The sequence below is a fragment of the Salmonella sp. SG203 genome (genome assembly GCF_013350575.1).
In the GTDB taxonomy this organism is placed as follows: Bacteria; Pseudomonadota; Gammaproteobacteria; order Enterobacterales; family Enterobacteriaceae; genus Salmonella; species Salmonella enterica.
In genome coordinates, this window is the sequence record NZ_SNMT01000019.1 from 1 (window position 1) to 57477 (window position 57477).

Consider the following 57477-nt stretch of genomic DNA (forward strand, 5'->3'; position numbering starts at 1 on the left):
CGCGGTGGTCCCACCTGACCCCATGCCGAACTCAGAAGTGAAACGCCGTAGCGCCGATGGTAGTGTGGGGTCTCCCCATGCGAGAGTAGGGAACTGCCAGGCATCAAATTAAGCAGTAAACTGATGTAAAAATCAGTGGTTGTAAAAGAATTCGGTGGAGCGGTAGTTCAGTTGGTTAGAATACCTGCCTGTCACGCAGGGGGTCGCGGGTTCGAGTCCCGTCCGTTCCGCCACCCTAATTAGGGGCGTAGTTCAATTGGTAGAGCACCGGTCTCCAAAACCGGGTGTTGGGAGTTCGAGTCTCTCCGCCCCTGCCAGAAATAATCCTTAGCATCTGCTAAGGATTTTTTTTTGCCTGAAATTACCTGATTATCTGGTCAGGTAATCGTAAGTTCCCTTCTTTTTCTTTTCATCATTTTCATTGTTCATCCAGCACATCCGTTTTTAACAGATCGCAGATCAGCGAGTATTTATCGCTGTTTTGCAGCCAAATGGCGTATAGCGGCCGTGAAAGCGTTGCGCTGTCGGCAACGGTATGTAATCCGCCCTTTTCATTTGCCCAGTTTACAGGAAGCCAGCTACAGCCATTTAATGCGCTAAGCTGCTGTCGGGCGAGTTCGGCTGAGCTGGTTGTTAATACCGGCACTTCATCTGCTGCGATCAGCCCGGTTTCATGCTGTTGGAAGTCTGGTCCCCACTCCAGCCGCAGATAATTGAGTTCTGATTTCTTACGGGTAGGGCTGCTGCAATATAACGCCAAAGTGAAGTGCCCTAACAGCTGACTGCTGAACTCATCCATTTTGGGCGCTTCGGTAGTAATGAGGAGATCAAGCTGGCGTTCATGAAGTTGCTTCACAAGCGATTGCCGTTGAGCGATTCTGGCTTCGAATTGCAGGCCGCTTTGCGGCTCCTGTAGTTGGTACAGTCGCCCCAGCCAGGCGTTAAGCATACACTCCCATAAAGACGCGCTGGCGCCGATGGAAAACTCGTTATGGCGTGAGGTATGCGCCACCTCTTTACGTGCCGCCTGCCACGTATTCATCAGCGTTTCCGCATACGGTAAAAGTTTTTCGCCAGCCGTGGTTAAACGGATATTGTTTCTGTGTCGCGTAAAAAGGTTTACGCCCAGTTGATTCTCCAGTTGCCTGATACGAAAGCTCACCGCGGATTGCGTCAGGTAAAGTGCTTCTGCGGCCCGCCCGAAATGGCGTGTCCGGCTAACTTCCAGGAAAGTTTTTAACAATTCCGTATCCACTGTGCTCTCCACAAAATTATTTGTCGTTATGATTTAAATGTTTTGTTTTACACTCTGTCAAGCGTAACTAATACTCCGCGCCATAAATAGCTCAGACAAAGAATTAGGAGCGTGCAGGATGGCGGAAAGCTTTACGACGACTAATCGATATTTTGACAATAAACATTATCCACGTGGATTCTCTCGTCACGGTGATTTCACGATTAAAGAGGCACAACTGCTTGAGCGTCATGGTCATGCCTTTAATGATCTGGATCTTGGCAAGCGTGAGCCTGTGACTGAAGAAGAGAAGCTGTTTGTAGCGGTATGTCGCGGTGAACGCGAGCCGGTAACGGATGCAGAACGCGTCTGGTCCAAGTATATGACGCGTATCAAGCGTCCAAAACGCTTCCACACCTTGTCTGGCGGCAAGCCGCAAGTTGAAGGCGCAGAAGACTACACCGAAGCTGATGATTAATAAAAAGGGCGTAATGCCCTTTTTTTACGCCAACAGCTTTTGCAAATGAATTAACAACCTGTCTATCGCCCGATAGCTTACCGCCTCCTGCAAATGCTGACGCGAGATCTGGTCAGCCAGTTCTATGTCGGCAATGGTTCTGGCCACTTTTAGTAAACGCTGCCAGGCGCGAATGGATAACCCAAGATGCACCAGCGTGTCTTCAAGCCAGCGAGCGTCATCGTGATGCAAAACACAATATTTTTGGATTTCGCGACCCTCCAGACGCGCGTTTAACTTCTTCTGGCGTCGGTACTGCCGTTCATGGGCGGCGATGACCCGCTTTTTTACCGTAGCGCTGCTCTCACCCTTTGAGGCGTGTTGGCTAAGAATCCCGGGCGGTGGAAGCGGTACCTCAAGCGAAAGGTCAAAACGATCAAGAAACGGGCCTGACAACCGATTAAGGTAACGTAGTGTCTGTTCTGGCGTGCAGCGATTATGGTTTCCCTGATAATGTCCGGTCGGGCTGGGATTCATTGCGGCGATTAACTGGAACCTGGCAGGGTACGTTATTTTCGCTCTGGTACGGGATAAATGAATTTGACCGGATTCTATAGGTTCACGTAGCGCATCCAGTGTGCGTCGCTCAAATTCAGGCAATTCATCAAGGAACAAAATTCCGTTGTGCGCCAGCGATATCTCTCCCGGGGCGGGTATTGCGCCGCCGCCGACCATAGCAGTAAGCGAGGCGCTATGATGAGGTGAGCGAAAGGGACGTTGCTGCCATCGTTTTTGTACCGTATCGGCATTAACCAGACTGAGGATCGCGGCGCTTTCCAACGCCTCTTCATTGCTTAATGGTGGAAGAATCCCGCTCAGTCGACTGGCCAGCATGGTTTTACCCGTACCCGGCGGGCCGATCAATAGCAGATTATGTCCCCCTGCCGCTGTAATCTCCAGGCCGCGTTTACCCTGCTCCTGACCGATCACATCGCGAAGATCGGCAGTTGCGGTAGGCGATGCCATATCCTGAGCTAAAGGTCTTTCCAGGGCGTGTTTCCCTTCCAGAAAGGCGCAGACGGTTTGTAGATGATCGGCGATAAAACATCCTTCTTTGCTGATAAGCCCAACCTCCGCCGCGTTCTCTGTTGCGACGATAATATTTCTGCCGGCCCTGATGGCTTCCGTTGCACTTGATATTGCGCCAGGAACGCCGCGTAATGCGCCTGTAAGCGCTAACTCACCCACCAGCTCATATGCCTCAAGATTCGACGCTGTAAGCTGCTCAGACGCGGCCAGAAGCGCAACAGCAATAGGCAGGTCATACCTTCCGCCTTCTTTCGGTAGATCGGCTGGAGCAAGGTTAATGGTTATTTTTTTAGCCGGAAATTCATATCCGCTATTAATAATCGCACTACGTACCCGGTCACGCGCCTCTTTTACCGTGGTTTCCGGTAGGCCAACCATGGTTAATCCCGGTAATCCATTACTGATATGCACCTCTATAGTGATAGGCGGCGCATTGACGCCAAGTGCGGCGCGAGTATGAACAATCGCCAGTGACATAATCCCTCCTGTTACGTGGATTATGCGGAATAGAAGAGAAAATCGAATTACTGACTTTTTGTTTTTTAGCGGCTGATTCCTGAATTTTGGCGTCATTTTCAGGTAAGAAACATCAAACTGGAAGAACGCTCACAGAAGCGAAAAGAAGGAAAACAGGGTGTAAAGCGCACCAAAAGGGGGAGGAAAACGTGAAAATTTTTCAGTTGCTAATTTTTCTTATAAAAAACAAAGCCCTTTTAGGCATTCACCTGCATTATCTGAAACGTGGTTAAAAAAATATCTTGTGCTATTGGCAAAACCTATGGTAACTCTTTAGGTATTCCTTCGAACAAGATGCAAGAATAGACAAAAATGACAGCCCTTCTACGAGTGATTAGCCTGGTCGTGATTAGCGTGGTGGTGATTATTATCCCACCGTGCGGGGCTGCACTTGGACGAGGAAAGGCTTAGAAATCAAGCCTTAACGAACTAAGACCCCCGCACCGAAAGGTCCGGGGGTTTTTTTTGGCCTGAAAAACTTAAGCGAGGAGCAGAGCGTGAATAACAGCATAAAATTCTGTTTCTCAAGATTTACGACGGGGATGTAACTATGAACGGGGCACAGTGGGTGGTACATGCTTTGCGAGCGCAGGGGGTGAAAACCGTATTTGGTTATCCTGGCGGCGCAATTATGCCGGTTTACGACGCGTTGTATGACGGTGGTGTGGAGCATTTGTTGTGCCGACACGAGCAGGGTGCCGCAATGGCGGCAATCGGTTATGCCCGTTCTACCGGCAAAACCGGTGTTTGTATCGCCACCTCGGGCCCTGGCGCCACTAACCTGATCACTGGCCTGGCGGATGCGTTGTTAGATTCGGTCCCCGTCGTCGCGATCACGGGGCAGGTTTCCGCCCCGTTCATCGGCACCGATGCGTTTCAGGAGGTAGATGTGTTAGGCCTGTCGCTGGCTTGTACCAAACACAGCTTCCTGGTGCAGTCGCTGGCAGAGCTGCCTCGTATCATGGCTGAGGCTTTTGAAGTCGCCAACGCTGGCCGTCCTGGCCCGGTTCTGGTGGATATCCCGAAAGATATCCAGTTGGCCAGCGGTGAGCTGGAACCCTGGTTTACTACCGTTGCTAACGAAGCGACCTTCCCGCAGGCTGATGTTGAACAGGCGCGCCAGATGCTGGAACAGGCGAAAAAACCCATGCTGTACGTCGGCGGTGGTGTTGGTATGGCGCAGGCAGTTCCGGCGCTGCGTAAATTTATCGCGGTAACGCAAATGCCAGTAACCTGCACGCTGAAAGGGCTGGGGGCTGTTGAAGCTGATTATCCGTACTATCTGGGCATGCTGGGAATGCACGGTACTAAAGCGGCTAATTTCGCGGTGCAAGAGTGTGATTTACTGATCGCAGTGGGTGCACGTTTTGATGACCGGGTGACCGGTAAGCTGAATACGTTTGCGCCGAACGCCAGCGTGATCCATATGGATATAGACCCGGCGGAAATGAACAAACTGCGTCAGGCACACGTCGCGTTGCAGGGCGATTTAAATTCGCTGTTGTCGGCATTACAGCAACCGCTGAAGATCGACGCATGGCGTCAGTCCTGTGCAGAGCTGCGCGCAGAACACGCCTGGCGCTATGACCATCCTGGCGAGACTATCTATGCGCCGTTGTTGTTGAAGCAATTGTCGGAACGCAAACCCGCAGACAGCGTGGTGACGACGGATGTGGGGCAGCATCAGATGTGGTCAGCCCAGCATATGACTTACACCCGCCCGGAGAACTTCATCACCTCCAGCGGTCTGGGGACGATGGGATTCGGCTTACCGGCGGCCGTTGGCGCGCAGGTAGCGCGACCGAATGATACCGTTATCTGTATCTCCGGTGACGGCTCCTTCATGATGAATGTTCAGGAGTTGGGCACCGTAAAACGCAAGCAGTTACCGTTGAAGATAGTCTTACTCGACAACCAGCGGTTAGGGATGGTTCGACAATGGCAGCAACTGTTTTTCCAGGAGCGATATAGCGAAACCACCCTGACCGATAACCCCGATTTCCTCATGCTGGCCAGCGCCTTCGGCATTCCAGGCCAGCACATTACTCGTAAAGACCAGGTTGAAGCGGCACTCGACACGATGTTGGCAAGCGAAGGGCCGTACCTGCTTCACGTCTCAATCGACGAACTTGAAAATGTCTGGCCGTTGGTGCCGCCTGGCGCCAGTAACTCTGAAATGCTGGAGAAATTATCATGATGCAACATCAGGTCAATGTATCGGCACGCTTTAATCCAGAAACCTTAGAACGTGTTTTACGCGTGGTGCGCCATCGTGGTTTTCAGGTGTGCTCCATGAATATGGAAGCCGCGACCGATGCGCAGAATATAAATATTGAATTGACCGTTGCCAGTCCCCGGTCGGTCGACTTACTGTTTAGTCAGTTAAGTAAACTGGTAGATGTTGCGCATGTCGCGATCTGCCAGAGCGCTGCCACATCACAACAAATCCGCGCCTGAGCGCAAAAGGAAGAAAAATGACGACGAAAAAAGCTGATTACATTTGGTTCAATGGCGAGATGGTGCGCTGGGAAGACGCGAAGGTTCACGTAATGTCTCACGCGCTGCACTACGGTACGTCGGTATTTGAAGGGATTCGGTGCTACGACTCTCACAAAGGCCCGGTAGTGTTTCGTCATCGTGAACATATGCAGCGCCTGCGCGACTCAGCAAAAATTTATCGTTTTCCGGTTTCCCAGAGTATTGATGAGCTGATGGAAGCCTGCCGCGAAGTGATCCGCAAAAACAACCTGACCAGCGCCTATATCCGTCCGTTGGTATTTGTCGGCGATGTCGGTATGGGCGTTAACCCGCCCCCGGGATACACCACTGACGTCATCATCGCCGCGTTCCCGTGGGGGGCATACCTGGGCGCCGAAGCGCTGGATCAGGGGATCGATGCGATGGTTTCTTCCTGGAATCGCGCTGCGCCGAACACCATTCCAACCGCTGCGAAAGCGGGCGGTAACTACCTCTCTTCACTGCTGGTGGGTAGCGAAGCGCGCCGCCACGGCTATCAGGAAGGCATCGCCCTGGATGTAAACGGCTATATCTCCGAAGGCGCAGGTGAAAACCTGTTTGAGGTAAAAGATGGCGTGCTGTTTACTCCGCCGTTTACCTCTTCCGCGCTGCCAGGCATTACTCGCGACGCGATCATCAAACTGGCGAAAGAGCTGGGTATTGAAGTGCGCGAGCAGGTGCTGTCCCGTGAATCGCTGTATCTGGCCGACGAAGTGTTTATGTCCGGAACCGCGGCAGAAATTACTCCGGTACGCAGCGTTGATGGTATCCAGGTAGGCGAAGGCCGTTGCGGCCCTGTTACCAAGCGTATTCAACAAGCCTTCTTTGGTCTCTTCACTGGAGAAACCGAGGATAAATGGGGCTGGTTGGATCCGGTAAATTCATAATAAATAAAATTAATATTTTCCCAAAATAATTTGCGTCACAGGAAGGCGGTAACGCAGCGAATCCCCAGGGCTTACTGTAGTAAGTGACTGGGGTGAGTGAGGCAGCCAACGCACCTGTGGCGTGAAGTATGAAGGGAAAAGATGGGGAGTAAATAAAGCATGCCTAAGTACCGTTCCGCCACCACCACCCATGGTCGTAATATGGCGGGTGCCCGCGCGCTGTGGCGCGCCACCGGAATGACCGACAGTGATTTTGGCAAACCGATTATCGCCGTGGTGAACTCATTCACTCAGTTTGTGCCGGGTCACGTTCATCTGCGCGATCTCGGTAAGCTGGTCGCCGAACAGATTGAAGCTTCCGGCGGGGTGGCGAAAGAGTTCAACACTATTGCCGTGGATGACGGGATTGCCATGGGGCACGGGGGTATGCTCTATTCACTGCCGTCGCGCGAGCTGATCGCCGACTCCGTTGAGTACATGGTGAACGCTCACTGCGCTGACGCGATGGTGTGTATCTCCAACTGCGACAAAATCACCCCAGGGATGCTCATGGCCTCGCTGCGCCTGAATATTCCGGTGATCTTTGTCTCCGGCGGCCCGATGGAAGCCGGGAAAACCAAGCTTTCAGACAAAATTATCAAGCTGGATCTGGTTGATGCCATGATTCAGGGAGCGGACCCGAAAGTCTCTGACGATCAAAGTAACCAGGTTGAACGCTCCGCCTGTCCAACCTGCGGCTCCTGCTCCGGCATGTTTACCGCTAACTCCATGAATTGCCTGACCGAAGCGCTGGGCCTGTCGCAGCCGGGCAACGGCTCGCTGCTGGCAACTCACGCTGACCGTAAGCAGTTGTTCCTCAATGCCGGTAAGCGGATTGTTGAACTGACTAAACGCTATTACGAGCAAAACGACGAAAGTGCACTGCCGCGTAACATCGCCAGCAAAGCCGCGTTTGAAAACGCGATGACGCTGGATATCGCGATGGGCGGTTCGACCAACACCGTTCTTCACCTGCTGGCGGCGGCGCAGGAAGCGGAAATCGACTTCACCATGAGTGATATCGACAAGCTGTCCCGCAAGGTGCCGCAGCTGTGTAAAGTGGCGCCAAGTACCCAGAAATACCATATGGAAGATGTTCACCGTGCCGGCGGTGTGCTGGGTATTTTAGGCGAGCTGGATCGCGCCGGGCTGCTGAACCGCAACGTGAAAAACGTATTAGGCCTGACGCTGCCGCAAACGCTGGAACAGTACGACATCACGGTTACGCAGGACGAAGCGGTTAAAAAAATGTTCCGTGCTGGCCCTGCCGGTATCCGTACTACTCAGGCGTTCTCGCAGGATTGTCGCTGGGATTCGCTGGATGACGACCGCGCAGCGGGTTGCATCCGCTCGCTGGAATATGCCTATAGCAAAGACGGCGGTCTGGCGGTGCTGTATGGCAACTTCGCCGAAAACGGCTGCATCGTTAAAACCGCGGGCGTCGATGACAGCATCCTTAAATTCACCGGCCCGGCGAAAGTGTATGAAAGTCAGGATGAGGCGGTAGAGGCGATTCTCGGCGGCAAAGTAGTGGAAGGCGATGTAGTCGTGATCCGCTACGAAGGGCCGAAAGGCGGGCCGGGAATGCAGGAAATGCTCTATCCGACCAGTTTCCTGAAGTCGATGGGGCTGGGCAAAGCCTGCGCGCTCATCACCGATGGGCGTTTTTCCGGCGGGACTTCCGGTCTCTCTATTGGCCACGTTTCGCCGGAAGCGGCCAGCGGCGGCACTATTGCGTTGATTGACGATGGCGACACTATTGCGATTGATATCCCGAACCGCAGCATTCAGTTGCAGTTGAGTGAGGCTGAAATCGCCGCACGCCGCGAGGCGCAGGAAGCTCGTGGCGACAAAGCCTGGACGCCGAAAAATCGTCAGCGTCAGGTTTCGTTTGCCCTGCGTGCCTACGCCAGCCTGGCGACCAGCGCCGATAAAGGCGCGGTGCGCGATAAATCGAAACTGGGAGGTTGATGATGGCGGAATCTCAACCACTGTCAGTCGCGCCGGAAGGGGCGGAGTATCTGCGCGCGGTGCTACGCGCGCCAGTATACGAAGCGGCGCAGGTGACGCCGCTGCAAAAAATGGAAAAGCTCTCGTCACGTCTGGACAACGTTATTCTCGTCAAACGCGAAGACCGGCAGCCGGTACATAGCTTTAAGCTGCGCGGCGCTTACGCGATGATGGCCGGATTGACCGAAGAACAAAAAGCCCACGGCGTGATTACCGCGTCGGCGGGCAATCATGCGCAGGGCGTGGCGTTCTCCTCCGCGCGGCTTGGCGTGAAGTCGCTGATCGTCATGCCAAAAGCAACGGCGGATATTAAAGTCGATGCGGTACGCGGTTTTGGCGGCGAAGTGCTGTTGCACGGCGCTAATTTTGATGAAGCGAAAGCGAAAGCTATTGAACTGGCGCAGCAGCAGGGTTTTACCTGGGTGCCGCCGTTTGATCACCCAATGGTGATCGCCGGGCAGGGCACGCTGGCGCTGGAACTGCTTCAGCAGGATTCGCATCTCGATCGTGTCTTTGTGCCGGTTGGCGGCGGCGGCCTGGCGGCGGGCGTAGCAGTACTGATCAAACAATTGATGCCGCAAATCAAAGTTATCGCCGTCGAAGCGGAGGATTCCGCCTGCCTGAAAGCGGCGTTGGAAGCCGGTCATCCAGTGGATCTCCCGCGCGTTGGGTTGTTTGCTGAAGGCGTAGCGGTAAAACGCATCGGCGACGAAACGTTCCGGCTGTGTCAGGAATACCTTGATGATATTGTCACCGTGGATAGCGACGCTATCTGCGCGGCGATGAAAGATCTGTTTGAAGATGTGCGTGCGGTGGCGGAGCCGTCCGGCGCGCTGGCGCTGGCGGGGATGAAGAAATATATCGCCCAGCACAATATTCGCGGCGAACGCCTGGCGCACGTCCTTTCCGGCGCCAACGTCAACTTCCACGGCTTGCGCTATGTGTCTGAACGCTGCGAGCTGGGGGAACAGCGCGAAGCGTTACTGGCGGTGACCATTCCGGAAGAAAAGGGGAGCTTTCTCAAATTCTGCCAGTTGCTTGGCGGGCGTATGGTCACCGAATTTAACTACCGTTTTGCCGACGCGAAAAATGCCTGTATTTTTGTTGGCGTACGCGTCAGTCAGGGGCTGGAGGAGCGAAAAGAGATTATCACCCAACTGTGCGACGGCGGTTATAGCGTAGTGGATCTCTCCGACGATGAAATGGCGAAGCTGCATGTGCGCTATATGGTCGGCGGACGCCCCTCCAAGCCATTACAGGAGCGTTTGTATAGTTTCGAATTTCCGGAGTCGCCCGGCGCGTTGCTCAAATTCCTGCATACGCTTGGCACGCACTGGAATATTTCGCTATTCCATTACCGTAGCCACGGTACCGATTATGGCCGCGTGCTGGCGGCGTTCGAGTTAGGCGATCATGAGCCGGATTTCGAAACCCGGCTGCATGAGCTGGGCTATGAATGCCATGATGAGAGCAATAACCCGGCGTTCCGGTTCTTTCTGGCGGGTTAATTCAGCGTTTAGTTTTTCGGGCCCACAAAGTAAAGTGGGCCTGATATCCAGATATTATCTTCCCTCAGTTATTGGGCTTTTCTGCCAGCCCGGAGCATCCACTCATTTCATTTTGCGAGACGTTTTCCAGAAGGCGCCCAATCTGCTTGTGGTGAAACTCGGCTCACCATATCGTTAGCACCGCCATCACTTGCACCTGCTAAAAACAATGTATAAAATTTTATACGCAAGGATGTTATGTTACTCACCCGAGCTCTCTCCAATGAAAAAGAAATTCGATGAGTGGGATCTTCTCTGGAGGATCTCCTGGCTTTTCCCATAACGGTACGTAAAGCAGTCGGTTATCAGCTTCACAAAATTCAGTATGGAATTGAACCCGATGACTGGAAACCGTTTTCAGAAATTGGGGCTGGGGTAAATGAAATTCGTATTCGTGACAACAATGGTATCTATCGCGTTATGTATGTCGCTAAGTTTGAAGAAGCACTCTACGTTTTGCATAGTTTCCAAAAACAGACGCAACAAACCAGTCAGCATGATAAAAACATCGCCAGAACGCGTTATAACCGGGTGGTGCAACAACGGAGAAACAGCTTGTGATTGCCAAAACTGATAGTGATATTCGCCATGTGACGCCATCTGGCGGTAATGTTTTTGCTGATTTGGGGTTTCATAAGCAGGACGCAGAAAAGTTTTACGCTGATTCCCTGAATGAAATCGAAAACACGTTAGCCATTAAACAACAGCTAATGGAAGAAATTACCCTCTGGATTACGCAAAACCAGATGAAGCAAGCCGAGGTTGCTACAGTTTTGCATATATCCCGACCGCGCGTTTCGGATGTCGTCAACAAGAAATGCAGCAAATTCACCATTGATGCTCTGGTGAATATGCTTAGCCGTATTGGGAAGCCTGTTCGGGTAATGGTAGGGCCGTAAAACTAATTCGGTAAAATCTTCCAGAACGCATCAATTAGCGGCTCATGCAGCCGCTTTTTTTGCGCGCAGACGCCAAGTTCAAACGGCGTTTTTTCATCGCTGCGTTCTAAAATCATCACCCGGTTGCGCACTGGCTCCGGGCTGTTTTCCAGCACCACTTCCGGCAGCAGCGCCACGCCGCAGCCCAGCGCCACCATTGAGACCATCGCTTCGTGACCGCCGACGGTGGCGTAAATCTGCGGATTGCTGATTTTATGGCGGCGAAACCACAGCTCAATACGGCGGCGTACCGGCCCCTGATCGGCCATGATAAATGGCACCGTCGACCAGTCGGGCTTATCAACCGAAACCTGATTGCGCACCGGGCAGGGCAGCGCCGGGGCGATCAGCACCACCGCCAGATTTTCCAGCATCGAAAACGCCACTGCGCCCGGTAGCGTTTCTGGTTTGCCGGCGATTGCCAGGTCCGCTTCTCCCGTTACCACCTTTTCCATCGCATCGGCGGCGTCTCCGGTCGTCAATTTGATTTCAACAGAAGGGTGTTCGGCGCGAAAACGGTCTAGGATCGGCGGCAGATGACTGTATGCCGCGGTCACTGAACAGAAGATATGGAGTTCGCCGGAAAGGGACGGCCCCTGCTGATCGAGGGTATGGCGCAACTGCTGATATTGCAAAAGTGTCTGTTGGGCAAACACTCGCAGCTCTTCACCCGCTTCGGTCAGCGTGACGGTGCGGTTATCACGCACAAACAGCGGCTGGCCGAGATCTTCTTCCAGCCGCTGGATCTGCCGGGAGAGCGTGGAGGGGCTGACGTGCATCGCCCGCGCGCTGCGGCCAAAGTGGCGGCTTTCCGCCAGATGCAGGAAGGTTTTTAGATCGCGTAAATCCACAGACAGACCTCCGGTTTTTGACGTTGCATAAACCGCAACATAACGTTGTGAATATATCAATTTCCGCAATAAATTTCCTGTTGTAATGTGGGTTCATTCGCACAGATAGCAATCTGTAAACCGAACAATAAGCGCGACAACACAACATCACGGAGTACACCATCATGGCTAACTACTTTAATACACTGAATCTGCGCCAGCAGCTGGCGCAGCTGGGTAAATGTCGCTTTATGGGCCGCGACGAATTCGCCGACGGCGCGAGCTACCTGCAGGGTAAAAAAGTGGTCATCGTCGGCTGTGGCGCTCAGGGGCTGAACCAGGGCCTGAACATGCGTGACTCCGGTCTGGATATTTCCTACGCCCTGCGTAAAGAAGCTATTGCTGAGAAGCGCGCCTCCTGGCGTAAAGCGACCGAAAACGGCTTCAAAGTAGGCACCTACGAAGAGCTGATCCCGCAGGCTGACCTGGTGGTTAACCTGACGCCGGACAAACAGCACTCCGACGTTGTACGTTCTGTACAGCCGCTGATGAAAGACGGCGCAGCGCTGGGCTACTCCCACGGCTTCAACATCGTGGAAGTGGGCGAGCAGATCCGTAAAGACATCACCGTGGTGATGGTGGCACCGAAGTGTCCGGGTACCGAAGTGCGTGAAGAATACAAACGTGGTTTCGGCGTGCCGACGCTGATCGCCGTTCACCCGGAAAACGACCCGAAAGGCGAAGGTATGGCGATTGCTAAAGCCTGGGCGGCGGCCACCGGCGGTCACCGTGCGGGCGTACTGGAATCTTCTTTCGTTGCAGAAGTGAAATCTGACCTGATGGGCGAGCAGACCATCCTGTGCGGTATGTTGCAGGCCGGTTCTCTGCTGTGCTTCGACAAGCTGGTGGCAGAAGGCACCGACCCGGCATACGCGGAAAAACTGATTCAGTTCGGCTGGGAAACCATCACCGAAGCGCTGAAGCAGGGCGGCATCACCCTGATGATGGACCGTCTGTCTAACCCGGCGAAACTGCGTGCTTACGCGCTGTCCGAACAGCTGAAAGAGATCATGGCGCCGCTGTTCCAGAAACACATGGATGACATCATCTCCGGCGAATTCTCTTCCGGCATGATGGATGACTGGGCTAACGACGATAAGAAACTGCTGACCTGGCGTGAAGAGACCGGCAAAACCGCGTTCGAAACCGCGCCGCAGTATGAAGGCAAAATCGGCGAGCAGGAGTACTTTGATAAAGGCGTGCTGATGATCGCGATGGTGAAAGCGGGCGTTGAGTTGGCGTTCGAAACTATGGTGGATTCCGGCATCATCGAAGAATCCGCTTACTACGAATCACTGCACGAGCTGCCGCTGATCGCCAACACCATCGCCCGTAAGCGTCTGTACGAAATGAACGTGGTTATCTCTGATACCGCAGAATACGGTAACTACCTGTTCTCTTACGCTTGCGTACCGCTGCTGAAACCGTTTATGGCGGAATTGCAACCGGGCGATCTGGGTAGTGCTATCCCGGAAGGCGCGGTAGACAACGCACAGCTTCGCGACGTGAACGACGCGATTCGTAGTCATGCGATTGAGCAGGTAGGTAAGAAACTGCGCGGCTATATGACGGATATGAAGCGTATTGCGGTAGCGGGTTGATATACCTTGTCGGGGGGCGCTAGCGCTTACCTGACCTACAAAATCAAGCAGACGATGTAGGCCGGGTAAGGCGTAGCCGCCACCCGGCTTTTTATTTACGATACAATACCTTAATGATGTGGTAACCGAACTGGGTATGCAGCGGGCCGGTTGGCTCCAGTACCGGGCAGGAAAAGACTACTTTATCGAATGCCGGAACCATCTGGCCCTGACGAAATTCGCCTAAATGACCGCCTTTTTTACCGGATGGGCAGATAGAATGCTTCTTCGCCAGCTTCTCAAAATCGCCGCCGTTTTTAATTTGCTCCAGAAGATCTAAAGCCAGTTTCTCTTCTTTTACAAGAATATGCAGTGCTGCTGCCATTTTTGCCATTATTGTGTTCTCACGTCGCAAAGATTGGCCGTCACTTTATCACTCCTTAGGCCGTCAGACATATACTCTTCGCCATTACAGGACAGATGTCCCGCCTGATTTAATGAACCGGGAGATAAGCAGCATTTTTAGCGGGCGTATTTCGGATGTGCGGGACGGCGGTCCTGTCCTTTCTGACAAGGGGCGAGATACCATGAACATAATGAAAAACGCAGAATTTCCAGACGACTGGCTTTTAGGGCTACGCCAGGTCGTACGCGACCCAGTGCTCTATGAATTACTCAAATACTGCCCGTTGGAAATCATGCAGTACAGGGCGTTTATGCGATGTCGCTTGAGTATGTTCTGCTGACGGCGATCGCGCTAATGGGTTCTTTCAGTTGGATCAAGAGCGCACAGCGTAATGGCTATACGCCGCTTGCCGCCAGAGCCTGCTGATTGACCTTTTCCAGGCTGCCTGAAAAAGCAGCCTGGTCTTCTCTGGGCCTCGCTTTCTGCTACAATCCCTCCCCCGTTCGAAGATTGAGCACTATTCCCATGCGTTTAAATCCCGGCCAACAACACGCTGTCGAATTCGTCACCGGACCCTGCCTGGTGCTGGCAGGAGCGGGTTCTGGTAAAACTCGCGTAATTACCAATAAAATCGCCCACCTGATCCGCGGATGCGGCTATCAGGCCCGGCATATTGCGGCGGTGACGTTTACCAACAAGGCAGCGCGTGAGATGAAAGAACGCGTCGGGCAGACGCTCGGCCGTAAGGAAGCGCGTGGTTTGATGATCTCCACCTTTCATACGCTAGGGCTGGATATTATTAAGCGCGAGTACGCTGCGCTGGGGATGAAATCGAACTTTTCATTGTTTGACGATACCGACCAGGTCGCCTTGCTCAAAGAGCTGACCGAAGGCCTGATCGAAGACGACAAGGTTCTGTTGCAACAGCTGATCTCCACGATCTCCAACTGGAAAAACGATCTCAAAACGCCTGCGCAGGCAGCGGCGGGGGCGAAAGGTGAACGCGATCGTATTTTTGCCCACTGCTACGGGCTTTACGACGCCCATATGAAGGCATGTAACGTTCTCGATTTTGATGATTTGATTTTGCTGCCGACGCTGCTGCTGCAACGCAATGACGAGGTGCGCGAGCGCTGGCAGAATAAAATTCGTTATCTGCTGGTGGATGAATATCAGGATACTAACACCAGCCAGTATGAGTTGGTTAAGCTGCTGGTCGGGCAACGCGCGCGCTTTACGGTCGTAGGCGATGACGATCAGTCTATCTACTCCTGGCGCGGGGCGCGTCCGCAAAACCTGGTGTTACTGAGCCAGGACTTTCCGGCGCTGCAGGTGATTAAACTGGAGCAAAACTATCGTTCTTCGGGCCGCATCCTGAAAGCGGCAAATATTCTCATCGCCAATAATCCGCACGTCTTTGAAAAGCGCCTCTTTTCCGAACTCGGTTACGGCGCGGAACTCAAAGTGTTAAGCGCAAACAATGAAGAGCATGAAGCTGAGCGCGTTACCGGCGAACTGATTGCCCATCACTTTGTGAACAAGACCCAGTACAAGGATTACGCCATTCTGTATCGCGGGAATCATCAGTCGCGGGTATTTGAAAAATTCCTCATGCAGAACCGCATTCCGTACAAAATTTCCGGCGGCACCTCATTCTTCTCCCGTCCGGAGATTAAAGACTTGCTGGCCTATCTGCGGGTGTTGACCAACCCGGATGATGACAGCGCTTTCCTGCGCATCGTGAATACGCCAAAACGCGAAATCGGTCCGGCTACTCTGCAAAAGCTGGGTGAATGGGCAATGACGCGTAATAAAAGCCTGTTTACCGCCAGCTTTGATATGGGGCTTAGCCAAAAGCTGACCGGGCGTGGTTACGATTCATTGACGCGTTTTACCCACTGGCTGGGGGAAATCCAGCGTCTGGCCGAACGCGAGCCTGTCGCCGCCGTGCGCGATCTCATCCACGGTATTGACTATGAATCCTGGTTGTACGAAACCTCGCCGAGCCCCAAAGCGGCGGAAATGCGTATGAAAAACGTTAACCAGCTCTTTAGCTGGATGACTGAGATGCTGGAAGGCAACGAACTCGATGAGCCGATGACGCTCACCCAGGTGGTTACACGCTTTACGCTGCGCGATATGATGGAGCGTGGCGAGAGCGAAGAAGAGCTGGATCAGGTACAGTTGATGACGCTTCATGCGTCGAAAGGACTGGAATTCCCGTATGTCTATATGGTGGGAATGGAAGAAGGATTTTTGCCGCATCAAAGCAGTATTGACGAGGATAATATTGAGGAAGAGCGTCGGCTGGCCTATGTCGGGATCACTCGCGCGCAGAAAGAGCTCACCTTTACATTATGTAAAGAGCGCCGTCAGTATGGGGAACTGGTGCGCCCGGAACCCAGCCGCTTCCTGTTAGAACTGCCGCAGGATGATTTAATCTGGGAGCAGGAGCGCAAAGTGGTGAGCGCTGAGGAGCGAATGCAAAAAGGGCAAAGTCACCTGGCTAATCTGAAAGCCATGATGGCGGCAAAGCGAGCGAAATCGTAGGCCGGATAAGCGAAGCGTCATCCGGCAATCAGACGATGGTTAGCGAACGTCCAGCGGCCAGTGTACATAGCTTTGCCACTGGCTTTCCTGATCAATCAACTCTTTACCCAGCGGGTGATGCGCCAGCCAGTCGCCAGGCAAGGTTAACGTCAGATTTTCATTTAGCGCCTGTAGCGTAATTTCTGGTACCAGATCGTCACGACGGCGACCGGCAAAAAGAATCGCCAGTCGCAGCAAACGGCATAGCTGTTCCGCAACACGGGGCGGTACCGCGTTTTGCTGATGAAGCGAAGAGAGATCGACCGGATTGGTCTGATTCAGTAAGAGGGTGGCGAGCAATTTTTTCTGCGCGGGCGTATAGCCAGGCAGATCCAAATGGCGTACTAAATAGGCGGCATGATAGGGCGCCTGTTTAAAATCAACGCTCAGACCGATCTCATGCAACTGGCAAGCGCTAAGCAACAGTTCACGACTGATAGGCTCAATATGCCAGGCATTTTCTACCTGTTTGAGGAAGTTATCTGCCAGCTTCGCTACGCGGTTCGCCTGCTCGGTATCGACGATAAACCGACGCTGAATGTTTCGCAGCGTGCGGCTGCGGATATCCTGATCTACCGCCAGATGCAACATCCCATACACCAGCCCTTCGCGTAACGCGCCGCCTGCCAGCGTCATGCTCTGGATGTTCAGCTCGGTAAATATCGCGATCAGAATAGCCAGCCCGCTTGGGAAAACCAGCGCGCGCTCCAGCGTCAGGCCTTCGATTTCCAGCTCTTCCAGACGCCCGCACTGTATCGCGCGTTGTTTTAGCTGCTGCAGTTTGGCGAGCGTAATGCGCTCGTCCATCCCCTGCGCCATCATGATTTCCTGCAATGCCTGTACGGTGCCGGAGGCACCCACGCAGACCTTCCAGCCATGAAAACGCAGTTCATCGGCGACCGGACGCAGTACATCGCGCGCGGCCTTCTCCGCATCATCAAAGTTTTCTTGCGCCAGATTACGATCGCTAAAATAGCGTTCAAGCCACGTTACGCAGCCCATGGACAGGCTAAATAGCGACGTGGTTTGCGCGCCAGTGCCGGTAACCAGTTCAGTGCTGGCGCCGCCGATATCCACCACCAGTCGCTGATCTGCGCCGCCGGTAGTATGAGCGACTCCCTGATAAATCAGCCGCGCCTCTTCTTCGCCGCTGATAACCTGCACCGGACAACCAAGGATAGTCTGCGCTTTCGCGATAAATTCCCCCGCATTAACGGCGAGACGCAATGTTGCGGTGGCAACCACGCGGATTTGCGGCTGCGGGATATCCTGCAAACGTTCAGCAAACAGACGCAGGCATTGCCAGCCGCGTTCCATCGCTTCGGCCGAAAGGTGGTTGTCGTTGTTCAGACCCGCGGCCAGACGCACCTTGCGTTTTATTCGGGTCAGCGTCTGGATGCTTCCCGCCGCCTCGCGCACGACCAGCATATGAAAACTATTGGAACCGAGATCAATGGCGGCATACAACGAGGTGGAATTCATACACTTCATCCTTCAACCTGTATCCGTGTTGGCTGCGTACTCTTCCTAAGCTCATCGGGATTTGTTTTCTTGCCGCCTTGATACAGGCTAAATGATTTTGTGTATGGCATAACTTTTCTTAACCTGAACGACGACGATTACGCGGAGCGCCAGCGCGGCGCGGACCATTGCCAGGACGCGAACGCGTCAGACGCAACGGCTTGGGCAGATCGTTCATGAGCGCTTCCGGATTGTATTTGCTGACCGGAATCGAGTGGCCGATATAGCTCTCAATGGCGGGCAGATTCAGCGCATACTCTTCGCAAGCCAGGCTGATGGAATGTCCGCTGGCGCCAGCGCGACCGGTACGACCGATACGGTGAACATAGTCTTCACAATCGTCTGGCAGATCGTAGTTAAAGACGTGCGTTACGGCGGGGATATGCAACCCGCGCGCCGCGACATCGGTCGCCACAAGAATATCCAGATCGCCGCGGGTGAACTCATCCAGAATCCGCAGGCGCTTTTTCTGCGCGACGTCGCCGGTCAGCAGACCAACACGATGGCCATCTGCCGCCAGATGTCCCCAGATATCTTCGCAACGATGCTTGGTGTTGGCGAAAATAATGGCGCGATCCGGCCACTCTTCTTCGATCAGCGTTTGCAGTAAACGCATTTTCTCTTCATTAGAGGGGTAGAAAAGCTCTTCTTTAATGCGGTGGCCGGTCTTTTGCTCCGGTTCCACTTCAACATATTCGGCGTTGTTCATCTGTTCAAACGCCAGCTCGCGAACCCGATAAGACAGGGTGGCGGAGAACAACATGTTCAGACGTTGCGCAGCCGGCGGCATACGACGGAACAGCCAGCGGATATCTTTAATAAAGCCCAAATCGTACATGCGATCGGCTTCATCGAGTACGACGACCTGAATGGCGCCGAGGTTAATGTGATTTTGTTTGGCGTAGTCGATCAGTCGGCCCGTCGTACCAATAAGAATATCAACGCCGCTTTCCAGCACTTTAAGCTGCTTGTCGTAACCATCGCCGCCGTAAGCCAGGCCTAATTTTAAGCCTGTCGCTTGCGCCAACGGCTCCGCGTCTGCGTGAATTTGTACGGCTAATTCACGCGTCGGCGCCATGATCAGCGCGCGCGGCTGGTTCACCTTGCGATCGTCGATCGCGGGATGAGAAAGTAAATAATGAAACGTTGACGTCAGAAACGCCATCGTTTTCCCGGTACCGGTTTGCGCCTGCCCTGCAACGTCACGACCCGCCAGCGTTAGCGGAAGGGCCAGTGCCTGAATGGGCGTACAATTATAAAACCCTTTTTTTTCAAGGGCTTCAACCACCTGTGGGTGCAGGGCGAAGTCGGAAAACTTCTGTTCTGTTAAATGTGTTTTGCTCATAGTGTGGTAGAATATCAGCTTACTATTGCTTTACGAAAGCGTATCCGGTGAAATAAAGTCAACCTTTGTTGGCGAAGTTAACATCAGCACCTCGTTGGTTAATGCTACACCAACACGCCAGGCTTATTCCTGTGGAGTTATATATGAGCGATAAAATTATTCACCTGACTGACGACAGTTTTGACACGGATGTACTCAAAGCGGACGGGGCTATCCTCGTTGATTTCTGGGCAGAGTGGTGCGGGCCGTGTAAAATGATCGCTCCGATTCTGGATGAAATCGCTGACGAATATCAGGGCAAATTGACCGTTGCCAAACTGAACATTGACCAGAACCCAGGTACTGCGCCTAAATATGGCATCCGCGGTATTCCGACTCTGCTGCTGTTTAAAAACGGCGAAGTGGCGGCAACCAAAGTAGGCGCACTGTCTAAAGGTCAGTTGAAAGAGTTTCTCGACGCCAATCTGGCGTAATACCTTTTATACGTCGAATGACAAAGGCGCTGTATGGTCAGGCGTCTGTCATTCGACGAATGATTAAGGTATCAGGCAGTTTCGTGGCGTCTGTTGTCCTTACGTTATTCTTAAATTGTCAGGATCTCTGGACGCCCGGTCTGAGTCGTGCTAAGTTAGTATTGACTTCGAATTAAACATACCTTATTAAGTTTGAATCTGGTTTTATCCGTCACTTCCCGTTTTTTCTCGCACGAGAAGTGGAAAGATTCCTGGCTCTTCGCTCATTCCGTCTTGTCGTTTCAGTTCTGCGTACTTTCCTGTGACCAGACAGCGAACAGACATGAGTTGATAGCCGTAAACAGGCATGGATGACCCTGCCATACCATTCACAACATTAAGTTCGAGATTTACCCCAAGTTTAAGAACTCACACCATTATGAATCTTACCGAATTAAAGAATACGCCGGTTTCTGAGCTGATCACTCTCGGCGAAAGTATGGGGCTGGAAAACCTGGCCCGTATGCGCAAGCAGGACATTATTTTTGCCATCCTGAAGCAGCACGCAAAGAGTGGCGAAGATATCTTTGGCGACGGTGTGCTGGAGATATTGCAGGATGGATTTGGTTTCCTCCGTTCTGCAGACAGCTCCTACCTCGCCGGTCCTGATGATATCTACGTTTCCCCCAGCCAAATCCGCCGTTTCAACCTCCGCACTGGTGATACCATTTCTGGTAAGATTCGCCCGCCGAAAGAAGGTGAACGCTATTTTGCGCTGTTGAAAGTTAACGAAGTTAACTACGACAAACCGGAAAACGCCCGTAACAAAATCCTCTTTGAGAACTTAACCCCGCTGCACGCAAACTCTCGTCTGCGTATGGAGCGTGGTAACGGTTCTACCGAAGACTTAACGGCGCGCGTTCTGGATCTGGCTTCGCCGATCGGTCGCGGCCAGCGCGGTCTGATTGTCGCGCCGCCGAAAGCGGGTAAAACCATGCTGCTGCAGAACATCGCGCAGAGCATCGCGTATAACCACCCAGACTGCGTGCTGATGGTGCTGTTGATTGACGAACGTCCGGAAGAAGTAACCGAGATGCAGCGTCTGGTGAAAGGCGAAGTGGTTGCCTCTACCTTTGACGAACCGGCATCCCGCCACGTTCAGGTTGCCGAAATGGTTATCGAGAAGGCGAAACGTCTGGTTGAACACAAGAAAGACGTTATCATCCTGCTCGACTCCATCACCCGTCTGGCGCGTGCCTACAACACCGTGGTGCCGGCGTCCGGTAAAGTACTGACCGGTGGTGTGGACGCTAACGCCCTGCATCGTCCGAAGCGTTTCTTCGGTGCGGCGCGTAACGTGGAAGAGGGCGGTAGCCTGACTATCATCGCGACGGCGCTGATCGATACCGGTTCCAAGATGGATGAAGTTATCTACGAAGAGTTTAAAGGCACCGGTAACATGGAGCTGCATCTCTCGCGTAAGATTGCTGAAAAACGTGTCTTCCCGGCTATCGACTACAACCGTTCCGGTACCCGTAAAGAAGAGCTGCTCACCACTCAGGAAGAGCTGCAGAAAATGTGGATCCTGCGTAAAATCATCCATCCGATGGGTGAAATTGACGCGATGGAATTCCTCATTAACAAACTGGCGATGACCAAAACTAATGACGACTTTTTCGAGATGATGAAGCGCTCATAACCTAGTCTTTACCTGAAAACGCCACGTTTTTACGTGGCGTTTTTGTTTTATATCTGTAATCTTAACGACACATTTACAAAATGATGATAAACCGGGTCGGGGCTTCGCCATCCATTCGTTATCGGTATCGTGTGGTTGATATTTAAACAATTCTGCCTGATTCAGAGCAGGGTTTCCCTTCTGAATAAAGGTCTTCATGGTTATACTTCTGGTACTAATTTTATCTGAGAGCACGCATTGTGAATTTACTGACCGTGAGTACTGATCTCATCAGTATTTTTTTATTCACGACACTGTTCCTGTTTTTTGCGCGTAAAGTCGCAAAAAAAATCGGTTTAGTGGATAAACCCAACTTTCGTAAACGCCACCAGGGGCTGATACCGTTGGTTGGAGGGATTTCGGTTTACGCAGGGATTTGCTTCACATTCGGAATCGTTGACCACTATATTCCTCATGCGTCGCTTTATCTTTCTTGTGCGGGCGTACTGGTTCTTATCGGTGCGCTGGACGACCGTTTTGATATCAGCGTGAAGATCCGTGCGACCATACAGGCCGCGATCGGTATCATTATGATGGTATTCGGTAAGCTCTATCTTAGCAGCCTCGGCTATATCTTTGGCTCCTGGGAGATGGTGCTCGGTCCCTTCGGCTATTTCCTTACTCTGTTTGCCGTATGGGCGGCGATCAACGCTTTCAATATGGTGGACGGTATTGACGGCCTGTTGGGCGGGCTATCCAGCGTCTCATTCGCGGCGATGGGGCTGATTTTATGGTTTGACGGTCAAACCAGCCTGGCAATATGGTGCTTCGCCATGATTGCCGCGATTCTGCCTTACATTATGCTTAATCTCGGTATTTTGGGGCGGCGTTATAAAGTCTTTATGGGCGATGCCGGTAGTACTCTGATCGGTTTTACCGTTATCTGGATCTTACTGGAAACGACGCAGGGGAAAACTCACCCTATCAGTCCGGTTACCGCGCTATGGATTATCGCTATCCCGCTGATGGATATGGTGGCGATTATGTATCGCCGTCTGCGTAAAGGAATGAGTCCCTTTTCCCCTGATCGTCAGCACATTCACCATCTTATCATGCGCGCCGGATTTACCTCTCGTCAGGCGTTTGTACTGATTACGCTTGCCGCCGCCATTCTGGCGGGAGTAGGCGTAGCGGCAGAATATTCTCATTTTGTTCCTGAATGGGTTATGTTGGTGCTCTTTTTGCTAGCATTCTTCCTCTATGGCTACTGCATTAAGCGGGCCTGGAAGGTGGCGAGATTTATTAAGCGTGTGAAGCGTCGCCTGCGCAGGCACCGTAAGAACCGGCCAAACTTAACCAAGTAAATGAGGATACGATGACACAACCATTACCGGGGGCACGCGCGGTGAGCGCTGAAAATGAACTGGATATTCGCGGGTTGTTTCGTACTTTATGGGTTGGCAAATACTGGATTATCGGCATTGGCCTGCTATTTGCCCTTATCGCGTTAGCCTATACCTTTTTTGCTCGTCAGGAGTGGAGTGCGACGGCGATCACCGATCGCCCAACCGTAAATATGTTGGGCGGTTATTACTCCCAGCAGCAGTTTCTGCGCAACCTGGATATTAAGACCGATCCTGCTTCTTCCGATAAGCCCTCGGTGATGGATGAAGCGTATAAAGAGTTCATCATGCAACTTGCCTCCTGGGATACGCGTCGCGATTTCTGGTTACAGACGGACTATTACAAGCAGCGAATGGTCGGGAATAGCAAAGCTGATGCGGCAATGCTTGATGAACTTATCAATAACATACAGTTTACGCCCGGCGATTTTACACGCGCCATCAACGACAATGTGAAGCTGATTGCTGAAACTGCGCCGGACGCCAATAATCTGCTGCGTCAGTATGTCGCATTCGCCAGTCAGCGGGCAGCGAGCCATCTGAATGATGAATTAAAAGGTGCCTGGGCTGCGCGTACCGTGCAGATGAAAGCCCAGGTCAAACGGCAGGAAGAGGTTGCGAAAGCGATCTATTCACGTCGTGTAAACAGTATTGAGCAGGCGCTCAAAATTGCGGAACAACATAATATTTCTCGTAGCGCGACGGATGTTCCGGCTGATGAATTACCGGACTCAGAGCTTTTTTTACTCGGTCGCCCTATGTTGCAGGCGCGTCTTGAAAATCTGCAAGCGGTTGGCCCTGCGTTCGATTTGGACTACTTTCAAAATCGGGCAATGTTGAATACGCTTAATGTGGGGCCGACCCTGGACCCTCGTTTTCAGACCTATCGTTATTTGCGTACGCCGGAAGAACCGGTAAAACGTGATAGCCCACGCCGAGCCTTCCTGATGATTATGTGGGGTATCGTTGGGGCGCTAATCGGTGCGGGCGTTGCCTTAACCCGTCGCCGCACGATTTAGCAACACCTCTGCAGTAGGGGGCTGGGCCCCTACTGTCTATTCGAAGAGAATCGATGTGAAAGTACTGACTGTATTTGGTACACGACCGGAGGCCATTAAGATGGCGCCTCTGGTCCATGCGCTGGAAAAAGATCCTCATTTCGAGGCCAAAGTATGCGTTACTGCGCAGCATCGGGAGATGCTTGATCAGGTATTAACTCTTTTTTCTATTGTGCCTGATTACGATCTCAACATTATGCAGCCGGGACAGGGGTTGACGGAAATTACCTGCCGAATTCTGGAGGGATTAAAGCCGATCCTGGCAGATTTTAAACCTGATGTGGTGCTGGTTCATGGCGATACCACCACTACGATTGCTACCAGCCTGGCGGCTTTCTATCAACGAATTCCGGTAGGGCACGTAGAAGCCGGGTTGCGAACCGGCGATCTCTATTCCCCCTGGCCGGAAGAGGCAAACCGCACGCTGACCGGACATCTGGCGATGTACCACTTTGCGCCGACGGAAAACTCGCGGCAGAATCTGTTGCGGGAGAACATTCCGGATGAGCGCATTTTTGTCACTGGCAATACCGTTATCGACGCGCTGATCTGGGTACGCGATCGCGTTCTGACGAGCGATACATTACAGGCTGAACTGGCCGAGCAGTATCCTTTCCTCAACGCGAATAAGAAGATGATTTTGGTGACCGGTCATCGGCGTGAAAGCTTTGGTCAGGGCTTTGAGCATATCTGCCAGGCGCTGGCGGAAATCGCCGCCGCGAACCAGAATGTGCAAATTGTCTATCCGGTGCATCTCAATCCCAACGTCAGCGAACCTGTCAACCGTATCCTCGGCCATGTTGAAAACGTGGTACTGATTGAGCCGCAGGACTACTTACCTTTTGTCTGGCTGATGAATCACGCCTGGCTCATTCTGACCGATTCCGGCGGTATTCAGGAAGAAGCGCCGTCATTAGGTAAGCCGGTATTGGTCATGCGTGAAACCACAGAGCGTCCGGAAGCTATTACCGCTGGTACGGTAAGACTGATCGGCACGGACTCCCGGCGCATTGTGGCGGAAGTTATGCGTCTGCTGCACGACGAAAATGAATATCAAACCATGAGCCGCGCCCATAATCCTTATGGTGACGGGCAATCATGCACGCGCATTTTACAGGCGTTAAAAAGTTATCGGGTATCGTTATGAGTTTTACGACCATTTCTGTTATTGGGCTGGGGTATATCGGATTACCGACTGCGGCCGCTTTTGCTTCCCGCCAGAAGCAGGTTATCGGCGTGGATATCAACCAACATGCGGTAGACACCATAAATCGCGGTGAAATTCACATCGTGGAGCCGGCGTTGGGCAATGTGGTGAAGATGGCGGTGGAAGGCGGCTTTCTGCGTGCGACGACGACACCTGTCGAGGCCGATGCGTACCTGATTGCCGTGCCGACGCCATTCAAAGGCGATCACGACCCTGACATGGCCTATGTGGAAGCCGCGGCGAAATCCATTGCGCCGGTATTAAAAAAAGGGGCACTGGTGATTCTGGAATCAACATCGCCGGTCGGCGCAACGGAGCAAATGGCTGGCTGGCTGGCCGGGATGCGCCCGGATCTGACCTTTCCCCAGCAGGCGGGCGAGCAGGCCGACGTGAATATCGCCTATTGTCCGGAGCGTGTGCTGCCGGGTCAGGTGATGGTGGAACTCATTAAAAATGACCGCGTGATTGGCGGTATGACGCCAGTATGTTCGGCTCGCGCCAGCGCGCTGTACAAAATTTTCCTTGAGGGCGAATGCGTTGTCACCAACTCGCGCACCGCGGAGATGTGCAAACTGACGGAAAATAGCTTCCGTGATGTGAATATCGCCTTTGCGAATGAATTGTCGCTGATTTGCGCCGAACAGGGGATTAACGTCTGGGAATTGATCCGCCTGGCGAACCGCCATCCGCGCGTCAATATTTTGCAGCCGGGCCCAGGCGTTGGTGGGCACTGCATTGCGGTCGATCCGTGGTTTATTGTGGCGCAAAATCCGCAGCAGGCGAGACTGATTCGCACCGCGCGTGAAGTGAATGACGGCAAACCGCACTGGGTGGTCGATCAGGTAAAAGCCGCGGTCGCAGATTGCCTGGCGGCCACCGATAAACGCGCCAGCGAAGTGAAAATCGCCTGTTTTGGGCTGGCCTTTAAGCCGAATATCGACGATCTGCGCGAAAGCCCGGCGATGGGGATCGCGCAAAGTATCGCCCGCTGGCACAGCGGCGAAACCCTGGTCGTCGAACCGAATATCCGTCAGTTGCCGAAAAAATTGGACGGACTTTGCACGCTGGCGAAACTGGACGCGGCGCTGGCCGCCGCCGATGTGCTGGTGATGCTGGTCGATCACGACGAATTTAAAGCGATTCCCGGCGATGCGGTTCATCAACGTTATGTGGTTGATACCAAAGGAGTCTGGCGCTGATGAAACGCATTCTGGTGACCGGAGGCGCAGGCTTTATCGGATCTGCGGTGGTGCGGCATATCATCCATGAAACGGCAGACGCGGTGGTGGTGGTGGATAAACTCACCTATGCGGGCAACCTGATGTCTCTGGCGTCGGTGGCGCAAAGCGACCGTTTCGCCTTTGAGAAGGTGGATATCTGCGATCGGGCATCACTGGAGCGAGTTTTCCAGCAGTATCAGCCCGATAGCGTGATGCACCTGGCGGCGGAAAGCCATGTAGACCGTTCCATCGACGGCCCGGCGGCGTTTATTGAAACGAATATCGTTGGTACTTACACCTTGCTGGAAGCCGCTCGCGCTTACTGGTCCGCGCTTGACGCGGACGCTAAAGCGGCGTTCCGCTTCCACCATATCTCCACCGATGAAGTGTATGGCGATCTGCATACTGCAGACGATTTCTTCACCGAAACCACGCCATATGCGCCAAGCAGCCCTTATTCCGCCTCCAAAGCCAGCAGCGACCATCTGGTACGCGCCTGGTTACGTACCTACGGTCTGCCTACGCTTGTCACCAACTGCTCTAATAACTACGGGCCCTACCATTTCCCGGAAAAACTGATCCCGCTGATGATTCTGAACGCGCTGGCGGGTAAACCATTGCCGGTCTATGGCAACGGTCAGCAAATTCGCGACTGGCTGTATGTAGAGGATCATGCCCGTGCGTTGTATCACGTGGTGACGAACGGCGCGGTGGGTGAAACGTATAATATCGGCGGTCATAACGAACGTAAAAATCTGGATGTGGTCAGGACGATCTGCGCTCTGCTGGAAGAACTGGCCCCACAAAAACCGCAGGGTGTGGCGAATTATCACGATCTGATTACCTTCGTCGACGATCGACCCGGCCATGACTTACGTTATGCCATCGACGCGTCGAAAATCGCCCGCGAGCTGGGCTGGACGCCGCAGGAAACCTTCGAAAGCGGGATGCGAAAAACCGTTCAGTGGTATCTCGCCAATGAGGCCTGGTGGAAACCCGTGCAGGATGGCAGTTATCAGGGCGAACGCTTAGGTCTGAAACGCTAAACGGCAGGTTCTTACTCCTGGAGGAGAAACGAATGAAAGGCATCATTCTGGCCGGAGGTTCCGGTACCCGGTTGCATCCCATTACGCGCGGCGTATCAAAGCAGCTTCTGCCCGTCTACGACAAACCGATGATTTACTATCCGTTATCGGTGCTAATGCTGGCGGGCATTCGTGAGATCTTGATCATCACCACGCCGGAGGATAAACGCGACTTTCAGCGTTTGTTGGGCGACGGCGCAGCATTCGGTATCGATTTACATTATGCCGAGCAGCCCAGCCCGGATGGGCTGGCGCAGGCCTTTATCATTGGCGAAACGTTCCTCAACGGTGAACCCTCATGCCTGGTATTGGGCGACAATATCTTTTTTGGTCAGGGCTTTAGCCCCAAACTCCGTCAGGTCGCGGCGCGTACCGAAGGTGCCACAGTATTTGGCTATCAGGTCATGGACCCGGAACGCTTTGGCGTCGTGGAGTTTGACGATGATTTTCGCGCGCTCTCGCTGGAAGAAAAGCCGAAACAGCCTAAATCTAACTGGGCGGTCACCGGCCTCTATTTCTATGACAGCAAGGTCGTCGAGTATGCGAAGCGCGTGAAACCGTCCGGGCGTGGTGAGCTGGAGATCACTTCTATCAACCAGATGTATCTGGAGGAAGGTAAGCTGACCGTTGAACTGCTGGGCCGCGGCTTCGCCTGGCTGGATACGGGCACCCACGACAGTCTGATTGAGGCGAGCACTTTTGTGCAGACGGTGGAAAAGCGCCAGGGCTTCAAAATTGCCTGTCTGGAGGAGATTGCCTGGCGCAACGGCTGGCTGGATGATGATGGTTTGAAACGCGCCGCCAGTCAGCTTGAAAAAACCGGCTATGGCCAATATTTACTGGAGTTGCTCCGTGCCCGTCCGCGCCAGTATTGAACCGTTACTCTGGGAAAATACGTTTTTTGGCGTGAATAGCGGCATTGTGCGTATCGATGCCTCAGCGCCCGAATTAACGCCAGAAGCGCTGCAGGCGTGGCAACGCGTGCAGGTAAAAGTGCCGGCTGAAAACATCGCCTGGCTGTCGGCGTTGCAATCGCTGGGATTCTCTTTGGTTGAAGGCGAGGTGGATTTTGCGTTGCCGGTAAAAGGGCATCGCGACCAGCATGGCGCGGAAATTGCACACCTTACGGACATTCCTGCTTTGCGTCAGTTGGCCGGAGAGGCGTTTACGCAGAGTCGTTTTCGCGCGCCGTGGTATGCGCCCGACGCCAGCGCCCGTTTTTACGCCCAGTGGATTGAGAATGCGGTACGCGGCACGTTTGATCACCAATGCCTGGTGCTTCGCACGGAAACAGGCGCTATCCGCGGTTACGTCTCGCTGCGGGAATTGAATGATACCGACGCGCGCATCGGTCTGTTGGCCGGACGCGGCGCGGGAGCGGAACTTATGCAGGCGGCGATCTGTTGGGCGCAGAGTCGCGGCAAAGCAACATTGCGGGTGGCGACCCAGTTGGGCAACACCGCCGCGCTTAAACGTTACATACAAAGCGGTGCCAACATCGAAAGCACTGCGTACTGGTTATACAGGTGACAACATGATTCCTTTTAATGCGCCGCCGGTGGTGGGAACCGAACTCGAATACATGCAGTCTGCAATGAGCAGCGGCAAACTGTGCGGCGACGGCGGCTTTACGCGTCGTTGCCAGCAGTGGCTGGAGCAACATTTCGGCAGCGCGAAGGTGTTGCTGACGCCTTCCTGTACCGCGTCGCTGGAGATGGCGGCTCTGTTGTTGGATATTCAGCCCGGCGATGAAGTGATCATGCCGAGCTTTACGTTTGTCTCCACCGCTAACGCTTTTGTCCTGCGCGGCGCGAAAATTGTATTTGTCGATATTCGTCCGGATACGATGAATATTGACGAAACGCTGATTGAGGCGGCGATTACTGATAAAACCCGCGCTATCGTGCCGGTACACTACGCTGGCGTCGCTTGTGAAATGGATGTCATCATGGCGCTGGCGGATAAGTATAATCTGTTCGTTGTCGAGGATGCCGCCCAGGGTGTGATGTCCACGTACAAAGGGCGCGCATTAGGGACGATCGGTCACATCGGCTGTTTTAGCTTCCATGAAACCAAAAATTACACCGCTGGCGGCGAAGGCGGCGCGACGCTGATCAACGATCGTACGCTAATTGAACGCGCGGAGATCATCCGCGAAAAAGGCACCAACCGTAGCCAGTTCTTCCGTGGTCAGGTGGACAAATACACCTGGCGGGATATCGGCTCCAGTTATTTGATGTCCGATCTGCAGGCTGCCTACCTGTGGGCGCAACTGGAGGCCGCCGATCGTATCAATCAACAGCGTCTGTCGCTGTGGCAGACTTACTACGATGCGTTAACGCCGCTGGCGCGCGCCGGGCGTATCGAGCTGCCTTCTATTCCGGAAAACTGCGGGCATAATGCCCATATGTTTTACATCAAACTGCGGGATATCGCCGATCGCAGCGCGCTGATTAATTTCCTGAAAGAGGCGGAAATCATGGCGGTATTCCATTACATTCCGCTGCATGATTGTCCGGCGGGCGATAAATTCGGCGAGTTTATCGGGGACGATGTCTACACCACAAAAGAGAGCGAACGTTTGTTGCGTCTGCCGCTGTTTTATAACCTTGCGCCCGTCGATCAACGAACGGTGATTACTACCTTGCTAAATTATTTCTCCTGATATGTCGCTTGCTAAAGCCTCCCTGTGGACGGCGGTCAGTACGCTGGTAAAAATTGGCGCCGGACTGCTGGTGGTGAAACTACTGGCCGTCTCTTTTGGTCCAGCGGGCGTCGGACAAGCGGGTAACTTCCGCCAGATGATCACCGTGCTGGGCGTATTGGCTGGCGCCGGGATATTTAACGGCGTTACCAAACTCGTCGCACAACATCATGATGACCCGGCGCAGTTACGTACCGTGGTGGGAACCTCCTCCGCGATGGTATTGGGGTTCTCTACGCTGCTGGCGCTGGTCTTCCTGCTGGCGGCGGCGCCGATTAGCCAGGGATTGTTCGGTCATACGGACTATCAAGGGTTGGTGCGTCTGGTTGCGCTGGTACAAATGGGGATCGCCTGGGCGAACCTGCTGCTGGCGCTAATGAAGGGCTTTCGTGACGCGTCGGGTAATGCCTTATCGTTAATTGTCGGCAGCTTTTTAGGCGTCGCCGCCTGGTATCTCTGCTACCGTGTCGGCGGCTATGAAGGCGCTCTGCTTGGCCTGGCGCTGGTGCCGGCGCTGGTGGTAGTGCCAGCCGGTATAATACTGATTAAGCGCGGCACCGTCCCGCTACGCTATCTCAAGCCCTCCTGGGACAACGGTCTGGCAGGGCAACTCAGTAAATTTACCCTGATGGCGCTGATTACCTCCGTTACGATGCCGGTCGCCTATGTGATGATGCGAAACCAACTGGCCGCGCACTATAGCTGGAGCGATGTCGGGATCTGGCAGGGCGTAAGCAGTATTTCTGACGCCTATCTGCAATTTATCACCGCCTCCTTCAGCGTTTACCTGTTACCCACGCTCTCACGCCTGACTGAAAAACAGGACATTACGCGTGAAGTGGTAAAAGCGCTGAAATTTGTTTTACCGGCGGTTGCGGCGGCGAGTTTTACCGTCTGGCTACTGCGCGATTTTGCTATCTGGCTGCTTTTTTCCGCTAAATTCACCGCGATGCGCGATCTGTTCGCCTGGCAGTTAGTGGGCGACGTGCTGAAAGTCGGCGCCTATGTTTTCGGTTATCTGGTGATTGCCAAAGCGTCGTTGCGATTTTACATTCTGGCTGAAATTAGCCAGTTCATTCTGTTAACGGCGTTCGCTCACTGGCTGATTCCCGCTCATGGCGCGCTGGGTGCGGCACAGGCTTATATGGCCACCTATATTGTCTATTTTTCACTTTGTTGCGGCGTATTTTTACTCTGGCGTAGGCGAGCATGACTGTACTGATTCACGTCCTGGGATCGGATATCCCTCACCATAACCACACCGTGCTGCGGTTTTTCAATGATACGCTGGCCGCCACAAGCGAGCACGCGCGTGAATTTATGGTTGCCGGCGAAGATAACGGCTTCACGGAAAGCTGTCCGGCGCTCTCGCTTCGTTTTTATGGCAGTAAGAAAGCGCTGGCGCAGGCGGTCATCGCCAAAGCGAAAGCAAATCGTCTACAGAGATTCTTCTTTCACGGTCAGTTCAACACCAGCCTGTGGCTGGCGCTGTTAAGCGGCGGTATTAAGCCAGCTCAGTTTTACTGGCATATCTGGGGCGCGGATCTCTACGAAGTGTCCCACGGGCTGAAATTCCGCCTTTTCTACCCGCTTCGTCGTATCGCGCAGGGGCGAGTAGGGGGTGTATTCGCGACGCGCGGCGATCTCAGCTATTTTGCGCGCCAGCATCCGGACGTACGCGGCGAGTTGCTCTATTTCCCGACGCGCATGGATCCTTCCCTGAATGCTATGGCAAAAGAGTGCCAACGTGCGGGAAAATTGACCATTTTAGTAGGGAACTCCGGCGATCGCAGTAACCAACATATTGCGGCGTTACGGGCGGTGTATCAGCAGTTTGGCGACACGGTAAACGTGGTGGTGCCGATGGGCTATCCGGCCAATAACCAGGCCTATATTGATGAGGTTCGTCAGGTCGGCCTGGCGCTGTTTAGCGCCGAAAATCTACAAATTCTTAGCGAAAAAATGGAATTTGATGCCTATCTTGCGCTGTTGCGCCAGTGCGACCTCGGTTATTTTATTTTTGCCCGCCAACAGGGGATCGGGACGTTGTGTCTGCTAATTCAGGCCGATATCCCGTGCGTACTGAACCGCGACAATCCTTTCTGGCAGGATATGGCGGAACAGCATCTGCCCGTCCTGTTTACCACGGACGATCTTAATGAGCAGGTCGTGCGCGAGGCGCAGCGTCAGCTCGCATCGGTAGATAAAAGCGGCATTACCTTCTTTAGCCCCAACTACCTGCAACCGTGGCATAATGCGTTGAGAATCGCCGCAGGAGAAGCCGAATGAGTTTAATGCAATTCAGCGGGCTGCTGGTGGTCTGGCTGCTCTCTACGCTGTTTATCGCCACGCTGACCTGGTTTGAATTCCGCCGCGTGCGTTTTAACTTCAACGTTTTCTTTTCGTTGCTGTTTTTGTTGACCTTCTTTTTTGGTTTTCCGCTAACCAGCGTGCTGGTATTTCGTTTCGACGTTGGCGTCGCGCCGCCGGAAATCTTATTGCAGGCTCTATTATCCGCCGCCTGTTTCTACGGCGTGTATTACGTGACCTATAAAACGCGTTTACGCAAACGCGTTGTGGATGTACCACGCAAGCCGCTATTTACCATGAACCGGGTGGAAACCCACCTTACCTGGGTGATCCTGATGGGCATCGCGCTGGTGAGCGTGGCGATTTTCTTTATGCATAACGGCTTTTTGCTGTTCCGGCTGCACTCCTACAGCCAGATATTTTCCAGCGAAGTCTCCGGCGTGGCGTTAAAACGGTTCTTCTACTTCTTCATTCCGGCGATGCTGGTGGTCTATTTCCTGCGCCAGGACAGCAAAGCGTGGCTGTTTTTTCTGGTGAGCACCGTCGCGTTTGGCCTGTTGACCTACATGATTGTCGGCGGCACGCGCGCCAACATCATTATTGCGTTTGCTATCTTCCTGTTTATCGGCATTATTCGGGGCTGGATCAGCCTGTGGATGCTGGCAGCGGCGGGCGTGCTGGGGATTGTCGGTATGTTCTGGCTGGCGCTCAAACGCTACGGATTAAATGTGAGCGGCGATGAGGCGTTCTATACGTTTCTTTATCTGACGCGCGATACCTTTTCGCCGTGGGAGAATCTGGCGCTGCTGTTGCAAAATTACCACAATATCGAGTTTCAGGGGCTGGCCCCTATCGTGCGTGATTTCTACGTCTTTATTCCCACCTGGTTATGGCCGGGACGACCCAGTATCGTGCTGAATTCTGCGAATTACTTCACCTGGGAAGTCCTGAACAACCATTCTGGCCTGGCGATATCGCCAACGCTTATCGGATCGCTGGTGGTCATGGGCGGGGCGCTGTTTATTCCGCTCGGCGCGATCGTCGTCGGGCTGATTATCAAATGGTTCGACTGGCTGTATGAACTGGGTAACCGGGAGCCCAATCGCTATAAGGCGGCGATTCTGCACAGTTTCTGCTTTGGCGCCATCTTTAATATGATTGTGCTGGCGCGAGAAGGGCTGGATTCGTTTGTTTCGCGCGTGGTTTTCTTCCTGGTGGTTTTTGGCGCCAGCCTGCTGGTCGCTAAGCTTCTGTTCTGGTTATTTGATAGCGCCGGACTGATTCATAAACGTACAACTTCGCTCCCTCAGGCACAGGTGGAAGGAAAACTATGACCAATAATGCCGCTGCGCCCCTTTACTCGCTGCGTGGATTACCTCTGATTGGCTGGCGCGACATGTCACATGCGCTGAATTATCTGTTTGCCGATGGTCAACTGAAGCAAGGCACGTTGGTGGCGATCAACGCCGAAAAGCTGCTGACGGCGGAAGATAATCCGGAAGTCCGCGCGTTGATAGCAGCGGCGGAATTTAAATATGCCGATGGCATCAGCGTGGTGCGTTCAATACGTAAAAAATTTCCGCAGGCGCAGGTTTCTCGTGTGGCTGGCGCTGACCTTTGGGAAGCGTTAATGGCGCGCGCGGGGAAAGAAGGCACACCGGTATTTCTTGTCGGCGGCAAGCCTGAGGTGCTGGCGCAGACAGAAGCAAAACTGCGGACGCAGTGGAACGTCAATATTGTGGGTAGCCAGGATGGTTACTTTACGCCGGAGCAGCGTCAGGCGCTATTTGCGCGTATCCATGTCAGCGGCGCGAAAATTGTCACCGTCGCGATGGGATCGCCAAAACAGGAATTACTCATGCGCGATTGTCGGGAAGTGCATCCCCATGCGTTATATATGGGGGTGGGCGGGACCTATGATGTGTTTACCGGTCACGTCAAACGCGCCCCAAAAATATGGCAGAACCTGGGGCTGGAGTGGTTGTATCGTCTGCTTTCGCAACCGAAGCGTATTACCCGCCAGATGCGTCTGCTGCGCTACCTTCGCTGGCACTATACTGGCGATCTCTAATTCTCCCTTCTGATGACTTGAGCAGCGGATTGTGCTTATGGCGCTGCTCATTTACAACATAATCGATGATTTCTTACACAATAAATGCATTTTTTTAATGCTCCATTTGCCATTTGTCCAAATTTAAGAAAATATTCGCAACAATCGATGTACCCATAACAATAACCGGTACTACCGGAACCGTTGCAAACACGACATGAGGATTTATGGCAGAGAAAAAACCGGAGCTACAGCGTGGGCTGGAAGCTCGTCATATTGAATTGATTGCCCTCGGGGGCACCATCGGCGTCGGACTCTTTATGGGCGCCGCCAGTACGCTGAAATGGGCGGGCCCGTCAGTGCTGCTGGCGTATATCATCGCCGGATTGTTCGTCTTTTTCATCATGCGCTCGATGGGGGAGATGCTCTTTCTGGAACCTGTTACCGGCTCCTTTGCCGTGTACGCCCACCGGTATATGAGTCCTTTTTTTGGCTATCTTACCGCCTGGTCATACTGGTTTATGTGGATGGCGGTCGGGATCTCGGAAATTACCGCCATTGGGGTCTACGTCCAGTTCTGGTTTCCGGAGATGGCGCAGTGGATACCGGCGCTGATTGCCGTCGGACTGGTCGCGTTGGCGAATCTGGCTGCGGTGCGCCTGTATGGTGAAATCGAGTTCTGGTTTGCGATGATCAAAGTCACCACGATTATTGTGATGATCATCATCGGTTTGGGGGTGATTTTCTTCGGCTTTGGTAACGGAGGCCAGGCGATTGGCTTTGGTAATCTGACCGAGCATGGCGGCTTTTTTGCCGGCGGCTGGAAAGGCTTTCTGACCGCATTATGTATCGTAGTGGCCTCTTATCAAGGGGTTGAGTTGATCGGTATTACCGCCGGTGAAGCGAAGAATCCGCAGGTGACGTTGCGTAGCGCGGTGGGTAAAGTGCTGTGGCGTATCCTGATTTTTTATGTTGGCGCGATTTTCGTGATCGTCACCATTTTCCCGTGGAATGAGATTGGCAGCAACGGCAGTCCCTTTGTGCTCACCTTCGCGAAAATCGGCATCACCGCCGCGGCAGGCATTATCAACTTTGTCGTGCTGACGGCGGCGCTCTCCGGCTGTAACAGCGGAATGTATAGCTGTGGGCGTATGCTTTACGCGCTGGCGAAAAACCGTCAACTGCCGGCGGCAGTCGCGAAAGTCTCTCGCCACGGCGTGCCGGTCGCGGGCGTGGCGCTCTCTATTTTGATTTTGTTGGTAGGTTCTTGCCTGAACTACATCATCCCCAATCCGCAGCGCGTCTTTGTTTACGTTTATAGCGCCAGCGTACTGCCGGGGATGGTGCCGTGGTTTGTCATTCTGATTAGCCAACTGCGCTTTCGTCGGGCGCATAAAGAAGCGATTGCGGATCATCCTTTTCGTTCCATTATGTTTCCGTGGGCGAATTATTTGACGATGGCGTTTCTGGTTTGCGTTTTAATCGGCATGTACTTTAATGAAGATACGCGCATGTCGCTGTTTGTCGGCGTCATCTTCCTGCTGGCCGTCACGCTGGTCTACAAAGTTTTCGGCCTGAATCGTCACGGAACCGCCCACAAGGTGGGGGAATAAGCGCCAAAATGCGCAAAGCATAACCAAACGCGCATTTTATTTAAAAAGGCACTGGACAGCGGGGTGTGAAGTCCGTATTATCCACCCCCGCAACGGCGCTAAGCGCCCGTAGCTCAGCTGGATAGAGCGCTGCCCTCCGGAGGCAGAGGTCTCAGGTTCGAATCCTGTCGGGCGTACCATTTATTTAGGTGCTTGAGCTGCGGTGGTTTAATACCGCGTAAAAAGTTTCAGTGGTGGCTATAGCTCAGTTGGTAGAGCCCTGGATTGTGATTCCAGTTGTCGTGGGTTCGAATCCCATTAGCCACCCCATTAATATAGAGTTGTGAAACGCGAAGGTGGCGGAATTGGTAGACGCGCTAGCTTCAGGTGTTAGTGTCCTTACGGACGTGGGGGTTCAAGTCCCCCCCCTCGCACCACGACTCAATGAATTGAACTAAAAATTCAAAAAAGCAGTATATCGGCGAGTAGCGCAGCTTGGTAGCGCAACTGGTTTGGGACCAGTGGGTCGGAGGTTCGAATCCTCTCTCGCCGACCAATTTTGAACCCCGCTTCGGCGGGGTTTTTTGTTTTCTGTTCCTTTTCAACCCCTTATCCCGCACGTGTTGCCATTATGATTTGTTGGCGATATCCCAGGCTTCATTTGTCGCTATTCGGTGACGAGTAATCTATTGATTTATAATCACTTTGTAAAAAACATCCTGTTCTGTCTCCACCGGGCGACACGCTAAAACCTCGCCAGCGGCGGGGGGATGACAATCGCGTGAATTCTCTACGTTTTTTTAATGCCTGCGCCTGTTTTTTAGCGGTGCAAAGATGGCACGTTATGTGCAATAATGTACGGGTAGATGCTCATTCCATCTCTTATGTTCGCCTTCTGGCCTCATAAACTCAGGAATGATGCAGAGCCGTTTACGGTGCTTATCGTCCACTGACAGATGTCGCTTACGCCTCATCAAACACCCTGGACACAACGTTGAGTGAAGCACCCCTTTATGTTGTCATACAGACCTGTTTTGACGCCTGCCCCTTAACCGGGCAGGCGTTTTTTTATGCATCCCGAATGATTTTGTGTAGGCGGTAAGCCCGGTAAGCGAAGCGCCACCGGGCAAGAGGAAATTACTGCGGGGGATTGTTCTGTAATGTCAGCATCAGGCCGTCGCGCCGCATGGCGGCGGCCTCTTCCGGTTGATGCAGTCGATCAAGCGCATCGGCAAGCCAGGCATAATCATACGCGTCCGGGCGTTGTTTTAGCGCGGCGCGGAAAGCCAGGGTTGCCTCCTGCCATTCACCGTGTTTCATTAGCGACTGGCCGAGCGTGCTCCATAACAGCGGGCGATCGCCTACCGTCTTGATTTGCTGACGCAGCACTTTCTCCAGTTGTTCCGGATTATTGGTTCTGAGGCGAGGAATGGGCAGCACCAGTCGATCGTCATACTGGCGTTTCAGACCGTCGATGATAATCTGCTGCGCCATATCATGATCGTCACATTCGATCAGATGCTCAGCCATCGCGACCTGCAGCGCCACCTGATGGCGGGTTTTACGGCTTTGGTTTTTCCACCAGGTGCGTAATCCTTCGCTGCCCTGCTCGGCGCGCGCCTGATCCATGAGTCCTATCCACGCCTGTTGTTCGAGCATGGCGCGATGCGCTTCATCGCCGACGTGCGCTTTCGCCATGGATGGGATGATATCCAGTAACGAACTCCATGCGCTGGTGCGAATATAGGCCTGCTCCGCCAGACGCAGAACTTCCGGGTGACGCGGCGTGACCTCCAGCAGTTTGTCCACGCCGTGACGCGCTGCGTGATTTTCATTGCGCGCCAGCTGTAAGCGCACGCGCGTGATCTCGACCGGGATGGTGTCGTTCCCCGCCAGCTCTGCCGCACGTTCAAGGTGCTGATTAGCGCGCGCTTCATCGCCGCGCTGCTGCGCCGCTTCTGCCGCCAGCAGATAATTTACCACCGGTTGTTCAGCATGGTCGGCATTTTTTGACATCAGCTTTTCAACCTGCTGATAGTCGCCCTCCGCCAGCTTCAGCAGTGCTTGTTCGGTCTGCTTGCGGGCGCGACGGCGTTTACGACCGGCAAACCAACCGCGGGTGTGCGCGCCGGTACGAAACAGACGGCGTAGTAACCACTCAATGGCGAATAGCACCACCATAGCGACGATGAGAATGATCGCCAGGCCGGTGACGCTGGTTTCAATGTTGTAGGTATCGGTCTGGATTAACACATAGCCCTGGTGACCGGCTATCATCGGGCCGACCACGATACCCGCGAGCAACAACACAAAGAGCAATAATACTTTTAGCATCATTATTCTCCTTGCGGCGCGGCTGCCGGAGCGTCTGTCTGCGTGGCAGGCGCTGCCGTAGAGACTGTCGGTTGCGCCAGCAGATTACGCACGCGGGTTTGCATCAGTTTTTCAAGAATCGCCTGGCTTCCCAGAGTTTCCGGCAGATCCATCGTGATATTTTGCTGGCTTAATTTATCGACCTCCTCCAGGAAGGCTTTGGTCGCGGCGTCGTCAGTATCGTAATAAGCGCGAACCCAGGTCGAAACGTTATCCAGCGCCTGACGGTATGTTTCTTCCTGATGGCGTGGCACGGCCTGCGCGGCGACTAACAGGCGGGAGCGAATATTTTCGCGTAAATAGACGTCCTGGTTGGGCGCCAACAGCGGTACGGCGGTATCATCGCGGCGGCGAATGGTAATAAAGCTGTCCATAAAGTTCTGCCAGCTTTTTTGCAGGTTAACGCGCCATTCGCTTAGCGAGCTGGACAGCTCGCTGCTGTCAGAATCCATCGGCGAACCATCGGTATCGTTATCCGCCAGACGCAAGTTATCGATTTGGTTAGAGAGCTGATTGAGCTTGAGAATAATGCCGTCGTAGTCGATCTGCGCAACGGATGACAGGCTGGCGATATCGTCAGTAATCGCGCGTCGAGCGGTAATCAGGCTGGGGTCATTCATGTCCGCCAGACTGGCGTCAGCGCTTTTGAGCAGCGCAGCGGCGGTAGTGACGTCCTGATCGCTCCACAGCTTGCGTCCGGCGAGTTTCACCAGGAAATCAGCCTGCGCCAGCAACCAGGTTTTAGCATCGCTGCCGGAAATAGTGGCGACTTTTTGTTGTACTTCATCAAGCTGTTTCGCCAGCGCCGCCTGTTGGCGATTCGCGTCATCTAACTGCGCCGCTTGTTTTTTGATAATCCCTTCCAGCTCCGCTTTTTGGCTCTCCTGCGCCTTTTGCAAGGCGGTCAGTTGCGTCGCCAGCGCATCGCTGGTTTCCGTTTGCGCGGTTGCCTGCTGTTTCCCCCAGCTATAAAGCCCAATACCTGCCGCCAGGGCAATCGCGATCGCCACCGCGCTTAATACCAGCGCGGCGCCGTTCTTACTTTTTTTCTCGGTATTAACTGGCTGTGGCGTGGTTTCCACGCTCTCCCTGGTCTCATCAACCACGGCGGAGGATTTTTCTTGTTCCGTCATTATGGCATCCCATTATGAGAGTTATTGTAATGCGCGCAACAGCGCATCGTTGTCGGCGTTATCAGCGACCTTAATATCTTGCCAGCCCAGTTCCCGGGCGAGGTGCGCCAGACGCTCACTGACGACCAATAGCCGACAGCGTAGTAACCAGTGCTCACGATACCACTGGGGAGTCAGCGACCAGAGCCGTTGCAACATCTCGCCGCTAGTAACAACAAGCGTTGTTACGCCGCGAGTATGCCAGCGCATCGCTTCTTCCGCGCCATCGTAATGTTTCGCACATCGTTGATAACATTCACAAAAACTGACTTCGGCTCCGCGAGCTGTCAGGGTTTCGCCCAGCAGTTCGCGGCCGCCATTGCCACGCAAAATCAGCGCGCGTTTGCCCGCAATATTTTGTAATTCAGGTAATTGTAGCAAGGCTTCGCTGATTTCCCGATCCAATGGATAACGAATATCGAACCCGCTAACGGTATGAAGGGCGAGCGCCGTGGTGCGGCCAATCGCGAAATAGCGCGGCGACGCAGGCCAGTTTCGACCATCCCGCTGGAGCTGGGCGTGAGCAAAGGCGACAGCGTGCTGTGAAAGGGCAAAAACCAGATCGTTTTCCGTCAGCGTCGCCAGGCGGTCGGCCAGAGTGGGTAGCTCCCGACCAGCGACAAATTCAATCAGTGGAAAACTCCAGGCCACCTGCCCCAGTGCGCGCAGACGGCTCACTAACGCTTCCCCTGCGGGAGAGGGGCGGGTGATCAGAATACTCATGCGGGCGTCTCGCCGTTATAAACTTCCGTCAGAATCGCGCGCGCGCCGTTTTCCAGCAGTTCCTCTGCAAGCGAGATGCCCATTTGCTCCGCCTGCTCGGGAGAACCACGACGTTCGCCGCGCACCATCACCGAACCGTCCGGCGCGCCAACCAGCGCGCGTAGCCAAATTTCACCGTTGATGATTTCTGCATAGCTGCCAATCGGCACCTGACACCCGCCTTCCAGGCGGGTGTTCATAGCGCGTTCCGCCGTTACGCGCAGCGCGGTTTGCGAGTGATTCAACGGTGCGAGCAGCGCCTGCGTTCGCGCGTCGTCAAGACGACACTCAATCCCGACGGCGCCCTGGCCTACGGCAGGAAGCGAAACGTCGGGCGGCAAGGCTGTGCGAATGCGCGACTCCAGACCTAAGCGTTTCAGACCGGCCACGGCCAGGATAATGGCGTCATAGTCGCCGTTGTCCAGCTTGCCGAGACGTGTGCCGACGTTGCCGCGCAACGAACGGATAATGAGGTCCGGACGGCGTTCCGCCAGTTGACACTGGCGACGCAAACTGGACGTCCCGACGATACTACCCGCGGGCAGATCGTCCAGACTGTGATATTTATTCGAGACAAACGCGTCGCGCGGATCTTCGCGCTCGCAAATAGTCACCAGACCGAGGCCGTCCGGGAAGGCCACCGGAACGTCTTTCATAGAGTGCACGGCGATATCAGCGCGTTTTTCCAGCAGCGCGATTTCAAGCTCTTTAACAAACAGTCCCTTACCGCCCACTTTCGCCAGGGGAGTATCGAGAATCACGTCGCCGCGTGTGACCATCGGCACCAGTTCTACCGTCAGTCCCGGATGGGTTGCCATCAATGCGTCTTTGACATAATGTGCCTGCCAAAGCGCAAGGGGACTTTGGCGTGTGGCAATTCTTAAAACATTGTCTAACATGCTTGTTACCGTCATTATCAATCATTGACCATCCTAACATCCTTATAGAGAGTATGTTAGTTTTCCGGTCACCGTGAGTGAGAGGATAAGGCGCAGTGTCGTCAATGACAGTGAATAATGACGAGAAACCGCCAGCCCGTATTTAAGAATTTACACGCAGCGAACGGTGCTACACTTGTATGTAGCGCATCTTTCTTTACGGTCAATGAGCAAGGTGTTAAATTGATCACGTTTTAGACCATTTTTTCGTCGGTATTAGATAAAAATATGCAGACGAGAAAGGGTAACGGTTATTTTTGACATACGGTTTATCCCGAATGGCGACGGTCAAGTACTGACCTGCACCATGACGGGTAGCAACATCAGGCGATACGTCTTGTACCTCTATATTGAGACTCTGAAACAGAGACTGGATGCCATAAATCAACTGCGTGTGGATCGCGCGCTTGCTGCCATGGGACCCGCTTTTCAGCAGGTTTACAGTCTTCTGCCGACATTATTGCACTATCACCATCCACTGATGCCGGGTTACCTTGATGGTAACGTTCCCAGCGGTATTTGCTTCTACACGCCTGATGAAACCCAACGCCACTATTTGAACGAACTTGAGCTGTACCGCGGTATGACGCCGCAGGACCCGCCGAAGGGCGAGCTGCCGATTACCGGCGTTTACACCATGGGCAGCACCTCCTCGGTCGGGCAGAGCTGCTCGTCCGACCTGGATATCTGGGTGTGCCATCAGTCCTGGCTCGACGGTGAAGAGCGTCAGTTGCTGCAACGTAAGTGTAGCCTGCTGGAAAGCTGGGCCGCCTCGCTTGGCGTTGAGGTGAGCTTCTTCCTGATCGACGAGAACCGTTTCCGCCATAACGAAAGCGGCAGTCTGGGCGGGGAAGACTGTGGTTCTACGCAGCATATCCTGTTGCTTGATGAGTTTTATCGTACCGCTGTGCGCCTGGCCGGGAAGCGTATCCTGTGGAGTATGGTGCCGTGCGACGAAGAAGAGCATTACGACGACTATGTCATGACGCTCTACGCGCAGGGCGTATTAACGCCAAACGAATGGCTGGATCTGGGGGGCTTAAGCTCGCTCTCCGCCGAAGAGTACTTTGGCGCCAGCCTGTGGCAGCTATACAAGAGCATTGACTCGCCGTACAAAGCGGTGCTGAAAACGCTGCTGCTGGAAGCCTACTCATGGGAATATCCCAACCCACGTCTGCTGGCGAAAGATATTAAACAACGTCTGCATGACGGTGAAATCGTATCGTTTGGACTCGATCCCTACTGCATGATGCTGGAACGGGTCACTGAATACCTGACGGCGATTGAAGATCCGACGCGGCTGGATTTAGTCCGCCGCTGCTTTTACCTGAAAGTGTGCGAGAAATTAAGTCGCGAGCGTGCCTGCGTAGGCTGGCGTCGGGAAGTATTAAGCCAGTTAGTCAGCGAGTGGGGATGGGACGACGCGCGTCTGACCATGCTCGATAATCGCGCAAACTGGAAAATCGATCAGGTGCGCGAAGCCCACAACGAATTGCTCGACGCCATGATGCAGAGCTATCGTAATCTGATTCGCTTTGCGCGGCGCAACAACCTCAGCGTGAGTGCCAGCCCGCAGGATATCGGCGTACTGACGCGTAAGCTGTACGCGGCGTTTGAAGCGTTGCCGGGTAAAGTCACGCTGGTGAACCCGCAGATATCGCCGGATCTGTCCGAGCCGAATTTAACCTTTATCCATGTGCCGCCGGGACGTGCCAACCGTTCAGGCTGGTATCTCTACAACCGCGCGCCGAACATGGACTCCATCATCAGCCATCAGCCGCTGGAATATAACCGTTATCTTAATAAGCTGGTCGCGTGGGCGTGGTTCAACGGCCTGCTGACGTCGCGAACGCATCTGTTTATTAAGGGCAACGGTATTGTCGACCTGCCTAAGTTGCAGGAGATGGTCGCCGATGTTTCGCACCATTTCCCGCTGCGCTTGCCTGCTCCGACGCCGAAAGCGCTCTACAGCCCCTGTGAAATTCGCCATCTGGCGATTATCGTTAACCTCGAATATGACCCGACGGCGGCGTTTCGCAATAAAGTGGTCCATTTTGACTTCCGTAAGCTGGACGTTTTCAGCTTTGGCGAAGAGCAAAACTGTCTGATAGGCAGTATCGACTTGTTATATCGCAACTCGTGGAACGAAGTGCGTACTCTGCACTTTAACGGCGAGCAGGCGATGATCGAAGCGCTGAAAACGATTCTGGGGAAAATGCACCAGGATGCCGCGCCGCCGGATAGCGTCGAAGTGTTCTGCTACAGTCAGCATCTTCGCGGTCTGATTCGCACCCGCGTGCAGCAACTGGTCTCCGAATGTATCGAGCTACGTCTTTCCAGCACCCGTCAGGAGACCGGTCGCTTCAAGGCGCTGCGGGTTTCCGGGCAGACGTGGGGGCTATTCTTCGAACGCTTGAATGTCTCGGTGCAGAAACTGGAGAACGCTATCGAATTCTACGGCGCGATTTCGCATAACAAGCTGCACGGGCTGTCGGTACAGGTGGAAACCAACCAGGTGAAATTGCCGTCAGTGGTGGATGGCTTCGCCAGCGAAGGGATTATCCAGTTCTTCTTTGAAGAAACGGGTGATGAGAAAGGCTTTAATATTTATATTCTCGATGAAAGTAACCGGGCGGAAGTGTATCACCACTGCGAAGGTAGCAAGGAAGAACTGGTGCGCGACGTCAGTCGCTTCTATTCGTCATCGCACGATCGCTTCACGTATGGCTCCAGTTTTATCAACTTTAACCTGCCGCAGTTCTACCAGATAGTGAAAACCGATGGCCGCGCGCAGGTGATCCCATTCCGTACGCAGCCTATCAACACCGTGCCGCCAGCAAACCAGGATCATGACGCGCCGCTATTGCAGCAGTATTTCTCCTGAGGATTTTCGCCCGGTGGCGGCTACGCCTTACCGGGCCTACAGTAAGCCGGATAAGCAAAGCGCATCCGGCAAATAAATCAACGAAAACTCACCTTTTCACCCGCCTGCTGTGTTGCCGCCTGCTCCAGTAGATCCCAGAAGGTTTCGCCGCTGCGATCGCAAATCCACTCGTCGCCTTTCAGATCGAAATGATAGCCGCCCTGTTTGGTTGCCAGCCACACCTGGTGCAGCGGCTCCTGACGGTTAATAATGATCTTACTGCCGTTCTCAAAGCTGAGGGTCAGCACGCCGCCGTTGATTTCGCAGTCGATATCGCTGTCGCCGTCCCAGTTATCGAGGCGTTCTTCAATGGTGAGCCACAGGGCGTCAGCCAGGCGATGAAATTCACTGTCGTTCATTGTTTTATCCCGCTATTTAGTGATATCGCCAGTATAAGGGGAAGCGTCAGCTTCTGGAACCGATACGAATTACCGTTGTGAGCGGTAAAGGATAAAACCCAGCGGTAGATAAATGACGATAAATAGCGCACTGGTGATAAGTATGACGGACGCGTTAACCGGGAAATGGTTCAGAGCCGACAGCATTGCCACCATCAGCGCGACGCAGCCGCCGCAGAGGAGAAAATGCAACAGGATTAAGGGGGCGCGCGGCTTTGCTTTGATATCCAAAAGAGCGCTAAGCAGACCGAGTACCGCGCTTATCGTCAGAACCCCGGCAGCTTCAACACCGTTTATCGTGCCGTGCATAACGCTTTCAACAATGACGTAAATGCATGAACCGATCCCCACGCCCCGAAGGGCGTTTTTCAGATGTTTATTCAAACGCGCAAAACGGTTTAGCGGCGTCATTTTTGGCATTCCTGCGCCTGCGTTATGATGATGATGTCTTTATTGTTGGTGTACATGACGTTCCTATTCAGAGTATGCGTCTTATCCGGGCAGGGGGATGCTGTTCGGTAAAGCTGGCTGCCAATCCACGTATAAACTAGCGGTTGTCATACGCAAAACGCTCGGTGACTTTTAGCGGCCCATTGATGCTAAAGACATGAATACCCTGACCTTGCTGGCTATCACGCATAAAATAGCCGTGCTCTTTTCCGGCGTTAATTTCCCGGTTCAGGAAGGGGGTTGCGCTATCCAGTTCCAGCCCTGAGTTGCCGGGTTAATCAATGAATTGGGTAATCGACGCAGGCGTTTGAAATTCACCTCCGGCAACGAAAGATTGTTCTCCTCTTCTGGCTGGAGATAAACCACGCCGCTGCCTTGCCGTTGATAAACATTGTGCGGAGATTCACTCAGCCGACATCCCCAGGCGGGAGGCAGCAGAAGTGAAAGCGAAAAAAGGCAAAACAAATTACGATATTGCATAAGGTCATCCGGACGTGGTACGTAAACCTAAAGTGATTAGCAAAGCATGTTCCCTGATGTAAATGCGCAATAATCATGGCAACGCGCCGCTTTTCAGATTTTATAAAGAGCCCCTAAACGCTTGCTTTTACGCCTTCTCCTGCGATGATAGAAAATAGAAAGCATGAACTTACAGGCAATCCATAATGAAAAACGTGTTTAAGACACTCGCTGTACTTCTGACTCTGTTCAGCCTGACGGGCTGCGGTTTGAAAGGGCCGCTTTATTTCCCGCCAGCCGATAAAAATGCGCCGCCGCCGACGAAAAAAGTCGATTCGCAAACGCAGTCCACGATGCCCGATAAGAACGATCGCGCAACGGGAGATGGCCCGTCCCAGGTCAATTACTGAGGATAGTTTTCTGTCCCCGCGTGAACGGAGTGAATGATGCAATTCTCTAAAATGCATGGCCTTGGCAACGATTTTATGGTCGTCGACGCGGTAACGCAGAATGTCTTTTTTTCGCCGGAACTGATTCGTCGGCTATCCGACAGACACCTGGGCGTAGGGTTCGATCAGCTGCTGGTGGTTGAGCCGCCCTATGATCCTGAGTTGGACTTTCATTACCGCATCTTCAACGCCGACGGCAGTGAAGTCTCGCAGTGCGGCAATGGCGCGCGCTGTTTCGCGCGATTTGTTCGCCTGAAAGGGCTAACCAATAAACGCGACATTCGGGTCAGTACCGCGAATGGCCGGATGGTACTGAGCGTCACGGAAGATGAACTGGTGCGGGTGAATATGGGGGAACCAAACTTTGAACCCGCGCAGGTGCCTTTTCGCGCCAACAAAGCGGAAAAGACGTATATTATGCGAGCGGCGGAACAGACCATACTGTGCGGCGTGGTTTCAATGGGTAATCCGCACTGTGTCATTCAGGTTGATAACGTCGACACGGCGGCCGTTGAAACACTGGGGCCGGTTCTGGAAAGCCATGAGCGTTTTCCGGAACGCGCCAACATTGGTTTTATGCAGGTTGTAAGACGTGAGCATATCCGGCTGCGAGTCTATGAACGCGGCGCAGGGGAGACCCGCGCGTGCGGCAGCGGCGCGTGCGCTGCCGTTGCCGTGGGGATTCAGCAGGGGCTGCTGGCTGAAGAAGTACGCGTGGAATTACCGGGCGGTCGGCTGGATATCGCCTGGAAAGGTCCGGGTCATCCGTTATACATGACTGGTCCGGCGGCACATATCTACGACGGATTTATCCATTTATGAAGCAACCAGAGGAAGAACTACAGGAAACGCTCACGGAACTGGACGATCGAGCGGTCGTCGATTACCTGCGCCACCACCCTGAGTTTTTTATCCGTAACGCCCATGCCGTGGAAGCGATGCGTGTTCCACATCCCGTGCGGGGAACGGTTTCGCTCGTTGAGTGGCATATGGCCCGCGCGCGTAATCACATCAATGTGCTTGAAGAAAATATGACGCTGCTGATGGAACAGGCTCATGCCAATGAAAGCCTGTTTTATCGCTTGCTGCATCTGCAAAGCCGTCTGGTCGCCGCGGATAGTCTGGATGAGATGCTGATGCGGTTTCACCGCTGGGCGCGCGATTTGGGGCTTGCCGGCGCGACGCTGCGTTTGTTCCCGGATCGGTGGCGTCTTGGCGCGCCATCGCGCTATACGCATCTGGCTTTAAACCGTCAGGCCTTCGAGCCGCTGCGTATTCAACGACTGGGACAGTCGCAGCATTATCTTGGCCCGCTAAACGGCCCGGAACTGCTGGTGGTCTTGCCGGAGGCGAAGGCTGTAGGCTCGGTAGCCATGTCGATGATGGGCAGCGATGGCGACCTCGGGGTGATTCTCTTCAGCAGCCGTGACCCGCACCACTATCAGCCGGGGCAGGGGACGCAGCTTTTACAGGAGATCGCGCTGATGCTGCCGGAACTGCTGGAACGCTGGATTAAACGCGTATGACGGATGTCGCGCTTTCTCAGGATGTCTCGCGGTTCCTGCGCTATTTAGGCGTGGAGCGCCAGCTTAGCCCCATTACCCTGCTGAACTACCAGCGTCAGCTTGATGCCATTATCGCTTTAGCCGGAGAAACCGGGCTGAAAAGCTGGCAACAATGTGACGCTGCGATTGTGCGCAGTTTTGCGGTGCGCAGTCGGCGCAAAGGGCTTGGCCCTGCCAGTCTGGCGCTACGTCTCTCGGCATTGCGAAGCTTTTTTGACTGGTTAGTCAGTCAGGGCGAATTGAAAGCTAACCCGGCGAAGGGCGTCTCCGCACCGAAAGCGCCGCGTCATCTGCCGAAAAATATTGATGTCGACGACGTTAACCGCCTGCTGGACATCGATCTTAACGATCCGCTCGCCGTACGTGACCGGGCGATGCTGGAGGTCATGTACGGCGCGGGGCTGCGTTTATCCGAACTGGTTGGCCTGGATATAAAGCACCTCGATCTCGATACCGGAGAAGTGTGGGTAATGGGTAAAGGCAGCAAAGAGCGACGCCTGCCGATTGGCCGTAACGCGGTGACGTGGATTGAGCACTGGCTGGATCTGCGCGGCCTGTTCGCCAGCGATGAAGAGGCGTTATTCCTGTCGAAGCTCGGCAAGCGTATCTCCGCGCGCAATGTCCAAAAACGGTTCGCCGAATGGGGCATAAAGCAGGGGCTAAACAGCCACGTGCATCCACATAAGCTGCGCCATTCGTTCGCGACCCATATGCTGGAATCGAGCGGCGATCTGCGCGGCGTGCAAGAGCTGCTGGGTCATGCCAACCTTTCCACCACCCAAATTTATACTCATCTTGATTTTCAACATCTTGCTTCAGTGTACGACGCGGCGCATCCGCGCGCTAAACGGGGGAAATAATGCGTTTTTACCGGCCTTTGGGGCGTATTGCCGCGCTCACCTTTGACCTGGATGATACCCTTTATGATAACCGTCCGGTGATTTTGCGTACTGAGCAGGAAGCGCTCGCTTTTATGCAAAATTATCACCCGTCGCTACGTTCGTTTCAAAACGTCGATTTACAGCGGATACGGCAGGCGGTGCGTGAAGCGGAGCCGGAAATCTATCATGACGTTACCCGCTGGCGTCATCGCGCGATAGAACAGGCCATGCGGGATGCGGGATTATCGGCGCAGGAGGCCATTGCCGGCGCGAATGCGGCGATGATGCATTTTGCCAAATGGCGCAGCCAGATTGAGGTTCCGCAGGCTACCCATGAGACATTACAGCAGCTTGCGAAAAAATGGCCGCTGGTGGCGATCACTAACGGCAATGCCCAGCCGGAACTGTTTGGCCTCGGCGATTACTTTAAGTTTGTACTGCGCGCCGGCCCGGATGGGCGTTCCAAGCCGTTTAGCGACATGTATTTCCTGGCGGCGGAAAAACTGCATGTACCGATCGGCGAGATCCTGCATGTCGGCGACGATCTGACTACCGATGTGGCTGGCGCTATTCGCTGTGGGATGCAGGCCTGCTGGATTAAACCTGAAAATGCCGACCTGATGCGGACGCAGGACAGCCGTTTACTGCCGCATATCGAAATTTCGCGGTTGGCATCTCTCACCTCGCTGATATAATCACCAGTAGTTCTGTATAAATTCCCAGTTATTCTGGCGGATGGCGTTATGCTTATCCGCCCTACGATAAGTAGCCCCGGTAAGCGAAGCGCCACCGGGCGTTTTTAGTTTTCATGTTTTTACGCGGCGGTGCCAATGGACGTTTCTTACCTGCTCGACAGCCTTAATGATAAACAGCGCGAAGCGGTGGCCGCGCCACGTAGCAACATGCTGGTGCTGGCGGGCGCGGGAAGCGGGAAAACCCGCGTGCTGGTGCACCGTATCGCCTGGTTACTGAGCGTAGAAAACAACTCGCCATATTCCATCATGGCGGTGACCTTTACCAATAAAGCGGCGGCGGAAATGCGCCATCGTATTGGCCAGTTGATGGGGACCAGCCAGGGCGGAATGTGGGTAGGGACGTTCCACGGTCTGGCGCACCGCCTGCTGCGCGCGCATCATATGGACGCTAATTTGCCGCAGGATTTCCAGATTCTCGACAGCGAAGATCAGATGCGTTTGCTTAAACGCCTGATTAAGGCGATGAATCTTGATGAGAAGCAGTGGCCGCCGCGTCAGGCGATGTGGTACATCAATAGCCAGAAAGACGAAGGGCTACGCCCGCACCATATTCAAAGCTATGGCAACCCGGTGGAGCAGACCTGGCAGAAGGTGTATCAGGCCTATCAGGAAGCGTGCGATCGCGCTGGTCTGGTGGATTTCGCCGAGCTACTGCTGCGCGCTCATGAACTATGGCTGAACAAGCCGCACATCCTGCAACACTATCGCGAGCGGTTTACTAACATCCTGGTGGACGAATTCCAGGATACCAACAACATTCAGTACGCCTGGGTTCGTCTGCTGGCGGGCGATACCGGTAAAGTGATGATTGTCGGCGACGATGACCAGTCGATCTACGGCTGGCGCGGGGCCCAGGTAGAGAACATCCAGCGCTTCCTCAATGATTTCCCCGGCGCGCAGACCATTCGTCTGGAGCAGAATTACCGCTCGACCAGCAACATCCTTAGCGCGGCGAACGCCCTGATTGAAAACAACAACGGGCGTCTGGGCAAAAAGCTGTGGACTGACGGCGTTGACGGCGAACCGATATCGCTGTACTGCGCTTTCAACGAACTGGATGAAGCGCGCTTTGTGGTTAATCGTATCAAAACCTGGCAGGACAACGGCGGCGCGCTTGCGCAATGCGCCATCCTTTATCGCAGCAACGCCCAGTCGCGCGTGCTGGAAGAAGCGTTATTACAGGCCAGTATGCCGTATCGGATTTACGGCGGTATGCGCTTCTTCGAACGCCAGGAGATCAAAGATGCGCTCTCTTATCTGCGTTTGATTGCCAATCGCAACGATGATGCCGCCTTTGAACGCGTGGTGAATACCCCGACGCGCGGCATCGGCGACCGCACGCTGGACGTGGTGCGCCAGACCTCGCGCGATCGCCAGCTAACATTGTGGCAGGCGTGCCGTGAGTTGTTACAGGAAAAAGCCCTGGCCGGGCGTGCGGCCAGCGCGCTACAACGCTTTATGGAACTGATCGACGCCCTGGCGCAGGAAACCGCCGACATGCCGCTGCATGTGCAGACTGACCGGGTGATCAAAGATTCCGGCCTGCGCACCATGTATGAGCAAGAAAAAGGCGAGAAAGGCCAGACGCGCATCGAAAACTTAGAGGAACTGGTGACGGCGACGCGGCAGTTCAGCTACAACGACGAAGATGAAGATTTAATGCCGTTGCAGGCCTTCCTCTCTCACGCGGCGCTGGAAGCGGGCGAAGGGCAGGCCGATACCTGGCAGGATGCGGTACAGCTGATGACGCTACACTCGGCCAAAGGCCTGGAGTTTCCACAGGTGTTTATTGTCGGCATGGAAGAGGGCATGTTCCCCAGCCAGATGTCGCTGGATGAGGGCGGGCGTTTGGAAGAGGAGCGTCGTCTGGCCTACGTCGGCGTTACCCGTGCTATGCAGAAACTAACGTTAACCTATGCGGAAACGCGTCGTCTGTACGGTAAAGAGGTCTACCATCGCCCGTCGCGTTTTATCGGCGAGTTGCCGGAAGAGTGCGTGGAAGAGGTACGTCTGCGCGCCACCGTCAGCCGTCCGGTGAGCCATCAACGAATGGGAACGCCGCTGGCGGAAAACGACACAGGCTACAAACTCGGCCAACGCGTGCGCCATGCGAAGTTCGGCGAGGGAACTATTGTCAACCTGGAGGGCAGCGGCGAGCATAGCCGGTTGCAGGTGGCTTTTCAGGGGCAAGGGATCAAATGGCTGGTTGCCGCGTATGCGAAGCTGGAAACGGTTTGACCGGCTCTCATATTGCCGGGTGGCACCTCTTATCCGGCCTACGCGCTGGCTAACATTTTGATTTGTAGGCCGGATAAGGCGAAGCCGCCATCCGGCGATATATTGATGTTAATATTCTGAAATCATAGATAAATACTCTCACTCTGCTAACCTTTCTGCATAAGGGGAAATTATTGCTTTTTCGCGTTTCGTTGCGTGTTGACGGCAAATTTTTGCTGGCGTAACATGCGCCCACGATTACGCTAAGAGGACATTCGCCTTGGACACACCCAGTAGATACTGGCTCATTATCCTGTCATCCAGGATCAACTCCTAAGGCTATCCCTTTTTGCTGATAGCCTTAGCGGTTGTCAGCGACCTTTCATTTTTTCCCGTCGCGTTGAGTCAGGCTGTTTAATGGTCTGAAACCCAATTTGTTTCTGTGTGCCCATCTGAACTGTCCGATATTTTTACGCATTGGGAGTCCCGGTCATGCTGAGCGCATTTCAACTGGAAAAAAACCGACTGACCCGGCTGGAAGTCGAGGAGTCACAAAGCCTGATTGATGCCGTATGGGTCGATTTGGTCGAACCGGACGACGACGAGCGATTGCGCGTACAATCTGAGCTGGGCCAGAGTCTGGCGACGCGTCCTGAACTGGAAGATATCGAAGCATCCGCGCGCTTCTTTGAAGACGAAGACGGACTGCATATCCACTCCTTCTTCTTCTTCGAAGATGCGGAAGATCATGCCGGTAACTCTACGGTGGCATTCACTATTCGCGATGGCCGTCTGTTTACGCTACGTGAACGCGAGCTGCCCGCCTTCCGTTTGTATCGTATGCGCGCCCGCAGCCAGGCGATGGTCGATGGTAATGCTTACGAACTACTGCTCGATCTGTTCGAAACCAAAATTGAACAGTTAGCGGATGAAATCGAAAACATCTACAGCGATCTGGAAAAACTGAGCCGCGTCATTATGGAAGGGCATCAGGGCGATGAATACGACGAAGCGCTCTCCACGCTGGCGGAACTGGAAGATATCGGCTGGAAGGTACGCCTGTGTCTGATGGATACCCAACGCGCGCTGAACTTCCTGGTGCGCAAGGCGCGCTTACCGGGCGGACAGCTGGAGCAGGCGCGTGAGATCCTGCGCGATATCGAATCTCTGCTGCCGCACAATGAATCGCTGTTCCAGAAGGTGAACTTCCTGATGCAGGCGGCGATGGGTTTCATCAACATCGAGCAGAACCGTATTATCAAAATCTTCTCGGTGGTTTCCGTGGTGTTCCTGCCGCCGACGCTGGTCGCTTCCAGCTATGGGATGAACTTCGAGTTTATGCCGGAACTGAAGTGGAGCTTTGGTTATCCAGGCGCGATTATCTTTATGATTCTGGCGGGGCTTGCGCCGTATCTGTACTTTAAGCGCAAGAACTGGTTGTAAAATATACGGACTGGCGATTTAACCGCCAGTCCGTTGGAAGTTCTTCATCATGAGGAAAGTTCTTGTTTTGAAGAAGCGATGAAAGATAGCAGTAGTGTTGTGAGTATTACCCAGGCAATATTGAGTTGTATACCAATGTTATCGCAATCAGCCCCATTGAGTGCGACACTGACTGTACAGAAGACATTTACACCTATAGACAATGCGATGAAATAAAGTGCCCTGCAACCTGAATCTCTGATTCTCTTCGCGCCAATATTAATATGGATATAGGTATTGGCAATAATAAATATTAAATTAAGATATTGGTTTTTAGGCATTATAGTAAATAATATTATCCATGATGATAATGTATAAATAACAAACTTTGCTCGTTTCAATGTATCCCTTGGGGAAGGGTGAAAAATATCTTTAATAATCCTAATCATATTATTTTTTCCATATTGATAACCAACTTCAGATCTCACATGTAAATATATTACACTGAATTTTCTAATGACAGCAATGGTAATTAATGTCATGATAATTACGCTGTACAGCAATCGATAATAATTAAATATATTATCTGGTAATTAACAATTTCAATGAATGGATTTCATAAAATGCAAAAGAAAAATTTCTGGCAAATTTATTTTGGTAAAGACCCTTTTTCTAAAGCCGAATTCATTAAAGCCTGGATTGGATGGTGGGTGATTGCTATTGTCCTGCTCGGTGTACTGTCGATTTGTACTTCATTAAATTTGAGGGGGATTGGAATAGCGTTGGGATTCGGCTTTTGCCAGATCCATGCCCGCTATTTAACGTTTGTTGGTTGGAATAAGTTTATTGGTGTGTTGGGCGTGTTTCCAGTAACAAATATTATATTATTTATTGTATTGCTATTTACTAAGAAGAAATAACATAAAATGGCAGCCAGATAATAGCTGCCATTTTATTATTTAATGCTTACGCCGCTGCGTATAAATCGCATCCATCACGAAAATCGCCAGCGCGACCCAGATAAACGCAAATGTCACCATCTTATCCGCGCCCGGCACTTCGCCATAAAACGTCACCGCCAGTAAAAACATCAGCGTTGGGCCGATATACTGGAAAAAGCCCAGTGTAGAGAGACGCAGACGCGTAGCCGCTCCGGTAAAGCACAGCAGCGGAATCGTAGTGACCACACCCGCCGCCATTAACAGCAAGTTCAACGATAGTGCGTTTTGTCCCATATGGCTGGTAGGGCTATCGGCGATGCCAAACAGATAAATTGCCGCGACCGGCAACAGCCATAGCGTTTCGACCAGCATACCCGTCTGCGCTTCAACGGCGATCTTCTTACGCACCAGGCCGTAAAACGCAAAACTAAACGCCAGCCCCAGCGCGATAATCGGCAGTGAACCAAACGTCCAGAGTTGCACCAGCACGCCGCACACCGCCAGAATCACCGCCAGCCACTGCATTCGACGGAAGCGTTCGCCAAGAAAAATCATCCCCAGCAAGATGTTAACCAGTGGATTAATGAAATAACCCAGGCTGGCCTCCAGCATATGGTGATTATTTACCGCCCAAATGAATAATAGCCAGTTACCGCCGACCAGTACGGCGGACAGGGCCAGCAGGAAAATCTTCTTTGGCGTTTTCAGTAAGCGCTTAACCTGTCGCCACTGCCGGCTGACGCTAAGCAGCGCCACCATAAAGAAAAATGACCAAATCACGCGGTGCGTCAGGATCTCATCTGCGGGAACGTAATAGATCAGCTTGAAATACGCGGGGGCGATCCCCCAAATAAAATAGGCGGCAAGAGCGAGTAATACGCCCTGCCGTGTTTGTTTTGCGTCCATCCGGAAAACTCGTATCTGAAGTGTAACAACAGTTTACCTGCTTTTATCCCACCATATAAGTAGCGGTGGCGCTGGCGATGTACAGCTGATCTTCATTGTGTAATTCCACGCGGGCGACGGCCACTTTATTCCCTGCGCGCAGCAGGCTACTGGTGGCCGTAAAGCGGTTGCCTCTGCCCGGACGCAGGTAATCGACGCGCAGGTCAATCGTTCCCATCCGCGACAGGCGCTGGCGTAGTTCATCTTCGCTGATGGTTTCGTGGCGAGTTAGCGTGCTGCCGACGCATACCAGTCCGGCGGCGACATCCAGCGCAGAGGCGATCACGCCGCCGTGTAAAATGCTTTGCGCCCAGTTGCCGACCATCATCGGCTGGTTGTTGAAGGCCAGTTGGGCGAACGCTTTTTCATAGCGTTCCAGCTCCAGCCCTAACGCCCGATTAAACGGCATGTGGTAGACAAACATTTCACCCACTAATTTCAGAGCTTGTTCAGCGGTAAGTACAGCGGACATAGATTCCTGACACCTCATTGGTTAATGAAATGTTGATATTATGCTTCTTAATTGTTGTTTTCTACTTTAAGAAGGGATAACTAACGGCTATGTGTGTAAATATGTAAAAATGGTTGGCAGAGAATGATTCAAGCTGAAAATACTTCGTCAGGAGAACGTCAAGAATGCGGGCGATTTTGAGAGGGTTGTTGCCAGCCACGCTACTGCCATTAGCGGCATATGCACAAGAAGCTACGATAAAAGAGGTTCATGATGCGCCTGCAGTACGGGGAAGTATCATCGCTAACATGCTACAGGAGCATGATAACCCTTTTACGCTTTACCCTTATGACACGAACTACTTGATCTACACGAACACCAGCGATCTGAACAAAGAGGCCATAAGTACCTACAACTGGTCTGAAAACGCACGTAAAGATGAAGTGAAATTTCAGTTGAGCCTGGCGTTTCCGCTGTGGCGCGGAATACTGGGGCCGAACTCGGTACTGGGCGCTTCCTATACGCAGAAATCCTGGTGGCAGCTTTCCAACAGTAAAGAGTCTTCGCCGTTTCGCGAAACCAACTACGAACCGCAGCTTTTTCTTGGTTTTGCTACCGATTATCGCTTTGCCGGCTGGACGCTGCGCGACGTAGAGATGGGCTACAACCATGACTCTAACGGACGTTCGGACCCCACCTCGCGTAGCTGGAACCGTCTGTATACCCGTCTGATGGCCGAAAACGGTAACTGGCTGGTAGAGGTCAAACCGTGGTACGTGATTGGCAGTACCGACGATAATCCGGACATCACCAAATATATGGGTTATTACCAGCTTAAAATCGGTTATCACCTGGGCGAGGCGGTATTAAGCGCCAAAGGCCAGTACAACTGGAATACAGGCTACGGCGGCGCGGAAGTTGGATTAAGCTATCCGGTCACCAAACATGTCCGGCTTTATACCCAGGTGTACAGCGGCTATGGCGAATCGCTGATCGACTATAATTTTAATCAGACACGTGTCGGCGTCGGCGTGATGCTTAACGATATCTTCTGATTGGATTGTGTTTTAAACATTGCAGTTTCTCTCGCAGGCGCTGAAAATAGCGCCTGTTTTGATTTATGGTGAACGGGGTTAATGTGGCGCAGGCGGAAGTGTTGAATCTGGAATCAGGGGCCAAACAGGTTTTGCAGGAAACCTTTGGCTACCAACAGTTTCGCCCGGGCCAGGAAGCGATTATTGATACTGCGCTCTCCGGTCGCGACTGTCTGGTCGTCATGCCCACCGGCGGCGGCAAATCTCTGTGCTATCAAATCCCCGCGTTGTTGCTGGATGGATTGACCGTCGTCGTTTCGCCCTTGATCTCGTTGATGAAAGACCAGGTCGATCAGCTACTGGCGAACGGTGTGGCGGCGGCGTGCCTGAACTCCACTCAAAGCCGCGAGCAGCAGCTTGAGGTGATGGCGGGGTGCCGTACCGGACAGATTCGTCTGCTGTATATTGCGCCGGAACGCCTGATGCTGGACAACTTTCTTGATCATCTGGCGCACTGGAATCCGGTATTGCTGGCGGTGGATGAAGCGCACTGTATCTCGCAGTGGGGACATGATTTCCGTCCGGAATATGCGGCGCTCGGTCAGCTTCGCCAGCGTTTTCCCGCTTTGCCGTTTATGGCATTGACCGCCACCGCCGACGACACCACGCGCCAGGATATTATTCGTCTGCTTGGGCTTAACGATCCGTTAATCCAGATCAGTAGCTTTGACCGACCGAATATCCGCTACATGCTGATGGAGAAGTTTAAGCCGCTCGACCAGTTAATGCGCTATGTTCAGGAGCAACGCGGCAAATCGGGTATCATCTACTGTAACAGCCGGGCGAAAGTGGAAGATACCGCTGCGCGCTTGCAAAGTCGCGGCATTAGCGCGGCGGCCTATCATGCGGGGCTGGAAAACGCTATTCGCGCCGATGTGCAGGAAAAATTTCAGCGCGACGATCTGCAAATCGTGGTGGCGACCGTCGCTTTTGGAATGGGCATAAACAAACCTAACGT

56 protein-coding genes, 6 tRNA genes, 1 rRNA gene and 3 pseudogenes (1 of these 66 only partly in view) are annotated in these 57477 nt (G+C 53.4%); 49 read left to right on the plus strand and 17 right to left on the minus strand.

Annotated features, from left to right (window positions below; translation table 11 throughout):
* The 3 genes from rrf to HV477_RS20945 form a co-directional block, all read left to right on the plus strand.
* Positions 1-102: ribosomal RNA gene (rrf, locus tag HV477_RS20935) — 5S ribosomal RNA — on the plus strand; the annotation flags it as partial.
* 54 nt (positions 103-156) lie between these two features.
* Positions 157-233 (plus strand) — tRNA-Asp (locus tag HV477_RS20940).
* An 8-nt stretch (positions 234-241) separates the two neighbouring features.
* A tRNA-Trp gene (locus HV477_RS20945) sits at positions 242-317 on the plus strand.
* Positions 318-418: 101 nt separating this feature from the next.
* On the opposite strand, the gene hdfR is transcribed toward HV477_RS20945, so the two are convergent.
* Entirely contained in the window at positions 419-1267 is an 849-nt protein-coding gene (gene hdfR, locus HV477_RS20950; RefSeq protein ID WP_114063873.1) for an HTH-type transcriptional regulator HdfR, read from the minus strand.
* Positions 1268-1373: 106 nt separating this feature from the next.
* Here hdfR and maoP point away from each other — a divergent pair, with 106 nt between their 5' ends.
* Positions 1374-1712 (plus strand): macrodomain Ori organization protein MaoP, encoded by a 339-nt coding sequence (maoP, locus tag HV477_RS20955; RefSeq protein WP_000840996.1) that lies wholly within the window; start codon positions 1374-1376, stop codon positions 1710-1712.
* A 24-nt stretch (positions 1713-1736) separates the two neighbouring features.
* Here maoP and HV477_RS20960 read toward each other — a convergent pair whose 3' ends face one another.
* Positions 1737-3257, minus strand: a complete 1521-nt coding sequence (locus HV477_RS20960; protein WP_000050217.1) for a YifB family Mg chelatase-like AAA ATPase — start codon at positions 3255-3257, stop codon at positions 1737-1739.
* Positions 3258-3608: 351 nt separating this feature from the next.
* On the opposite strand from HV477_RS20960, the gene ilvL reads away from it, so the two are divergent.
* From ilvL to HV477_RS21000, 9 genes are all read left to right on the plus strand, one after another.
* Entirely contained in the window at positions 3609-3707 is a 99-nt protein-coding gene (gene ilvL / locus HV477_RS20965) for an ilv operon leader peptide (protein WP_001311244.1), read from the plus strand.
* Between the two features lie 86 nt (positions 3708-3793).
* Positions 3794-3844, plus strand: coding sequence for a peptide IlvX (gene ilvX, locus HV477_RS28245; protein ID WP_192930503.1), 51 nt, complete (start codon positions 3794-3796; stop codon positions 3842-3844).
* 2 nt (positions 3845-3846) lie between these two features.
* On the plus strand, positions 3847-5493 hold the full coding sequence (gene ilvG / locus HV477_RS20970) for an acetolactate synthase 2 catalytic subunit (RefSeq protein ID WP_023218501.1): 1647 nt from the start codon (positions 3847-3849) through the stop codon (positions 5491-5493).
* Positions 5490-5753, plus strand: coding sequence for an acetolactate synthase 2 small subunit (ilvM, locus tag HV477_RS20975; protein ID WP_000983260.1), 264 nt, complete (start codon positions 5490-5492; stop codon positions 5751-5753). Before ilvG ends, ilvM begins: the two co-directional genes overlap by 4 nt.
* A 17-nt stretch (positions 5754-5770) precedes the next feature.
* Complete coding sequence (gene ilvE / locus HV477_RS20980) at positions 5771-6700, plus strand: branched-chain-amino-acid transaminase (protein ID WP_000208532.1); 930 nt, start codon at positions 5771-5773, stop codon at positions 6698-6700.
* A 159-nt stretch (positions 6701-6859) separates the two neighbouring features.
* Positions 6860-8710, plus strand: a complete 1851-nt coding sequence (gene ilvD / locus HV477_RS20985; protein ID WP_079899269.1) for a dihydroxy-acid dehydratase — start codon at positions 6860-6862, stop codon at positions 8708-8710.
* A 2-nt stretch (positions 8711-8712) separates the two neighbouring features.
* On the plus strand, positions 8713-10257 hold the full coding sequence (gene ilvA / locus HV477_RS20990; protein WP_001524959.1) for a threonine ammonia-lyase, biosynthetic: 1545 nt from the start codon (positions 8713-8715) through the stop codon (positions 10255-10257).
* Between the two features lie 282 nt (positions 10258-10539).
* Complete coding sequence (locus HV477_RS20995) at positions 10540-10857, plus strand: type II toxin-antitoxin system RelE/ParE family toxin (protein ID WP_000535852.1); 318 nt, start codon at positions 10540-10542, stop codon at positions 10855-10857.
* Positions 10854-11195 (plus strand): helix-turn-helix domain-containing protein, encoded by a 342-nt coding sequence (locus tag HV477_RS21000; RefSeq protein WP_000560824.1) that lies wholly within the window; start codon positions 10854-10856, stop codon positions 11193-11195. The genes HV477_RS20995 and HV477_RS21000 overlap by 4 nt, the downstream gene beginning before the upstream one ends.
* Positions 11196-11197: 2 nt before the next feature.
* Here HV477_RS21000 and ilvY read toward each other — a convergent pair whose 3' ends face one another.
* Positions 11198-12085 carry an HTH-type transcriptional activator IlvY gene (ilvY, locus tag HV477_RS21005; protein ID WP_000365798.1) on the minus strand — a complete coding sequence of 296 codons (888 nt, stop codon included), beginning with the start codon at positions 12083-12085 and terminating at the stop codon, positions 11198-11200.
* 164 nt (positions 12086-12249) lie between these two features.
* On the opposite strand from ilvY, the gene ilvC reads away from it, so the two are divergent.
* A complete protein-coding gene (ilvC, locus tag HV477_RS21010) occupies positions 12250-13725 on the plus strand; it encodes a ketol-acid reductoisomerase (RefSeq protein ID WP_023256540.1) in 1476 nt (491 codons plus the stop codon).
* A gap of 91 nt (positions 13726-13816) precedes the next feature.
* Here the strand turns inward: ilvC and ppiC are convergent, their stop codons facing one another.
* On the minus strand, positions 13817-14098 hold the full coding sequence (gene ppiC, locus HV477_RS21015) for a peptidylprolyl isomerase PpiC (protein WP_001096806.1): 282 nt from the start codon (positions 14096-14098) through the stop codon (positions 13817-13819).
* A 193-nt stretch (positions 14099-14291) separates the two neighbouring features.
* Here ppiC and HV477_RS28920 point away from each other — a divergent pair.
* From HV477_RS28920 to rep, 3 genes and pseudogenes are all read left to right on the plus strand, one after another.
* Positions 14292-14447, plus strand: a pseudogene (locus HV477_RS28920) (Crp/Fnr family transcriptional regulator); the annotation flags it as partial.
* Positions 14399-14536: pseudogene (locus tag HV477_RS21020) on the plus strand (nicotinamide riboside transporter PnuC); the annotation flags it as partial. The pseudogenes HV477_RS28920 and HV477_RS21020, both read left to right, overlap by 49 nt.
* 99 nt (positions 14537-14635) lie before the next feature.
* Positions 14636-16660, plus strand: coding sequence for a DNA helicase Rep (gene rep / locus HV477_RS21025; RefSeq protein ID WP_001238842.1), 2025 nt, complete (start codon positions 14636-14638; stop codon positions 16658-16660).
* A 39-nt stretch (positions 16661-16699) separates the two neighbouring features.
* Here the strand turns inward: rep and gppA are convergent, their stop codons facing one another.
* Both gppA and rhlB read right to left on the minus strand, forming a co-directional pair.
* Positions 16700-18181 carry a guanosine-5'-triphosphate,3'-diphosphate diphosphatase gene (gene gppA / locus HV477_RS21030; protein ID WP_001089451.1) on the minus strand — a complete coding sequence of 494 codons (1482 nt, stop codon included), beginning with the start codon at positions 18179-18181 and terminating at the stop codon, positions 16700-16702.
* A 118-nt stretch (positions 18182-18299) separates the two neighbouring features.
* Positions 18300-19565 (minus strand): ATP-dependent RNA helicase RhlB, encoded by a 1266-nt coding sequence (gene rhlB, locus HV477_RS21035; protein ID WP_000047525.1) that lies wholly within the window; start codon positions 19563-19565, stop codon positions 18300-18302.
* Positions 19566-19708: 143 nt separating this feature from the next.
* On the opposite strand from rhlB, the gene trxA reads away from it, so the two are divergent.
* The 20 genes from trxA to HV477_RS21135 all read left to right on the plus strand — a co-directional run bounded on the left by trxA (position 19709) and on the right by HV477_RS21135 (position 36880).
* Positions 19709-20038, plus strand: coding sequence for a thioredoxin TrxA (trxA, locus tag HV477_RS21040; RefSeq protein WP_001280776.1), 330 nt, complete (start codon positions 19709-19711; stop codon positions 20036-20038).
* A gap of 247 nt (positions 20039-20285) precedes the next feature.
* Positions 20286-20369: a rho operon leader peptide gene (locus HV477_RS21045; protein ID WP_134820045.1), complete on the plus strand. Its 84-nt coding sequence runs from the start codon at positions 20286-20288 to the stop codon at positions 20367-20369.
* Positions 20370-20456: 87 nt separating this feature from the next.
* A complete protein-coding gene (gene rho, locus HV477_RS21050) occupies positions 20457-21716 on the plus strand; it encodes a transcription termination factor Rho (RefSeq protein WP_001054532.1) in 1260 nt (419 codons plus the stop codon).
* Positions 21717-21955: 239 nt separating this feature from the next.
* Entirely contained in the window at positions 21956-23059 is a 1104-nt protein-coding gene (gene wecA / locus HV477_RS21055; protein ID WP_001050948.1) for a UDP-N-acetylglucosamine--undecaprenyl-phosphate N-acetylglucosaminephosphotransferase, read from the plus strand.
* Between the two features lie 11 nt (positions 23060-23070).
* Positions 23071-24117 carry an ECA polysaccharide chain length modulation protein gene (wzzE, locus tag HV477_RS21060; protein ID WP_000193422.1) on the plus strand — a complete coding sequence of 349 codons (1047 nt, stop codon included), beginning with the start codon at positions 23071-23073 and terminating at the stop codon, positions 24115-24117.
* Positions 24118-24172: 55 nt separating this feature from the next.
* Positions 24173-25303 carry a non-hydrolyzing UDP-N-acetylglucosamine 2-epimerase gene (wecB, locus tag HV477_RS21065; RefSeq protein WP_079899270.1) on the plus strand — a complete coding sequence of 377 codons (1131 nt, stop codon included), beginning with the start codon at positions 24173-24175 and terminating at the stop codon, positions 25301-25303.
* Positions 25300-26562, plus strand: coding sequence for a UDP-N-acetyl-D-mannosamine dehydrogenase (gene wecC / locus HV477_RS21070; RefSeq protein ID WP_000011236.1), 1263 nt, complete (start codon positions 25300-25302; stop codon positions 26560-26562). The genes wecB and wecC overlap by 4 nt, the downstream gene beginning before the upstream one ends.
* A complete protein-coding gene (gene rffG / locus HV477_RS21075; protein ID WP_000822143.1) occupies positions 26562-27629 on the plus strand; it encodes a dTDP-glucose 4,6-dehydratase in 1068 nt (355 codons plus the stop codon). Before wecC ends, rffG begins: the two co-directional genes overlap by 1 nt.
* Positions 27630-27661: 32 nt before the next feature.
* The gene (gene rfbA, locus HV477_RS21080) at positions 27662-28543 is read left to right on the plus strand and encodes a glucose-1-phosphate thymidylyltransferase RfbA (RefSeq protein WP_000676077.1); all 882 of its coding nucleotides are present in this window, start codon (positions 27662-27664) and stop codon (positions 28541-28543) included.
* Positions 28521-29198: a dTDP-4-amino-4,6-dideoxy-D-galactose acyltransferase gene (rffC, locus tag HV477_RS21085; RefSeq protein WP_001145156.1), complete on the plus strand. Its 678-nt coding sequence runs from the start codon at positions 28521-28523 to the stop codon at positions 29196-29198. The genes rfbA and rffC overlap by 23 nt, the downstream gene beginning before the upstream one ends.
* Before the next feature lie 4 nt (positions 29199-29202).
* Positions 29203-30333 carry a dTDP-4-amino-4,6-dideoxygalactose transaminase gene (rffA, locus tag HV477_RS21090; protein WP_000612080.1) on the plus strand — a complete coding sequence of 377 codons (1131 nt, stop codon included), beginning with the start codon at positions 29203-29205 and terminating at the stop codon, positions 30331-30333.
* 1 nt (position 30334) lies between these two features.
* Complete coding sequence (wzxE, locus tag HV477_RS21095) at positions 30335-31585, plus strand: lipid III flippase WzxE (RefSeq protein ID WP_000050285.1); 1251 nt, start codon at positions 30335-30337, stop codon at positions 31583-31585.
* Positions 31582-32661 (plus strand): TDP-N-acetylfucosamine:lipid II N-acetylfucosaminyltransferase, encoded by a 1080-nt coding sequence (locus HV477_RS21100; RefSeq protein WP_079899271.1) that lies wholly within the window; start codon positions 31582-31584, stop codon positions 32659-32661. The genes wzxE and HV477_RS21100 overlap by 4 nt, the downstream gene beginning before the upstream one ends.
* On the plus strand, positions 32658-34016 hold the full coding sequence (wzyE, locus tag HV477_RS21105) for an ECA oligosaccharide polymerase (RefSeq protein WP_000055609.1): 1359 nt from the start codon (positions 32658-32660) through the stop codon (positions 34014-34016). Before HV477_RS21100 ends, wzyE begins: the two co-directional genes overlap by 4 nt.
* Positions 34013-34753: a lipopolysaccharide N-acetylmannosaminouronosyltransferase gene (gene wecG, locus HV477_RS21110; RefSeq protein WP_000183623.1), complete on the plus strand. Its 741-nt coding sequence runs from the start codon at positions 34013-34015 to the stop codon at positions 34751-34753. The genes wzyE and wecG overlap by 4 nt, the downstream gene beginning before the upstream one ends.
* A 206-nt stretch (positions 34754-34959) precedes the next feature.
* Entirely contained in the window at positions 34960-36345 is a 1386-nt protein-coding gene (locus tag HV477_RS21115; protein ID WP_000818378.1) for an amino acid permease, read from the plus strand.
* Positions 36346-36447: 102 nt separating this feature from the next.
* Positions 36448-36524: transfer RNA gene (locus HV477_RS21120), tRNA-Arg, on the plus strand.
* Positions 36525-36578: 54 nt separating this feature from the next.
* Positions 36579-36654 (plus strand) — tRNA-His (locus tag HV477_RS21125).
* Between the two features lie 20 nt (positions 36655-36674).
* A tRNA-Leu gene (locus HV477_RS21130) sits at positions 36675-36761 on the plus strand.
* A 42-nt stretch (positions 36762-36803) separates the two neighbouring features.
* Positions 36804-36880, plus strand: a tRNA-Pro gene (locus tag HV477_RS21135).
* A 581-nt stretch (positions 36881-37461) separates the two neighbouring features.
* Here the strand turns inward: HV477_RS21135 and hemY are convergent.
* Genes hemY through hemC form a run of 4 tightly spaced genes read right to left on the minus strand, consistent with a single transcriptional unit; the run spans position 37462 to position 41530 of the window.
* Positions 37462-38658, minus strand: a complete 1197-nt coding sequence (gene hemY / locus HV477_RS21140) for a protoheme IX biogenesis protein HemY (RefSeq protein ID WP_023602562.1) — start codon at positions 38656-38658, stop codon at positions 37462-37464.
* Positions 38659-38660: 2 nt separating this feature from the next.
* Complete coding sequence (hemX, locus tag HV477_RS21145; RefSeq protein WP_076737556.1) at positions 38661-39830, minus strand: uroporphyrinogen-III C-methyltransferase; 1170 nt, start codon at positions 39828-39830, stop codon at positions 38661-38663.
* Positions 39831-39851: 21 nt separating this feature from the next.
* The gene (hemD, locus tag HV477_RS21150) at positions 39852-40592 is read right to left on the minus strand and encodes a uroporphyrinogen-III synthase (RefSeq protein WP_000025495.1); all 741 of its coding nucleotides are present in this window, start codon (positions 40590-40592) and stop codon (positions 39852-39854) included.
* Positions 40589-41530, minus strand: coding sequence for a hydroxymethylbilane synthase (hemC, locus tag HV477_RS21155; RefSeq protein WP_001521319.1), 942 nt, complete (start codon positions 41528-41530; stop codon positions 40589-40591). The genes hemD and hemC overlap by 4 nt, the downstream gene beginning before the upstream one ends.
* Before the next feature lie 376 nt (positions 41531-41906).
* On the opposite strand from hemC, the gene cyaA reads away from it, so the two are divergent.
* Positions 41907-44453 (plus strand): class I adenylate cyclase, encoded by a 2547-nt coding sequence (gene cyaA / locus HV477_RS21160; protein WP_000281718.1) that lies wholly within the window; start codon positions 41907-41909, stop codon positions 44451-44453.
* 77 nt (positions 44454-44530) lie between these two features.
* Here the strand turns inward: cyaA and cyaY are convergent, their stop codons facing one another.
* The 4 genes and pseudogenes from cyaY to HV477_RS21175 form a co-directional block, all read right to left on the minus strand.
* Positions 44531-44851, minus strand: a complete 321-nt coding sequence (cyaY, locus tag HV477_RS21165; protein WP_023215728.1) for an iron donor protein CyaY — start codon at positions 44849-44851, stop codon at positions 44531-44533.
* A 69-nt stretch (positions 44852-44920) separates the two neighbouring features.
* Complete coding sequence (locus HV477_RS21170) at positions 44921-45310, minus strand: DUF3021 family protein (RefSeq protein ID WP_001125565.1); 390 nt, start codon at positions 45308-45310, stop codon at positions 44921-44923.
* Positions 45298-45599, minus strand: a pseudogene (locus HV477_RS28525) (hypothetical protein); the annotation flags it as partial. The pseudogene HV477_RS28525 and the gene HV477_RS21170, both read right to left, overlap by 13 nt.
* Positions 45569-45820 (minus strand): hypothetical protein, encoded by a 252-nt coding sequence (locus HV477_RS21175; RefSeq protein ID WP_001621231.1) that lies wholly within the window; start codon positions 45818-45820, stop codon positions 45569-45571. The pseudogene HV477_RS28525 and the gene HV477_RS21175, both read right to left, overlap by 31 nt.
* Before the next feature lie 185 nt (positions 45821-46005).
* Here HV477_RS21175 and HV477_RS21180 point away from each other — a divergent pair, with 185 nt between their 5' ends.
* The 8 genes from HV477_RS21180 to corA all read left to right on the plus strand — a co-directional run bounded on the left by HV477_RS21180 (position 46006) and on the right by corA (position 53109).
* Positions 46006-46209, plus strand: a complete 204-nt coding sequence (locus HV477_RS21180) for a lipoprotein (RefSeq protein ID WP_000799903.1) — start codon at positions 46006-46008, stop codon at positions 46207-46209.
* A gap of 36 nt (positions 46210-46245) precedes the next feature.
* A complete protein-coding gene (gene dapF / locus HV477_RS21185) occupies positions 46246-47070 on the plus strand; it encodes a diaminopimelate epimerase (protein ID WP_001160671.1) in 825 nt (274 codons plus the stop codon).
* Positions 47067-47774, plus strand: coding sequence for a DUF484 domain-containing protein (locus HV477_RS21190; protein WP_000812760.1), 708 nt, complete (start codon positions 47067-47069; stop codon positions 47772-47774). The genes dapF and HV477_RS21190 overlap by 4 nt, the downstream gene beginning before the upstream one ends.
* Complete coding sequence (gene xerC, locus HV477_RS21195; RefSeq protein ID WP_000132874.1) at positions 47771-48673, plus strand: tyrosine recombinase XerC; 903 nt, start codon at positions 47771-47773, stop codon at positions 48671-48673. The genes HV477_RS21190 and xerC overlap by 4 nt, the downstream gene beginning before the upstream one ends.
* Positions 48673-49389 (plus strand): 5-amino-6-(5-phospho-D-ribitylamino)uracil phosphatase YigB, encoded by a 717-nt coding sequence (gene yigB / locus HV477_RS21200; protein WP_001213560.1) that lies wholly within the window; start codon positions 48673-48675, stop codon positions 49387-49389. The genes xerC and yigB overlap by 1 nt, the downstream gene beginning before the upstream one ends.
* Before the next feature lie 135 nt (positions 49390-49524).
* A complete protein-coding gene (gene uvrD, locus HV477_RS21205; protein ID WP_000383436.1) occupies positions 49525-51687 on the plus strand; it encodes a DNA helicase II in 2163 nt (720 codons plus the stop codon).
* 259 nt (positions 51688-51946) lie between these two features.
* Positions 51947-52003, plus strand: a complete 57-nt coding sequence (gene ysgD / locus HV477_RS28250; RefSeq protein ID WP_212723238.1) for a YsgD/CorL family protein — start codon at positions 51947-51949, stop codon at positions 52001-52003.
* Positions 52004-52158: 155 nt separating this feature from the next.
* A complete protein-coding gene (corA, locus tag HV477_RS21210; protein WP_000947139.1) occupies positions 52159-53109 on the plus strand; it encodes a magnesium/cobalt transporter CorA in 951 nt (316 codons plus the stop codon).
* Between the two features lie 47 nt (positions 53110-53156).
* Here the strand turns inward: corA and HV477_RS21215 are convergent, their stop codons facing one another.
* Positions 53157-53537, minus strand: a complete 381-nt coding sequence (locus tag HV477_RS21215; protein WP_000619297.1) for a hypothetical protein — start codon at positions 53535-53537, stop codon at positions 53157-53159.
* A gap of 174 nt (positions 53538-53711) precedes the next feature.
* On the opposite strand from HV477_RS21215, the gene HV477_RS21220 reads away from it, so the two are divergent.
* Positions 53712-54008, plus strand: coding sequence for a hypothetical protein (locus HV477_RS21220; protein WP_001170054.1), 297 nt, complete (start codon positions 53712-53714; stop codon positions 54006-54008).
* 39 nt (positions 54009-54047) lie between these two features.
* On the opposite strand, the gene rarD is transcribed toward HV477_RS21220, so the two are convergent.
* Together rarD and yigI are read right to left on the minus strand one after the other, a co-directional pair.
* Positions 54048-54935 (minus strand): EamA family transporter RarD, encoded by an 888-nt coding sequence (gene rarD / locus HV477_RS21225; RefSeq protein WP_000339081.1) that lies wholly within the window; start codon positions 54933-54935, stop codon positions 54048-54050.
* 43 nt (positions 54936-54978) lie between these two features.
* Positions 54979-55446: an acyl-CoA thioesterase YigI gene (yigI, locus tag HV477_RS21230; protein WP_001277136.1), complete on the minus strand. Its 468-nt coding sequence runs from the start codon at positions 55444-55446 to the stop codon at positions 54979-54981.
* Between the two features lie 164 nt (positions 55447-55610).
* On the opposite strand from yigI, the gene pldA reads away from it, so the two are divergent.
* Complete coding sequence (pldA, locus tag HV477_RS21235; RefSeq protein WP_001201692.1) at positions 55611-56480, plus strand: phospholipase A; 870 nt, start codon at positions 55611-55613, stop codon at positions 56478-56480.
* An 83-nt stretch (positions 56481-56563) separates the two neighbouring features.
* Positions 56564-57477, plus strand: partial view of an ATP-dependent DNA helicase RecQ gene (gene recQ / locus HV477_RS21240; RefSeq protein WP_001533487.1) — the start only. 916 nt of this gene lie beyond the right edge of the window; 914 of the gene's 1830 nt are visible here — the first part of the coding sequence; its start codon is at positions 56564-56566; its stop codon lies off the right edge, out of view.

Coding starts and splice junctions, on each gene's coding strand:
- maoP (WP_000840996.1), top strand. CDS start 1,374: ATGGCGGAAAGCTTTACGACGACTAATCGATATTTTGACAATAAACAT.
- HV477_RS20960 (WP_000050217.1), bottom strand. CDS start 3,257: ATGTCACTGGCGATTGTTCATACTCGCGCCGCACTTGGCGTCAATGCG.
- ilvL (WP_001311244.1), top strand. CDS start 3,609: ATGACAGCCCTTCTACGAGTGATTAGCCTGGTCGTGATTAGCGTGGTG.
- ilvG (WP_023218501.1), top strand. CDS start 3,847: ATGAACGGGGCACAGTGGGTGGTACATGCTTTGCGAGCGCAGGGGGTG.
- ilvM (WP_000983260.1), top strand. CDS start 5,490: ATGATGCAACATCAGGTCAATGTATCGGCACGCTTTAATCCAGAAACC.
- ilvE (WP_000208532.1), top strand. CDS start 5,771: ATGACGACGAAAAAAGCTGATTACATTTGGTTCAATGGCGAGATGGTG.
- ilvD (WP_079899269.1), top strand. CDS start 6,860: ATGCCTAAGTACCGTTCCGCCACCACCACCCATGGTCGTAATATGGCG.
- ilvA (WP_001524959.1), top strand. CDS start 8,713: ATGGCGGAATCTCAACCACTGTCAGTCGCGCCGGAAGGGGCGGAGTAT.
- ilvC (WP_023256540.1), top strand. CDS start 12,250: ATGGCTAACTACTTTAATACACTGAATCTGCGCCAGCAGCTGGCGCAG.
- ppiC (WP_001096806.1), bottom strand. CDS start 14,098: ATGGCAAAAATGGCAGCAGCACTGCATATTCTTGTAAAAGAAGAGAAA.
- rep (WP_001238842.1), top strand. CDS start 14,636: ATGCGTTTAAATCCCGGCCAACAACACGCTGTCGAATTCGTCACCGGA.
- gppA (WP_001089451.1), bottom strand. CDS start 18,181: ATGAATTCCACCTCGTTGTATGCCGCCATTGATCTCGGTTCCAATAGT.
- rhlB (WP_000047525.1), bottom strand. CDS start 19,565: ATGAGCAAAACACATTTAACAGAACAGAAGTTTTCCGACTTCGCCCTG.
- trxA (WP_001280776.1), top strand. CDS start 19,709: ATGAGCGATAAAATTATTCACCTGACTGACGACAGTTTTGACACGGAT.
- rho (WP_001054532.1), top strand. CDS start 20,457: ATGAATCTTACCGAATTAAAGAATACGCCGGTTTCTGAGCTGATCACT.
- wzzE (WP_000193422.1), top strand. CDS start 23,071: ATGACACAACCATTACCGGGGGCACGCGCGGTGAGCGCTGAAAATGAA.
- wecC (WP_000011236.1), top strand. CDS start 25,300: ATGAGTTTTACGACCATTTCTGTTATTGGGCTGGGGTATATCGGATTA.
- rffG (WP_000822143.1), top strand. CDS start 26,562: ATGAAACGCATTCTGGTGACCGGAGGCGCAGGCTTTATCGGATCTGCG.
- rfbA (WP_000676077.1), top strand. CDS start 27,662: ATGAAAGGCATCATTCTGGCCGGAGGTTCCGGTACCCGGTTGCATCCC.
- rffA (WP_000612080.1), top strand. CDS start 29,203: ATGATTCCTTTTAATGCGCCGCCGGTGGTGGGAACCGAACTCGAATAC.
- wzxE (WP_000050285.1), top strand. CDS start 30,335: ATGTCGCTTGCTAAAGCCTCCCTGTGGACGGCGGTCAGTACGCTGGTA.
- HV477_RS21100 (WP_079899271.1), top strand. CDS start 31,582: ATGACTGTACTGATTCACGTCCTGGGATCGGATATCCCTCACCATAAC.
- wzyE (WP_000055609.1), top strand. CDS start 32,658: ATGAGTTTAATGCAATTCAGCGGGCTGCTGGTGGTCTGGCTGCTCTCT.
- wecG (WP_000183623.1), top strand. CDS start 34,013: ATGACCAATAATGCCGCTGCGCCCCTTTACTCGCTGCGTGGATTACCT.
- HV477_RS21115 (WP_000818378.1), top strand. CDS start 34,960: ATGGCAGAGAAAAAACCGGAGCTACAGCGTGGGCTGGAAGCTCGTCAT.
- hemY (WP_023602562.1), bottom strand. CDS start 38,658: ATGCTAAAAGTATTATTGCTCTTTGTGTTGTTGCTCGCGGGTATCGTG.
- hemX (WP_076737556.1), bottom strand. CDS start 39,830: ATGACGGAACAAGAAAAATCCTCCGCCGTGGTTGATGAGACCAGGGAG.
- hemD (WP_000025495.1), bottom strand. CDS start 40,592: ATGAGTATTCTGATCACCCGCCCCTCTCCCGCAGGGGAAGCGTTAGTG.
- hemC (WP_001521319.1), bottom strand. CDS start 41,530: ATGTTAGACAATGTTTTAAGAATTGCCACACGCCAAAGTCCCCTTGCG.
- cyaY (WP_023215728.1), bottom strand. CDS start 44,851: ATGAACGACAGTGAATTTCATCGCCTGGCTGACGCCCTGTGGCTCACC.
- HV477_RS21170 (WP_001125565.1), bottom strand. CDS start 45,310: ATGCCAAAAATGACGCCGCTAAACCGTTTTGCGCGTTTGAATAAACAT.
- HV477_RS21175 (WP_001621231.1), bottom strand. CDS start 45,820: ATGCAATATCGTAATTTGTTTTGCCTTTTTTCGCTTTCACTTCTGCTG.
- HV477_RS21180 (WP_000799903.1), top strand. CDS start 46,006: ATGAAAAACGTGTTTAAGACACTCGCTGTACTTCTGACTCTGTTCAGC.
- dapF (WP_001160671.1), top strand. CDS start 46,246: ATGCAATTCTCTAAAATGCATGGCCTTGGCAACGATTTTATGGTCGTC.
- HV477_RS21190 (WP_000812760.1), top strand. CDS start 47,067: ATGAAGCAACCAGAGGAAGAACTACAGGAAACGCTCACGGAACTGGAC.
- xerC (WP_000132874.1), top strand. CDS start 47,771: ATGACGGATGTCGCGCTTTCTCAGGATGTCTCGCGGTTCCTGCGCTAT.
- yigB (WP_001213560.1), top strand. CDS start 48,673: ATGCGTTTTTACCGGCCTTTGGGGCGTATTGCCGCGCTCACCTTTGAC.
- uvrD (WP_000383436.1), top strand. CDS start 49,525: ATGGACGTTTCTTACCTGCTCGACAGCCTTAATGATAAACAGCGCGAA.
- corA (WP_000947139.1), top strand. CDS start 52,159: ATGCTGAGCGCATTTCAACTGGAAAAAAACCGACTGACCCGGCTGGAA.
- HV477_RS21215 (WP_000619297.1), bottom strand. CDS start 53,537: ATGATTAGGATTATTAAAGATATTTTTCACCCTTCCCCAAGGGATACA.
- HV477_RS21220 (WP_001170054.1), top strand. CDS start 53,712: ATGCAAAAGAAAAATTTCTGGCAAATTTATTTTGGTAAAGACCCTTTT.
- rarD (WP_000339081.1), bottom strand. CDS start 54,935: ATGGACGCAAAACAAACACGGCAGGGCGTATTACTCGCTCTTGCCGCC.
- yigI (WP_001277136.1), bottom strand. CDS start 55,446: ATGTCCGCTGTACTTACCGCTGAACAAGCTCTGAAATTAGTGGGTGAA.
- pldA (WP_001201692.1), top strand. CDS start 55,611: ATGCGGGCGATTTTGAGAGGGTTGTTGCCAGCCACGCTACTGCCATTA.